53 protein-coding genes, 2 pseudogenes and 1 riboswitch (1 of these 56 cut by a window edge) are annotated in these 53,340 nt (G+C 36.2%); of the genes and pseudogenes, 38 read left to right on the top strand and 17 right to left on the bottom strand.

Annotated features, from left to right (window positions below):
- Nucleotides 1–211: 211 nt before the first annotated feature.
- The 4 genes from HNQ35_RS09485 to HNQ35_RS09470 are packed head-to-tail and all read right to left on the bottom strand — an operon-like array spanning nt 212 to nt 3,695.
- The gene (locus tag HNQ35_RS09485; RefSeq protein WP_146937587.1) at nt 212–400 is read right to left on the bottom strand and encodes a hypothetical protein; all 189 of its coding nucleotides are present in this window, start codon (nt 398–400) and stop codon (nt 212–214) included.
- A gap of 44 nt (nt 401–444) precedes the next feature.
- Entirely contained in the window at nt 445–1,716 is a 1,272-nt protein-coding gene (locus HNQ35_RS09480; protein WP_146937585.1) for an ABC transporter permease, read from the bottom strand.
- Entirely contained in the window at nt 1,713–2,825 is a 1,113-nt protein-coding gene (locus tag HNQ35_RS09475) for an ABC transporter permease (protein WP_146937583.1), read from the bottom strand. Before HNQ35_RS09475 ends, HNQ35_RS09480 begins: the two co-directional genes overlap by 4 nt.
- Nucleotides 2,826–2,834: 9 nt before the next feature.
- Nucleotides 2,835–3,695 carry an ABC transporter ATP-binding protein gene (locus tag HNQ35_RS09470; protein ID WP_221261470.1) on the bottom strand — a complete coding sequence of 287 codons (861 nt, stop codon included), beginning with the start codon at nt 3,693–3,695 and terminating at the stop codon, nt 2,835–2,837.
- A 425-nt stretch (nt 3,696–4,120) separates the two neighbouring features.
- Between HNQ35_RS09470 and HNQ35_RS14430 the strand changes: the two genes are divergently transcribed.
- Nucleotides 4,121–4,279 (top strand): lmo0954 family membrane protein, encoded by a 159-nt coding sequence (locus HNQ35_RS14430; RefSeq protein ID WP_307724224.1) that lies wholly within the window; start codon nt 4,121–4,123, stop codon nt 4,277–4,279.
- A 332-nt stretch (nt 4,280–4,611) separates the two neighbouring features.
- Nucleotides 4,612–6,429, top strand: a complete 1,818-nt coding sequence (gene ftsH / locus HNQ35_RS09460) for an ATP-dependent zinc metalloprotease FtsH (protein ID WP_146937579.1) — start codon at nt 4,612–4,614, stop codon at nt 6,427–6,429.
- Nucleotides 6,430–6,491: 62 nt separating this feature from the next.
- On the opposite strand, the gene HNQ35_RS09455 is transcribed toward ftsH, so the two are convergent.
- Nucleotides 6,492–6,722 (bottom strand): hypothetical protein, encoded by a 231-nt coding sequence (locus HNQ35_RS09455; protein ID WP_146937577.1) that lies wholly within the window; start codon nt 6,720–6,722, stop codon nt 6,492–6,494.
- A gap of 153 nt (nt 6,723–6,875) precedes the next feature.
- Here HNQ35_RS09455 and HNQ35_RS09450 point away from each other — a divergent pair, with 153 nt between their 5' ends.
- The 3 genes from HNQ35_RS09450 to HNQ35_RS09440 all read left to right on the top strand — a co-directional run bounded on the left by HNQ35_RS09450 (nt 6,876) and on the right by HNQ35_RS09440 (nt 9,120).
- Complete coding sequence (locus HNQ35_RS09450; RefSeq protein ID WP_146937575.1) at nt 6,876–7,421, top strand: YkoP family protein; 546 nt, start codon at nt 6,876–6,878, stop codon at nt 7,419–7,421.
- A gap of 118 nt (nt 7,422–7,539) precedes the next feature.
- On the top strand, nt 7,540–8,634 hold the full coding sequence (locus HNQ35_RS09445; RefSeq protein ID WP_146937573.1) for an MGDG synthase family glycosyltransferase: 1,095 nt from the start codon (nt 7,540–7,542) through the stop codon (nt 8,632–8,634).
- A gap of 66 nt (nt 8,635–8,700) precedes the next feature.
- Complete coding sequence (locus tag HNQ35_RS09440) at nt 8,701–9,120, top strand: YugN family protein (protein ID WP_146937571.1); 420 nt, start codon at nt 8,701–8,703, stop codon at nt 9,118–9,120.
- A 73-nt stretch (nt 9,121–9,193) separates the two neighbouring features.
- Here the strand turns inward: HNQ35_RS09440 and HNQ35_RS09435 are convergent, their stop codons facing one another.
- The 3 genes and pseudogenes from HNQ35_RS09435 to HNQ35_RS09425 all read right to left on the bottom strand — a co-directional run bounded on the left by HNQ35_RS09435 (nt 9,194) and on the right by HNQ35_RS09425 (nt 11,071).
- On the bottom strand, nt 9,194–10,408 hold the full coding sequence (locus HNQ35_RS09435) for an NAD(P)/FAD-dependent oxidoreductase (protein WP_146937569.1): 1,215 nt from the start codon (nt 10,406–10,408) through the stop codon (nt 9,194–9,196).
- Nucleotides 10,409–10,497: 89 nt separating this feature from the next.
- Nucleotides 10,498–10,809: pseudogene (locus tag HNQ35_RS09430) on the bottom strand ((2Fe-2S)-binding protein); the annotation flags it as partial.
- Nucleotides 10,799–11,071, bottom strand: coding sequence for a (2Fe-2S)-binding protein (locus HNQ35_RS09425; RefSeq protein WP_146937565.1), 273 nt, complete (start codon nt 11,069–11,071; stop codon nt 10,799–10,801). The pseudogene HNQ35_RS09430 and the gene HNQ35_RS09425, both read right to left, overlap by 11 nt.
- A 176-nt stretch (nt 11,072–11,247) precedes the next feature.
- Between HNQ35_RS09425 and HNQ35_RS09420 the strand changes: the two genes are divergently transcribed.
- The 8 genes and pseudogenes from HNQ35_RS09420 to nagE all read left to right on the top strand — a co-directional run bounded on the left by HNQ35_RS09420 (nt 11,248) and on the right by nagE (nt 18,674).
- Nucleotides 11,248–12,423 (top strand): NAD(P)/FAD-dependent oxidoreductase, encoded by a 1,176-nt coding sequence (locus tag HNQ35_RS09420; protein WP_146937563.1) that lies wholly within the window; start codon nt 11,248–11,250, stop codon nt 12,421–12,423.
- Nucleotides 12,424–12,728: 305 nt separating this feature from the next.
- Nucleotides 12,729–14,204, top strand: a complete 1,476-nt coding sequence (gene putP / locus HNQ35_RS09415) for a sodium/proline symporter PutP (protein WP_146937561.1) — start codon at nt 12,729–12,731, stop codon at nt 14,202–14,204.
- 139 nt (nt 14,205–14,343) lie between these two features.
- Complete coding sequence (locus HNQ35_RS09410; protein ID WP_146937559.1) at nt 14,344–15,126, top strand: alpha/beta fold hydrolase; 783 nt, start codon at nt 14,344–14,346, stop codon at nt 15,124–15,126.
- 139 nt (nt 15,127–15,265) lie between these two features.
- Complete coding sequence (locus tag HNQ35_RS09405) at nt 15,266–15,823, top strand: DJ-1/PfpI family protein (protein WP_170226654.1); 558 nt, start codon at nt 15,266–15,268, stop codon at nt 15,821–15,823.
- 58 nt (nt 15,824–15,881) lie between these two features.
- Nucleotides 15,882–16,154 carry a GNAT family N-acetyltransferase gene (locus HNQ35_RS09400; protein ID WP_146937556.1) on the top strand — a complete coding sequence of 91 codons (273 nt, stop codon included), beginning with the start codon at nt 15,882–15,884 and terminating at the stop codon, nt 16,152–16,154.
- A gap of 253 nt (nt 16,155–16,407) precedes the next feature.
- Nucleotides 16,408–16,908, top strand: a complete 501-nt coding sequence (locus HNQ35_RS09395) for a PTS sugar transporter subunit IIA (RefSeq protein WP_146937554.1) — start codon at nt 16,408–16,410, stop codon at nt 16,906–16,908.
- A 194-nt stretch (nt 16,909–17,102) separates the two neighbouring features.
- Nucleotides 17,103–17,180 (top strand): annotated as a pseudogene (locus HNQ35_RS14515) (PRD domain-containing protein); the annotation flags it as partial.
- Nucleotides 17,181–17,213: 33 nt separating this feature from the next.
- Nucleotides 17,214–18,674, top strand: a complete 1,461-nt coding sequence (nagE, locus tag HNQ35_RS09380; protein WP_146937552.1) for an N-acetylglucosamine-specific PTS transporter subunit IIBC — start codon at nt 17,214–17,216, stop codon at nt 18,672–18,674.
- A gap of 217 nt (nt 18,675–18,891) precedes the next feature.
- Here the strand turns inward: nagE and nadX are convergent, their stop codons facing one another.
- Entirely contained in the window at nt 18,892–19,680 is a 789-nt protein-coding gene (gene nadX, locus HNQ35_RS09375) for an aspartate dehydrogenase (RefSeq protein WP_146937550.1), read from the bottom strand.
- A gap of 124 nt (nt 19,681–19,804) precedes the next feature.
- Here nadX and HNQ35_RS09370 point away from each other — a divergent pair, with 124 nt between their 5' ends.
- Nucleotides 19,805–20,083, top strand: a complete 279-nt coding sequence (locus HNQ35_RS09370; RefSeq protein WP_146937547.1) for an amphi-Trp domain-containing protein — start codon at nt 19,805–19,807, stop codon at nt 20,081–20,083.
- Nucleotides 20,084–20,129: 46 nt separating this feature from the next.
- On the opposite strand, the gene HNQ35_RS09365 is transcribed toward HNQ35_RS09370, so the two are convergent.
- The 4 genes from HNQ35_RS09365 to HNQ35_RS09350 form a co-directional block, all read right to left on the bottom strand.
- Nucleotides 20,130–22,865: an ABC transporter permease gene (locus HNQ35_RS09365; protein WP_146937545.1), complete on the bottom strand. Its 2,736-nt coding sequence runs from the start codon at nt 22,863–22,865 to the stop codon at nt 20,130–20,132.
- A gap of 173 nt (nt 22,866–23,038) precedes the next feature.
- Nucleotides 23,039–23,365 (bottom strand): hypothetical protein, encoded by a 327-nt coding sequence (locus tag HNQ35_RS09360; RefSeq protein ID WP_146937543.1) that lies wholly within the window; start codon nt 23,363–23,365, stop codon nt 23,039–23,041.
- Between the two features lie 199 nt (nt 23,366–23,564).
- On the bottom strand, nt 23,565–24,254 hold the full coding sequence (locus tag HNQ35_RS09355; protein WP_146937541.1) for a copper homeostasis protein CutC: 690 nt from the start codon (nt 24,252–24,254) through the stop codon (nt 23,565–23,567).
- On the bottom strand, nt 24,255–25,262 hold the full coding sequence (locus HNQ35_RS09350) for a DmpA family aminopeptidase (RefSeq protein ID WP_146937538.1): 1,008 nt from the start codon (nt 25,260–25,262) through the stop codon (nt 24,255–24,257). It abuts the gene before it with no gap.
- A gap of 531 nt (nt 25,263–25,793) precedes the next feature.
- Between HNQ35_RS09350 and HNQ35_RS09345 the strand changes: the two genes are divergently transcribed.
- From HNQ35_RS09345 to HNQ35_RS09330, 4 genes are all read left to right on the top strand, one after another.
- Nucleotides 25,794–26,342, top strand: a complete 549-nt coding sequence (locus HNQ35_RS09345) for an NUDIX hydrolase (RefSeq protein ID WP_146937536.1) — start codon at nt 25,794–25,796, stop codon at nt 26,340–26,342.
- 743 nt (nt 26,343–27,085) lie between these two features.
- Nucleotides 27,086–28,465, top strand: a complete 1,380-nt coding sequence (locus tag HNQ35_RS09340) for a PTS transporter subunit EIIC (RefSeq protein ID WP_146937534.1) — start codon at nt 27,086–27,088, stop codon at nt 28,463–28,465.
- A 64-nt stretch (nt 28,466–28,529) separates the two neighbouring features.
- Nucleotides 28,530–29,603, top strand: a complete 1,074-nt coding sequence (locus tag HNQ35_RS09335; RefSeq protein WP_146937532.1) for a DUF871 domain-containing protein — start codon at nt 28,530–28,532, stop codon at nt 29,601–29,603.
- A gap of 46 nt (nt 29,604–29,649) precedes the next feature.
- On the top strand, nt 29,650–29,826 hold the full coding sequence (locus HNQ35_RS09330) for an alpha/beta fold hydrolase (RefSeq protein ID WP_146937530.1): 177 nt from the start codon (nt 29,650–29,652) through the stop codon (nt 29,824–29,826).
- Between the two features lie 70 nt (nt 29,827–29,896).
- On the opposite strand, the gene HNQ35_RS09325 is transcribed toward HNQ35_RS09330, so the two are convergent.
- On the bottom strand, nt 29,897–30,400 hold the full coding sequence (locus tag HNQ35_RS09325; protein WP_146937528.1) for a YusW family protein: 504 nt from the start codon (nt 30,398–30,400) through the stop codon (nt 29,897–29,899).
- A gap of 185 nt (nt 30,401–30,585) precedes the next feature.
- Here HNQ35_RS09325 and HNQ35_RS09320 point away from each other — a divergent pair, with 185 nt between their 5' ends.
- From HNQ35_RS09320 to HNQ35_RS09300, 5 genes are read left to right on the top strand one after another with little or no spacing between them, the layout of a single operon-like run.
- Complete coding sequence (locus HNQ35_RS09320) at nt 30,586–31,233, top strand: hypothetical protein (RefSeq protein WP_174771669.1); 648 nt, start codon at nt 30,586–30,588, stop codon at nt 31,231–31,233.
- Nucleotides 31,234–31,977, top strand: a complete 744-nt coding sequence (locus HNQ35_RS09315; protein ID WP_146937526.1) for a cytochrome c biogenesis CcdA family protein — start codon at nt 31,234–31,236, stop codon at nt 31,975–31,977.
- Nucleotides 31,978–31,992: 15 nt separating this feature from the next.
- Nucleotides 31,993–32,592: a TlpA family protein disulfide reductase gene (locus HNQ35_RS09310; RefSeq protein ID WP_246118075.1), complete on the top strand. Its 600-nt coding sequence runs from the start codon at nt 31,993–31,995 to the stop codon at nt 32,590–32,592.
- A gap of 53 nt (nt 32,593–32,645) precedes the next feature.
- Complete coding sequence (locus tag HNQ35_RS09305; RefSeq protein WP_146937593.1) at nt 32,646–33,326, top strand: response regulator transcription factor; 681 nt, start codon at nt 32,646–32,648, stop codon at nt 33,324–33,326.
- Nucleotides 33,313–34,434, top strand: coding sequence for a sensor histidine kinase (locus tag HNQ35_RS09300; RefSeq protein WP_146937524.1), 1,122 nt, complete (start codon nt 33,313–33,315; stop codon nt 34,432–34,434). Before HNQ35_RS09305 ends, HNQ35_RS09300 begins: the two co-directional genes overlap by 14 nt.
- A gap of 146 nt (nt 34,435–34,580) precedes the next feature.
- Here the strand turns inward: HNQ35_RS09300 and HNQ35_RS09295 are convergent, their stop codons facing one another.
- Nucleotides 34,581–34,886, bottom strand: a complete 306-nt coding sequence (locus HNQ35_RS09295; RefSeq protein WP_371862310.1) for a DUF4367 domain-containing protein — start codon at nt 34,884–34,886, stop codon at nt 34,581–34,583.
- A gap of 785 nt (nt 34,887–35,671) precedes the next feature.
- Nucleotides 35,672–35,821: riboswitch (FMN riboswitch) on the top strand.
- Nucleotides 35,822–36,046: 225 nt separating this feature from the next.
- On the opposite strand from HNQ35_RS09295, the gene ribD reads away from it, so the two are divergent.
- The 15 genes from ribD (at nt 36,047) to HNQ35_RS09220 (ending at nt 50,766) form a co-directional block, all read left to right on the top strand.
- On the top strand, nt 36,047–37,162 hold the full coding sequence (ribD, locus tag HNQ35_RS09290) for a bifunctional diaminohydroxyphosphoribosylaminopyrimidine deaminase/5-amino-6-(5-phosphoribosylamino)uracil reductase RibD (protein ID WP_146937519.1): 1,116 nt from the start codon (nt 36,047–36,049) through the stop codon (nt 37,160–37,162).
- On the top strand, nt 37,143–37,787 hold the full coding sequence (gene ribE, locus HNQ35_RS09285; protein WP_146937517.1) for a riboflavin synthase: 645 nt from the start codon (nt 37,143–37,145) through the stop codon (nt 37,785–37,787). The genes ribD and ribE overlap by 20 nt, the downstream gene beginning before the upstream one ends.
- A gap of 12 nt (nt 37,788–37,799) precedes the next feature.
- Complete coding sequence (locus HNQ35_RS09280; RefSeq protein ID WP_146937515.1) at nt 37,800–39,002, top strand: bifunctional 3,4-dihydroxy-2-butanone-4-phosphate synthase/GTP cyclohydrolase II; 1,203 nt, start codon at nt 37,800–37,802, stop codon at nt 39,000–39,002.
- A gap of 5 nt (nt 39,003–39,007) precedes the next feature.
- Nucleotides 39,008–39,472 carry a 6,7-dimethyl-8-ribityllumazine synthase gene (ribH, locus tag HNQ35_RS09275; protein ID WP_146937591.1) on the top strand — a complete coding sequence of 155 codons (465 nt, stop codon included), beginning with the start codon at nt 39,008–39,010 and terminating at the stop codon, nt 39,470–39,472.
- Nucleotides 39,473–39,783: 311 nt separating this feature from the next.
- The gene (locus tag HNQ35_RS09270; protein ID WP_146937513.1) at nt 39,784–40,005 is read left to right on the top strand and encodes a hypothetical protein; all 222 of its coding nucleotides are present in this window, start codon (nt 39,784–39,786) and stop codon (nt 40,003–40,005) included.
- Entirely contained in the window at nt 40,005–41,051 is a 1,047-nt protein-coding gene (locus tag HNQ35_RS09265; RefSeq protein ID WP_146937511.1) for a C45 family autoproteolytic acyltransferase/hydrolase, read from the top strand. Before HNQ35_RS09270 ends, HNQ35_RS09265 begins: the two co-directional genes overlap by 1 nt.
- An 84-nt stretch (nt 41,052–41,135) precedes the next feature.
- Nucleotides 41,136–42,053 (top strand): DMT family transporter, encoded by a 918-nt coding sequence (locus HNQ35_RS09260; protein WP_146937509.1) that lies wholly within the window; start codon nt 41,136–41,138, stop codon nt 42,051–42,053.
- Between the two features lie 74 nt (nt 42,054–42,127).
- Nucleotides 42,128–42,784: a TerC family protein gene (locus HNQ35_RS09255; protein WP_146937589.1), complete on the top strand. Its 657-nt coding sequence runs from the start codon at nt 42,128–42,130 to the stop codon at nt 42,782–42,784.
- A 380-nt stretch (nt 42,785–43,164) separates the two neighbouring features.
- A complete protein-coding gene (locus HNQ35_RS09250; RefSeq protein ID WP_146937496.1) occupies nt 43,165–44,340 on the top strand; it encodes an LL-diaminopimelate aminotransferase in 1,176 nt (391 codons plus the stop codon).
- Nucleotides 44,337–46,016, top strand: coding sequence for a thiamine pyrophosphate-dependent enzyme (locus HNQ35_RS09245; RefSeq protein WP_146937494.1), 1,680 nt, complete (start codon nt 44,337–44,339; stop codon nt 46,014–46,016). The genes HNQ35_RS09250 and HNQ35_RS09245 overlap by 4 nt, the downstream gene beginning before the upstream one ends.
- Nucleotides 46,017–46,041: 25 nt before the next feature.
- Entirely contained in the window at nt 46,042–47,541 is a 1,500-nt protein-coding gene (locus tag HNQ35_RS09240) for an aldehyde dehydrogenase family protein (protein ID WP_146937492.1), read from the top strand.
- Between the two features lie 32 nt (nt 47,542–47,573).
- Nucleotides 47,574–48,746, top strand: a complete 1,173-nt coding sequence (locus HNQ35_RS09235) for a saccharopine dehydrogenase family protein (protein ID WP_146937490.1) — start codon at nt 47,574–47,576, stop codon at nt 48,744–48,746.
- Nucleotides 48,747–48,837: 91 nt separating this feature from the next.
- Complete coding sequence (locus HNQ35_RS09230) at nt 48,838–49,572, top strand: IclR family transcriptional regulator (protein WP_146937488.1); 735 nt, start codon at nt 48,838–48,840, stop codon at nt 49,570–49,572.
- Between the two features lie 20 nt (nt 49,573–49,592).
- A complete protein-coding gene (locus tag HNQ35_RS09225; RefSeq protein WP_146937486.1) occupies nt 49,593–49,904 on the top strand; it encodes a DUF3870 domain-containing protein in 312 nt (103 codons plus the stop codon).
- 103 nt (nt 49,905–50,007) lie between these two features.
- Complete coding sequence (locus HNQ35_RS09220) at nt 50,008–50,766, top strand: class I SAM-dependent methyltransferase (RefSeq protein ID WP_146937484.1); 759 nt, start codon at nt 50,008–50,010, stop codon at nt 50,764–50,766.
- 72 nt (nt 50,767–50,838) lie between these two features.
- Here HNQ35_RS09220 and HNQ35_RS09215 read toward each other — a convergent pair whose 3' ends face one another.
- A complete protein-coding gene (locus tag HNQ35_RS09215; RefSeq protein WP_146937482.1) occupies nt 50,839–52,284 on the bottom strand; it encodes an NAD-dependent succinate-semialdehyde dehydrogenase in 1,446 nt (481 codons plus the stop codon).
- Between the two features lie 246 nt (nt 52,285–52,530).
- A protein-coding gene (locus HNQ35_RS09210; RefSeq protein WP_146937480.1) for an acyl-CoA dehydrogenase family protein crosses the window boundary here: on the bottom strand, nt 52,531–53,340 show its 3' portion. It continues 396 nt past the right edge of the window; the window shows 810 of its 1,206 coding nt (coding positions 397–1,206); its start codon lies beyond the right edge, outside the window; its stop codon occupies nt 52,531–52,533.

Here is a 53,340-nt window from a genome sequence, read left to right as displayed (position 1 = left end):
CCGCCATAAAGAACAAATCCATGATAGATGATGGAAATAACCATACAAAAAAATGGTTCCGAGCAATTTTTAATGCTTGGAACCATTTTTTATACTATTTTGAGCTAGTTTTGTCCCAGCCCCTATATATTGAAATATGGTGAGATATCAGTAAATGTTATGATCTATAAACATATCCACTGTAACAAACCAACCATCCATCTAACTTTTACTAAATGTTTTGAAAAGATCCTTTATATAGTTTTGTTGGTAATCCTTGTAACTGAGATTCTTCCTTAGTATTTTCATTAGTTAATGGTGTACCTTTGTTTAATGTTTCAGCAGAAGTAATCGTAGCAAAACCAGTAATCATCATTAACAAAACTACTGACGTCAAAAACAATTTTGTAATTTTTTTCATAAATTTAATCCGCCTATTTATCATTGCCCTCACCATGATTCAACCTAAATTGACTTATACATAAATCTAATATAATTAAGAATCTTGAATACGAAACTGAGCAATAATGTTATGACAATTCCTGTTGACAACGTGAAATCCGTATTCCATGTTTGCAACTGAATCTCATGTGTTATAACCTTATCTATATCTAAATAACTAAATGGGTTGTACGGATGTGAAATCAAGGTTCCTACAAAGGTGAGAATTCCAACGATGATCATATTAAATATAGGTTCTTTTATAAATTGAGAAACGAGAAAATACATCGTATAAATCAGTAGACTCATAACAATGGCCAAAACTAGAGTCTGTGCTAAATATTTTTGCAAAGGGATAAAATGAAACGTATCTTCGACGATATTTCGATTCATGTATTCTGTTGTGTATCCATCATAAACAAGAATAGGATATTTCAAATCACCAAATCCATGCATCATTGTGCCGACTGCTATCGGTACGCCCAACATGATTAAGACAAAAAGTAATAATCCTAAGTAACCAGTGACATACTTGGTAAAAAACAATTTTGTTCGATGTAGTGGTAAGACTTGATAAAAACGAATATGGTTGTTTTTCTTTGTATCTGAAGAAAATGTATTTCCAAATATAAAACAACCAACCAGGATCATAATCGGTATATAAAATGATTGAATAAGCTGATACAAATAGTAAATACCTTCTCTTCCATATCGCTTTGTCTCTTCTTGCCACAATGCCAATGTTCTTCCACTAAAACTATCATAGATTGTCGGTAAATACATGTTAGTTGTGATATTTTGCATAAACGGCTGAATATCATTTTCTAGCATATATTTGACTTCCTCATAGGAAGCTCGAAGTGTAAAATTTGTAATTTCTTGATTTTCAAAATAAGCATCTGCTGGTTCCTCTGGGGGAGGATAGGCAAAGAGCTTGAGCTGCTTTAATTCATGTTGAAAAATCTTTTTCCAATCTTCGTTTTGATAGGCTTCTTTCATCATTAGGTAATGCTCATGCGTTGAACGAGCATGTTCTTCCATAAATGTGGCCTCTTCTAATACTTCTTCATCTTTAGTTCGTTGTGCTTCTTTCTTTTTGATTTCCCAGTCCACTTGATCTTGTTGATATAAATCAATTAAAAAATCGTTATGGTTTGTCACCTTTTTTTGCACACTATTTGCCAATGATAAATTAATCAGATAAATCCCAATAACCGCTAAAATACTCAACATCAATAGAACCCATGTTGTTTTATTCTTTATAATTTTCTTACTTTCAAATAAAAATAACTTCATGATTGATATTCCCTCCTTTGACTAGCTCTAATAGCTAGAAGGAGCATGATAAGCGTAAGCATCATGCTGAAAATGATACCCAACCATGAAATTGCTTCATGCTGCAACAGTGTAAGATCTAATTCTTGATAACCCCAAGGTAAAAAGGGATATATTAAACCACTTCTTATTACTAGCAAATTAACAGCAAATAAAATGAATAAGATAATATGGACAACCAATGTATTCTTCACGAGAAAAGAGAGAAATACAAAACCACTCATGAGTACAAAGAGATAAATAGCACTGAATAGAATAGATTGTTGCAGGTAATCTCCTGCCGAAATAAATGTCATTTCCTTTGTGAAAAACGGATAATCGTATGGATTCGTTATCTTTTTCCCAAATAGACTGGAAATGGTGTATGCAGACATGAAGACAACAAGCAACCAAGTAAGTCCCGCTAATATCAAACTAATCCATTTAGATATGACCATACGAGTAGAAGAAATGGGTAGAGCATAAGTTAATTTTATCGTATTGTTATCAAATTCTTTCACGATTGGGGTTCCTATAATGACTAACAAGATAAAAAATCCAAACGTATTAATAACTAACTGCACGGTTTGTTTTATGAATACTGCTGGTTGAATAGATGCGGTAAGGTTTTCTTTTGGGAGTTCTTTTTTCAATAATTCCTTATTTAACTTCATTTCGTCTTCCATTTCAGTTTTGGACATGGGGTAGTGGTTTCCTAAAGATTGATACTGTATAGCTAACTCATATACTACATTCTCTATTTGTAATGCGGTAAGATGTTCATCTTCGTCTATAAGCGTTAATAATTCACGTAGTTTATCATATAACTTTTTACCGATTTCAATTGACTCATCAAGTGTTGAATCAGTACCTTCGCCAATCTCTTTTTGTTTCTCTTGATCCGTTCCTAATTGCGATGATATTTGAGAAGAATGATGATGAAAGAAATCTATTCTTTCACCTTTCACAATATCTTGGTATAAATAGTTACGTATAAATAAACATATGATAAAAATAATGGTAATCAGGAGAAATGCGATAAAAACTTTTAAACGAAATAGTTTTTTCCATTCGAATGGGATGATATGCACCGCGTACCCTCACTTTCCGAAAAACTTTGTATACAATTTTTCAGAACCAGTCACTTCTTTTTGTAAATCTAAGATGGTAACTCCATTATTCTGAATGATTTGAATGCAATCATTCAAATCTTCTTCCCCTATGGTCACAATAATAGCATCTTTTTCTTGTTGAATCGTATAGCCTGAATCTAATAATAATTTATTTGCTAAAACTTGATTTGATAGTTTAAAAACGTAACGTGTTTCTGTATATTCATTTCGATCAATCTCTATCAGTTTTCCATCTTTTATAAAGATAATTTGATTCGTTACCCGATCTATCTCTGCTAAGTTATGTGAGGAAAGAATGACTGTAGTTCCTTGTTCTACTAAATCAAAAAGAATCTTTCTCATGAGAATAGAACTAGATGGATCAAGACCATTTAAAGGCTCATCCATAAATAAAAGTTTAGGTCTATTTACAATTGAAATAGCTACTAATAAATGTTGCTTCATTCCTAATGAGTATGTTCCAACTTTTTTATGTAAGTAATTTTCCATACCAACGTATTCAACAACTTCTTGTATACGTCTCTTGGGCAATCTGTGACTATCACACACATATTTGAGGTGGTCGTAACCTGTTAAATAGTTAAATAATATCGTATTGTCTTGTAAGTATGAAATTTTTTCAAAGACTTTAAAGTTTTTATTAGATTCTCCTAATAATTCAATCTTCCCAGAATTAATAGGTATAATATTGCATATACAATTTAACAATGTTGTTTTTCCAACACCATTTGGTCCAACTAAAGCCCATATCCCAGAGTCTTCAATTTTTAAACTTACGTGGTCAATAACTTTGTGAGATTTATATTTTTTAAGAACATCTCGTAACATAAGTCTAGTAATCTTAATCACCCCTATATATTAAGATGTTTTGTTTATTTTTAATTTTTTAATTATAACATATTATGCAAATATATAAAATATAAAATATGTTTTAGGGAGGATTTTACCATTCTTATTAGCTAATGGATATATTTGTTTGAATTCCACCTGAGTTCATCCTGTATGCACCTCCTGGTATGTCGAAGGTGTAGGGGATGATATTTGGTGACTGTATATATTTCTAAATTGGTTAGTACGTCACATTCTACATGAGTGCGTGGATTGAAATCCACAATTTAAAACCGTAAAATACTCCTCTATAGTCCTAATACAAAATAAGCCTTAAGTCTCAGTCAAAATATATCTTAAGCTTGTTATAAAAAAGCAGCACTCTCCTTACAATGTAAGTAAGCTAAGGAAAGAGGGCAAAACAAATGAAGAAATTTATCCTATTTGTCGGTGGTTTAGTCGCGTTAATGCTTTTACTCATTAACCTTGGTCCAATGGAATTGTTAGGTGTTGGTCTCTGGTTGCAATATGTCGTCTTTAAAAAATTCGTCAAGAGCGATTCCCTAGTAGGAAAAATGGGTTAGGTCTCGGCTTACTCTTGTTAAGTTTTATAGTTCCTAATGTATACGCAGTTGTCGGGATTCTGGCTCCATACGTATTATACTTAATCTTTAAAAGCTTGAGATACGATAAGGACGATCTCGTTGTTAAAAATATAGATGGTACAGGTATAGATCCATTTACAAACTTTGAGCGTCAATGGGAAGATCTTGCCCATAACAGAAGATTTTACAAAGCTTTTCTTTTACGGCATTACAGGTAAGGGCGAAAAATAATACACCTGCATTTTAAAAAGTCAGACTCTTTAGAATTTTGTGGTACACTTATTTTAATAGATGGCAAGGGAGCGTTTACAATGAAGGAAGTGGAACCACAAAAACAACCACGCATGTCCTTTTTTCTTATTATTTTACTTGTGGTCATTCTATTAAATGCGTTTGTTTTTCCTGCTTTTACGAATTATTCTATTAAACAAGTAGATTATGGAACATTTTTACACATGGTGGAAGAGAGCAAAGTCGCGGAAGTAGAAATTAAAGATAACAATATTGTTTTTACCACTGTTGATAAGGATGACCAAACGTATCAAACAGGCGCTGTTGATGACCCGCAATTAGTTGAACGATTATATGAAGCGGATGTGAAATTTACGAAAATCATCCCTAAGGAAAGCTCCCCAATTGTTGTGTTTATTTTATCGTGGATTGTACCAATCATTTTATTCATTATCATTGGTCGGATGATTGCTAAGCGGATGAATAACAATATGGGGAATATGCGTAGTACGATGACATTTGGAAAGAGTAATGCGAAAATATACATTGAGTCTGAAACTGGAAAATCATTCGATGATGTCGCCGGTCAAGATGAAGCAAAAGCAGCTTTGATAGAAATTGTGGATTTTCTCCATCACCCACAGAAATACAAAAAAATTGGTGCGAAAATGCCTAAAGGTGTTCTTCTTGTCGGACCTCCTGGAACAGGAAAAACGTTATTAGCTAAAGCGTTAGCAGGTGAATCAAAAGTTCCGTTTTTCTCAATATCAGGTTCTGAGTTCGTTGAGATGTTTGTTGGAACTGGAGCAGCACGGGTGAGAGACTTGTTTCAACAAGCACAAGAAAAAGCACCTTGTATTGTTTTTATTGATGAATTAGATGCAATTGGTAAAAGCCGCGATACTGGCTTTCCGGGGACAAATGATGAACGTGAGCAAACACTAAATCAACTATTATCAGAAATGGATGGTTTTGATGCCGATCAAGGTGTTCTTATATTAGCGGCAACAAACCGTCCAGAAGTTTTAGATAAGGCATTATTGCGTCCTGGTCGCTTTGACCGCAGAGTTCCAGTAGAATTACCAGATATTAATGGTCGTGAAGCTATCTTAAACGTTCATGCTAAACAAGTTAATCTACATGAAACTGTTGATTTGCGCGCTATTGCCCGTGCGACACCCGGTGCATCAGGTGCCGATTTAGCCAATATTATTAATGAAGGTGCTTTACGTGCTGTTCGTCAAGGAAGGGACACTGTATTACAAGGCGATTTAGAAGCTTCTATTGAAGTTGTCGTTGTAGGTTATCCACGTAAAAATGCTGTTATTCCGACACAAGATAAATTAAAAATTGCTTATCATGAAATTGGTCATGCAATTGTTGCTGCTAAACAAACCGATTCAGCACCTGTTCATAAAATTACGATCGTCCCACGTACATCAGGTGCGCTCGGTTTTACAATGCAAGTTGAAGAAAGAGAAAAAGTACTCATGACGAAAGAGCAAGCATTGAGTAAAATTACAACATTTATGGGTGGTCGAGCTGCAGAAGAATTAGTTTTTGACACTGTCACTTCAGGTGCAGCAAATGATAGTGAGCGAGCGACACAAATCGCTCGTGCCATGGTTACGCGCTTCGGTATGAGTGATACATTCGATATGATGACATTAGAAACAGTTAATAATCCTTACTTAAGTGGTCAAGCATCTTTAACCGTTTCAGCTGAGACAGCTACAAAAGTTGATGAAGAAACATTAAACATTATTAAGTACTGTCATGAACAAGCAAAACAGATTCTAAAGGATAATATGGACAAACTTCATGAATTAGCAGAATATTTATTTCATAATGAAACAATGTCAGGAGAAGAGTTTATAGGAATGTTGGAAGATAAATAATGCTCGTTATATTCAAAACACCCGATGAACCTAATTCGTCGGGTGTTCGTTTATGATAGGTTTTACTGCGTGCTTGAATTATTAAATGCTTGCATCGTTTCCCCTGAAGTTCCTTGTAGTGTGCTAAATGTACTAGTAACTTCTTGCACACCCGTATGATTCATCATATTTTGGACTTGTTTACCCATTTGTTGGAATGTTCCATTTTGAATACCTTTTGTTATACCATAAACAGCAGCACCTGCTGCTCCAATCGTTAAGAGCGTTGTCATCATTCCACGACGATTATTCATCTTTAAACACACTCCTTTTCATATTTAAATGAATCTACGCAATCTTATTGTTTAATCCTACGCCAAAAATATTCCGTATAATAATTTCCAATTATGTTTTATAAAGAAAGTGACAATATATAGTTGTAATCATCATTTGGAAGGAAATTAGACATGAAAGGTTATTTATTACAACTATGGAATATGATTGATCCAATATATTTTCATTGTACACGCTTATGTTATGTGCCTGATTTATCTCATGGTAAAACCATATTGAGAGTGCGACGTACTTGTTATAAAGGTAAACCAGTTGTTTTGACAGACGGAACAATGATTAGAAAAAATGATACACTCCTAAAAATTCACTTGCACAATGTTCGGCTCGTAAGTGAGTTTCACTCAATGAATAATGATATTCAAAAAGCTTTAAACTTATATCGGAAGATTCGAAGTTCTTTATATCACTTAGCTGATTTTATAAAAAAAGAGGAAAACTGTCATGTAAAGGCGATTCTCGGTATTACGATGTTATATCAAGGAGCAGATCGTTTAGGATTTGAAATGTTTCCAATTAAAAATAGTTATTATCGTCAGTTTAAAAAATACACTTTTTTACCAATTAATTATTTGGCAAATGCTTCTCTTCCAAAAGAACCTGTTTATTTATTTATGTCGAGACGTACGTTAGAAAATCAGTATAGGAGAAATGAAATATAGTGAAATGGAATGTTTTTGTTAGGTAAGAGAACATCTTAGATACGCCTTGTCGTTAGGTTTGTCACTTGGCCCTCTAAGTTGTTTCATTGGGAATATTTAATGGAATGGAGTGAATCCCATGTCGGCTAATAAACGAATCCTCTTTCTTCCATTTATGAGGCTTGCTTCAGGACATCACCAAGTAGCTAAATCTTTATTTGTCATATTAAAGGATTTAGGATATCCGATTCATCAATGTGAGAAGGTTGATATTTTATCATACAGCTATGGAAGATTTGAGTCTGTTATATCGAGAATCTATTTAGCATGGATTCGGTATCTACCTCATACATACCATTGGTTATATGTTCGATCTTCAGTACATACAAACCAGAAGGAAAAGCAGAATATGTTTTATGGGATATTTTTTCTCCCTTTTTTCAAAAAAATGTTACGAGATAAAAAGCCTAATATATTATTTTGTACACATGCTTTACCATCTAATCTTGCAAATCGTTTAAAAGAAAAAGGACATTGTGATGCGATTATTGTCAATGCCTATACGGATTTTTTTGTTAATCGCGTTTGGGGACTGTCTAAGGTGGATTACCATTTTGTGCCGTCACAGCTTGTAAAAGAAGATTTAATTAGTAAAGGGATTTCAAAAGAAAAGATTTATGTGACAGGTATTCCGGTTCATCCAGCCTTTAAACAGAAACAGCATTCAGTTATACGAAGGAATAGTCAAATTAAAATGCTCGTTGCAGGTGGTCATTTAGGAATGAATATGATGGATCAGTTGCTTGATTATAATGGAGACAAGCTTCATTTTTATGTGCTTTGTGGGAAGAACAAGTCACTATACCATCAATTGAAGGAGGAGAACTATTCCCATATAACACCGATTTCATATGTATCTTCACCGCAAAAAATGTCCTTATTATATGATCAAGTTGATGCTGTGTTAACGAAGCCTGGAGGGGTGACAGTTAGTGAATGTTTACATAAGAGAAAACCGATTTTTGTTCATCATGTTTTACCAGGACAAGAAAAAATAAATGAGCAACAATTATTAAAACTAGGACTTATCATCGTGCTTAATATAGAAAATCATTATTTTGAGAAAAAGATTATGCGATTTTTTAATGATGAACTGGTTCAAAAAATTTATTTTTCTCATGTGGAAAACTATCTTTCAGGTCTTGAAGAGCCACCAATTTCCTTAATTATCTAATCGTTTCAGTATGTTTTTATTCATGTTGGGAAATAATAACGTAAAAAATAGTTAAGGGTGAAGACATTGATTAAATTACAAACACAATTAGAAGATAAGAAAGCGGTATTTGGGCAAGTGGAACCGATTTTAAGGAAGCATGGCTATGTTTTATGTGGCAATTGGGAATATGATAAAGGAAAATTTGATGGTGTATTATGGCGAGAAGGTGGAGAAACAATCTATATTCGTTTACCATTTACGGTTATTGAGGGACAGCTTGATCACCCTGATGCTTTTATCCAATTTAGGACGCCATATGTTATAAAACACGTCGTTCATGTTGGACTTGATCGTGATGAAAATTCATTGCTAGCTGCTACAGGATTTAGTCAATTTCAAGAACCACTAGATAAAGATGGCCATATTAAACATGAAAATCAGTGGGAAGATATTGGACAACGAGCGGTTCAGTTTGTTATTAGTGAAATTCCATTACATGCTTAATCATTTTTTTACCTTTTAAAAAAGGAGCGCCTATAAGTCAAGATGCGACTTGTTAGACAGCTCCGTGTAATGGTTATGAATGGACGATTCTTCGGAAAGCTTGCTCTATTTTTTCACGTCCTTCTGAAATATGTGGGTGAAATTGAATCGTAGCTTCATTACGAATGGTTTTGACTTGCTCAATTGCTTTTAGCAAGCGATAATCTAGGTCGGCTTTTCCGTCAACATGTTTTTTAGCAATCGATAAGCCAGCAACAGTACCTTGTGCTCTTGCTACTTTGGCACTTTCAATTCCAGTAATATTTCCTGCGACATAAACCCCATCAATCGGTGTTTCCATTTTTTTATTATGAACAGGAACATGCCCACCAAGTTCTTCTAAATACTGGAATGGTAAGCCAATAACAGCTGCAAGTTCGGCTAGTGGATATAGTCCACCAGCAATACAAACAAAGTCAACTTCAATTCGTCTTTCTGTTCCTTTGATTAATTTCCCATCTGCAGTAATGTCAAAAACGGTAACCGATTCAACACGATCCTTTCCATTAATTTCGGTTACGGCTTTACGTAAATGGATCGGCATGCCCCACATTTTCACGCCACTTTTCGGGTAAAATTGTGTCGCTAATTTACGTACGAAATCCGATTTGGTAAAACGGCTACCAAAACGTAAGAAAGCCGATGGTGCCAGGTGAGCAATTCGACTGAGTCCATCCATTACTTTTTTCGGATGAGCATGTTCTTTTGTAACTGAATTCATCGCTGGTAACATCATACTATGTAGGTTGACACCTGCTAATTGTAATTCCCTAGCAATTGCAGCTGATAGCACATTGACACCGATAACAATCCCTTTTTCGCCAACGCGCACTCTATGAACATTCGTCATCACTTGTGCAGCTCCTATAGACATAACCCCTGGTAATGTCCACCCAGGTACGGGAGCAGCCGTTTCAGCAGCACCAGTAGCAATAAGCAAATTTTTAGCTTCAAAGTTACCTTTATTTGTATGTACAATAAAATGATGATCTTTTACCTTTTCAAGATGATGAGCTGATATACCACAACGAATATCTGTATTTAAAGATTCTGCTTTATCCATTAGCTGTTTTGTCTCTTCAATTCCATTCCACCATTCGCCATTAGGCTCTTCATGTAATTGTCCAAGTAAACGACCACCTGGTTTGACAAATTCATCGATCACAAGAACGTGTAAATCCCATTCACGGCAAGTGATTGCAGCAGATAAACCGGCAGGACCAGCACCGACAATAATGACGTCATACATCGTTAAACCTCTCCTTTCTCTTCTTCTTGCTGCTTAACAAATTCTGCATAAGTACGAGGCAGAGTATCATGTTCTGTTGAAGCAAGTGGTGATGGTAAAACGCGGCCACTTTCTACTACCATTTGATCTTTAATTTCTGTTAGACAAGCTCGAACGCCTGTTTCATTATTAACGGTGACACGACATTCAAAGCAATGTCCAATATTACAATAAATCCCACGTGGTTTTCCACTTTCTTCATGAACACGTAATGTGCGAACACCATTTGCCAATAAGGCGGAGGCAATTGTGTCGCCTTCGTATCCAGTATATGTTTGTCCATCGTATGTAAAAGTTATTTCTTTTCTATCAGATAACTTCCCTAGAACAGGGTGATCAACGATTCTTCGGTTATTTGTCATCTTGCATCCCCCTTAACGTTGCTAAAGATACTGGACGCACAGGTGGTTGAACTTTTAATGGGATATCATGACCTGGTTTTTCTCCGGTAACTTGTTCCATTACAGCATCTACTGCTGGACGACATGTACGTCCACCACAATAGCCCATCCCTGCGCGTGTTCTTAATTTTATTTCTCGAGCGGAACACTGATATTTTTTCGCTGTGTTTTTGATGTCCTCTAATGTCACTTCTTCACATCTGCAAATGGTAATGTGATCCATACGCAATTTCCTCCTATTGTAATGGCTTTCATTAATATTTTAAAAAAGATTGACATCTTATTTAATGCTATTTTAACATATATGATAGAATTGATTTAACTTTTATATATAAATTTTATAAAATCTTTTAAAAATCTTTTAAAAAATATACTTCAGCTAGCAAAGGAGATATGAAAATGGCTCAAAAAAAACATGCAGAGGTTGCGATAATTGGTGGCGGAATTATGGGCAGTGCGATTAGTTATTATGTTGCTAAAGCGGGATTAGACTGTATGCTTATTGAAAAAAACGATATTGCCAGTGGGACATCATCTCGTTGTGATGGCAATATTACAATTGTTGATAAGGACCCTGGTTTTGACAGTAAAATGTCATTAGTAAGTCAAGAGTTAACGAATGAGCTGAAAGACGATTTAAATTTAGATTTCGAATATCGCGAATTAGGTAGTATCCTAGTTTGTGATAATGATCAAGAAATGGAAGCAGCCGCAGAATGGGTCGAGATTCAGAAAAAAGCGGGTCTAAAGTTTAATTTACTTGATCGTGAAGATATTCGACAAGAATCACCATATTTTGCTGATGATATACCTGGTGGTTTAGAATGTGAGACAGACTCTTTAATCAATCCTTATTTATATTGTTACTCGTTAGTTGATAGAGCACAAGAGTATGGATTAAAGCTGTATACGCAAACAGAAGTGACCAATATAAAAAAAGAAGATGACTTTATAATTGAAACGACTAATGGCACGTTTACAGCTAAAAAGGTCGTCAATGCTGCTGGTGTATGGGCGCCGTACATTGGAGAAATGCTAGGTTTAGATATTCCAATTGTACCACGTAAAGGACATATTATGGTTGGTTCACGTCAAAAGCCAGTTATGATGAGAAATGTGATGGAGTTCGGTTATTTAATGAACAAGTTCCAGCGTGAACGTATCGCTGATCCTGAAACTTTAAAATACGGCGTTGCTTTAGTTTTAGAGCCAACTGAAAGCCAAAACTTTTTACTCGGAAGTAGTCGTGAGTTTGTTGGGTTTGATGGCCGTGTTGATATCAATGTTGTCAATGCAATGGCAAAGCGGGCTCTAAGATTCTTCCCGAAGATGGATGATTTTAATATGATTCGTGCATATACTGGATTCAGACCATGGACAGAGGACCATTTGCCTATCGTTTCTCCAGTTGAAAGTGTTCCTGGATTTTTCATTGCTGCTGGACATGAAGGTGATGGGATTAGTTTAGCAACTGTTACAGGAAAATTAATTGAAGAAATGCTAACAGAAAAAGAAACCATTATTCCAGTTGACCCATTACGCTTTGACCGATTTGAAAAAGTACCAACAGCTTAATATATCTTTATAAAGGAGAAAAGGGGGAAGTGGGGGAAGAATATCCTCTTTTCTTTTTTGTTATATAACATCAAAAAGATGGATTATTTTTTTTGCTTGTGATAATGTTAACTCATATAAAATCAAAATTTTATCATATCTTTCGCTAATTAATAGATTGTATGAAGTGATATTGTAAGCGCTATAGTAACAATTTTATAAGTAGGGGAAGGGAAGCTCTTTTTAGTCGTTTTTTAAGATTATCTTAATATAATCACTGTCGTACAATAAAGCGAAAAAACTACAAATTAAAAGGAAGAGATGAAGTGGATTATCAAGTATTTATTTCATTAGGGATTTATATGTTAGGGATGATATTGATTGGATTATGGGCTTATAAAAGAACATCGAACATATCAGATTATATGATCGGTGGAAGAGAATTAGGTCCAGCTGTAACAGCATTATCGGCTGGGGCATCTGATATGAGTGGATGGATGGTTATGGGATTACCGGGAGCAATGTATGCTACGGGTCTTGCTAGTGCATGGTTAGCCATCGGTTTAACGATCGGTGCATATTTTAACTATATCCTTTTAGCACCACGTTTGAGAACGTATACAGCAGTTGCAAATGATTCTATTACAATCCCAGACTATCTAGAGAACAGATTCCAAGATTCATCAAAAATACTTAGACTTGTATCAGGTATTGTCATCCTTGTTTTCTTTGCTTTATATGCATCAGCAGGTATGGTCTCAGGTGGTAAATTGTTTGAAAGTGCATTTGGATTAAGTTATGAGACAGGATTATTCGTAACTGTTGGTGTGATTGTTATATACACATTATTCGGAGGATTTATTGCAGTTAGCTGGACAGATTTCGTCCAAGGTGTCATCATGCTACTCGCCTTAGTTATTGTTCCTATTGTTGCCTTTACAGAAATAGGTGGACCAACAACGATGTGGACAGACATTAAACAAATTGATCCATCTCGTTTAGATTTATTTAAAGGAACAAGTGTGCTTGGAATTATTTCATTTATAGCATGGGGTCTTGGATATTTCGGACAGCCACATATTATTGTTCGTTTCATGGCGATTAAAGATATTAAAGATTTAAAAGTTGCCCGCCGAATCGGAATCGGTTGGATGGCTATTTCTTTAATTGGGGCTATGCTTGTCGGGTTAATTGGGATTTCTTATTTCCAGAATCGTCAAGAATTACTAAGTGATCCAGAAACAGTGTTAATTGTATTTGCAAATATATTATTCCACCCATACGTTACAGGATTTGTGTTAGCAGCCATTTTAGCGGCGATTATGAGTACGGTATCTTCTCAGTTACTCGTTACATCAAGTGCTTTAACGGAAGACTTTTATCGTACATTTTTAAAAAAGGATGCAACTGATAGAGAACTCGTTCTTGTCGGTCGTATTTCTGTTTTAATTGTAGCCATTGTTAGTTTAGTTCTTGCTTATACACCGAATGATACGATATTAGACATCGTTGGAAAGGCTTGGGCAGGATTTGGTTCATCATTTGGACCAGTTATTTTATTAAGCGTCTATTGGAAGAAAATGACTAAGTGGGGCGCATTAGCTGGTATGGCTGTTGGTGGTCTCACCGTCATTATTTGGATTTTAACGGGTTTAACAGACGTTATTTATGAAATGATTCCAGGATTCTTCTTAAGTATGTTAGCAGTTATTGTTGTTAGTAAATTAACGACAAACGATGACCCTAAAGTAGAAGAACAGTATGAAGAAATGGAAAAACAGTTGGCAAAAAATATGAAATAACAATGCTGCATTTACCATTATTTTCGATAATGGTAAATGCATTTTTTATTTTGTTGTATACCATTGATGAGCGTCATATTCGTATATTTTTGAAAACGCTGTATACTAGAGGGTAAGATGAAATGGAGAAGTGATATTTATGCCTGTTGTCCAAGTTAACGGTATCGATCTGTATTATAAAGAAGCAGGGAATAAAGCTCATCCACCTCTTTTACTATTGCATGGATTAACGAGTCATCATCATCGATTTATACGTGAAATAGAAGTTTTCAAAAAAGACTTTTACGTGATTGCTGTTGATGCTCGGGGACATGGTAAATCAGATAGACCAGCTGAGTTCACATTAGAAGATCATATAAAAGATGTTATCACATTAATGGACGCGCTAGACTTAGATAAAGCATCTCTTTTAGGTGTCTCAATGGGAAGCTATATCGCACAAGGTGTAGCTATCAAACAACCAGATCGTGTTAAAAAAATGATACTGATTGGGGCAAAGGCTCATGGACACACATCATCTATGTCGCAATTGTTTTCTGAACATGCTGAAGAGTTAAAGGGCATGTCTTTCGAACAGCAAATGAATCGACTGGCGAAATATATGTTCTATGATTTACGCGCAGTCGGTAGATGGCTTCGTGATACTGAGAAGCGAGAACTGGCATTGTCGGCTAAAGAACAACAAGTTGCTCGGAAAGCATTAGCAGGTTTTGATTTTCGGCCTAATTTATCCAAAGTTAAAGCTAAAACCCTTGTTATTAGTGGAACATATGATGGATTAAATCCGCCAAAAGACGGTCGTGAAATTAGTGAGCTCATTCCGCGGACAACATTTATGGAATTTACAAAATCCGGCCATGCCCCACATGTTGAAGAGCCTGAGAAATTTATCCAAGTCGTATCGGAGTTTTTACGAGAATAGATCACTACCATAATTTTTCAATATCAGCATAGATATGAAGTTAAGGTGATGATTTTACATCATTAGAATATCACATCATATAGCCAATTCTCATTATGATAGAGTTAAATATCATTTAATTTTGGAGAAGGGTTAAATTGTGAAAAAGGCTTTACTTTTACTGTTTGATGATTATGCTGATTTTCAAATAGGCCACTTGTTGTTTTTTCTTAAAAAGAAAGGAAATTATCGTGTCATGACGGTTTCTGTAGAGGGGAAAGATATTGTTAGTTTAGGTGGATTAACCGTTAAGCCAGATTTATCATTATTAGATGTAAATATTGAAGAATTTAATATAGTTATCATGCCTGGCGGTGATACATTTGATCCATTATTAAGTAATGAATCATTCATCTACTTCTTAAAAAAGGTTCATTCATTAAACATACCGATTGCTTCTATCTGTGGTTCCGCTGTCTTATTAGGAAAGGCAGGAATACTGTTAAATCAAAAGTTTACTTGTAATGAACAGACATTCAAGCAATATAAAGAATATTTCTCTAATACAACGTATACAGGAGAAGATGTTGAATTAGGACAACAGATGATAACAGCTAAAGGAAGCTCTTTTACATCCTTTACAGTTGGAGATTATTTGAATTTATGGAGTAACGAAGAAGAAAAGCGTGATGCATGGGCATTTTGTAAGGGTGACTAATGAAGAATAAAATGGATGAATTTATTCTAACTTCATTTGAGGTAGGAGGAATAAGAACATGAATACGATTAAACAAGGGACGAATCAATTTTTTATTGGTAAAAGTGAGGAACAACCATTAGCGAAAATTACATTTATCCCTAAAGAAGACACATTAGTTGTTAATCATACGTTTGTTTCGGAACAACTTAGAGGACAAGGCATTGCTAAGAAACTCGTTGAAGAAGTCCTACGATATGCAAAACAAGAAAATAAAAAGATTGTTCCAGAGTGTTCATATGTCGATGTATTTAAACGTCGTTATCCAGAACATCGCAATTTATTTGTTTAAACATATGATTAACATTCACAGATCTCTTGTAAACTTTAAAAAAAGTACTGAAAAAAATAAAGAATCATGGTATCTTAGATATAGTAAATGAAATAATCATATCATGTCACTGAGTTGAATCAGGCATGGCGGTACATGTAGCAAGCAGTAAGACTATAGCTTGTTTCGTATCTCCATGCCTTTTTAAAATGATAAAAATTATACGATAGGAAAGGCTGATATTAGCCAAAATTTTATTGGAAGGGTGACAGCAATGTTTAAAAAATGGTTTAAAAAGGAAAACAAGAAACAATTAGATATTTATGCTCCCCTAAGTGGAAAAGTTTTTCCTTTAGAAGAAGTACCTGATCCTGTATTTGGCCAAAAAATGATGGGGGAAGGTTTAGCCATTCTACCGTATGATGGACAAGTCTTTTCTCCTGTTGATGGTGAGATTGTTCAAGTGATTAAATCAAAACATGCAATTGGGATACGTGCTCACGATGGGACAGAAATTTTAATTCATGTTGGTTTAGAAACTGTCGAATTAAAAGGCGAAGGATTTAATGTTCATATTGAAAATGGTGATACAGTAAAAACGGGTGAACTAATCATGACATTCGATCTTGAATTTATTAAACAGCATGCGAAAGATATTATTACTCCCATTGTTATTACGAGCAGTCTTAATGATACAAATAAGGAATATGTCGTAACAGATGCTACAGAGGTTAAAGCAGCTGATTCAATTTTGCTTACGGTGAAGGGACAATAAGGATGTGTTTTTTGCGCATTATGAAAGTATTAAATAATAATGCGGTCATGGTGAAACAAGATAAACATGAAAAAATTCTCGTTTAAAAAGATAAAAATAACTTAGTAAAACGGAATAAAGTTGAAAAGATTTTTGTCATATTCCCTAAATCATTTCGTTGTTCTGTGGAGATAGCCGCGAAGATATGAACAAAATATGACATTAAATTGCCCGAAGAAGAACGAGGTTATATTACGTTACACATTGAACGAATTAGAAATGTATTGACCTAATTTTATTCAATTTTTTATAGGGAGGAAATAAAAATGATGAAATATTTGCAACGGCTTGGTCGCTCATTAATGTTACCTGTAGCTGTATTACCAGCCGCAGCTGTTTTAATGGGACTAGGGTATTGGATGGACTCTGATGGATGGGGAGCAAACAATCTTTTAGCTGCCTTTCTTATTAAGTCAGGAGCTGCCATTATTGATAATATACCTATCCTTTTTGCGGTAGGTATTCCAATCGGTATGGCTAGAAATAAGGATGGATCTAGTTCACATGGTGCGTCGGCTTTAAGTGGACTTGTTGCCTACTTGGTTGTAACAACATTATTATCAACTGAGACTGTTGCACTATTTCAAGATATAGATCCAGAGAATGTTAATGCAGCATTCAGTCAGATTAATAACGCATTTATTGGAATCTTATCTGGTATTATTGCATCACATACGTATAATCGTTTTCATCATATTCAATTAACTGATGCTTTAGCATTTTTTAGTGGTAAACGTCTCGTTCCTATTATGACATCTGTCATGATGTTAATCACTTCAGGAATTTTATATTTTGTATGGCCTTTTGTCTATACTGCTCTTGTAAATTTTGGAGAATCAATTAGCGGTCTTGGTGCTTTAGGAGCGGGTCTTTATGGATTTTTTAACAGATTATTAATACCAACAGGACTACATCATGCGCTAAACTCGGTATTTTGGTTTGATGTTGCAGGAATAAGTGATATTAATAAATTCTGGTCTGGAGAAGGTATTAAAGGTGTAACTGGTATGTATCAAGCAGGTTTCTTCCCGATCATGATGTTCGGATTACCAGCCGCGGCTTTGGCTATGTATCATACAGCTAAAACAAAACGTAAAAAACAAGTCGCTTCTCTTATGTTAGCAGCTGGATTTGCTGCCTTCTTCACTGGCGTAACCGAGCCGATTGAATTTTCATTCATGTTCTTAGCACCTGCACTTTATGTTGTCCATGCTATTTTAACAGGATTATCTTTAGCCATTGCAGCACTCTTTCAATGGACAGCGGGCTTTACATTTAGTGCTGGTTTTGTTGATTTTGTACTCAGTTATCCATTACCACTCGCAAATAAACCGTATATGCTTCTTGTTCAAGGGCTTGTTTTCGCGGCTATTTACTATTTCTTGTTCCGTTTCTTAATTACGAAATTTGACTTAAATACACCAGGAAGAGAGGATGTTGCCCCACAGGGCGAAGCACATGATGAAGCTGAAGCAGGAGATAATCGATTTAAAAATATGGCAACCCAAATTTATGAGGGATTAGGTGGCGATAAAAATGTTATCTCAGTTGATTATTGTACAACGCGTCTTCGAGTAGAAGTAAACGACATGAATCAAGTTGATGAAGCGAAAATTAAAGCAACTGGTGTTCCAGGTACACATATCGTTGGAAAAAATAGTATCCAAGTGATCGTTGGAACAAATGTCCAGTTTGTTGCAGATGAAGTGAATAAACTTCGTAAATGATTTGGAAAATATAGTTAAAAAGGAATGCACTTTAAACAAGAGCATTCCTTTTTTATTTATAGCTGTTATCTTTAAAGCGATTGTTTTATAACGTGATCAGTACTCACATCATTGTATACCGTTAAAAAATGTTATTTATCAATAGTTTTATACTATGACTACATTCAATGCTTGGAAAATCTGTTTCATTAAATATCGTAGATCTGTTCAATAGTATTTACCGAATGACAATCTGTTTTTGTAGTGAATGAATTGTCGATAAAATACTTAAACTTGTTAAGTGACTTGTTTTTGGATTGGTAGGCGAAGGATTATTCTTTAAACGAATCATAAACTCACCGAATTCTCCTCTACCTTTAATTGTATGGATATTTTTATCAATTTGCGGATCGGCAATAATGTTTACTTGTGTTTTATCAATCCCTAATCCAGCTAAAGATAAGGTGATCGCGACGTTCGCGTTTTTTGGGAATTTTTCAATGGCAGACTTAGCATTTCCGGAAAAAACAATTTTCTCACATTCAACTTGCTCTTCTAATAAAGCATGTGCAGGTTTACGGGTTTCAAGGACAACTTCATTTAATCCATCTAACATTTTCCCCGCTTGAATGATATCGAGTCCTCCAATAGCTCCTGGAGGTAAATACAATTTCGTCTGATTTGTTTTTGTTAAGTTGTCCAAATGATCTAGTAATTTCACATCAACAAGTGCTCCTACACTAATTAATAACATATTTTTATTTCTGAGCACAATAGGGGCGTATTGTTGTGCTGTTTTAACATTTGCGCATTCTATGACTAAGTCGACATCGGATTGTAACAATTCTTCCGCACTGTAAAAGGGTGTAAAATGAAAGGTCTTTGCTAGTCTGGGCAGCTCATGCCTAGCTTTTGGCCTCTCATCTAAAACCGCTGTTATGTTACAATCTGGGATGATATCTTTTATATTAATGTTTTCAAGTAGGAATCTACCAATTGTTCCTGTACCTATTAATCCTAATTTCATGATGAATATTTGCTCCTCTCAAACATTTAGTTCCATTATATCAATCTTAATCGATTAAGATGATAAAAAAGCTAATTCATTATATAATAAGATTGAAAGTTATCATTATTTGGGAGGGATTAAGATGGTAGAAAAAACAAAGCCACAAACAAATAAACTCGTCGATTATGAAGAAAAAATGTCACGTGAACAAGCGGCGTCTCTCCTTGAATCCATTGCCGCAAAGCTAAAGAATGAAGGTTCCTTTACATTACATGTCGGTGATCAGTCTCAATTAGTAGAGCCTTCTGAAATGGTAACATTAGAAATAGAATTAGAAGAACGAAATGGAAAATATGAACTAGAATTCGAATTAGAATGGAAAGAAGGACAAGGCAAGAAGCAAACGTTACGTATAGATTAAAAAGAACAACGCATACGACATTTGCTCGTTATGCGTTGTTTTATTTTTAAGTAAGTTGGACTATTAAATAAACAAAGAAGGATAAAATAACGAAAAACATTATGATTAATGTCCACTTAATAAGCTGTTTAATGATTTTCTTATTCGAATATTGATGATGCATGCCTCTTATTGGAGACATATTGACAGCGCGTTCAGCTGGAATAACGGTGCCTAAAATGCCGACCACAATAGGAATGGCGCCAGTTGATAAAACAAGCCATAAATCATCAGTTGGTAACTGTTGATATAATAGCCACATCATTCCTGTTGCTAGTAATAAACCGATGATAGCCGCAAATAAACCAGTGAAAAAACCTTCAATCCAAATGAGATAACGTATATGGCGGTTTTTCCATCCGAGTGCTTTTAAAAGAGAGAGCTCTACTTGACGTTCTGAAATATTTTGCCACATCATTTCTGCTGTCGTTAAGATGGCGATTACAAGTGCGACAATCATTGAGGTATAGTGAACAGGTCCGATTTCAAGTGCTACATATTGCCCGAGCCATGTCGTATACATCACTCCACGAAGGCGAAACGTAATATAGAGAAATAAAGCGAGTAAACTTGTCGGTAAAGCAATAGCGACAATCGATAACAGACTTCTTCTCCACTTTCCAATAAAATGATTGAAAGCCATCGTTCCAATTCCACTTGTTCTTATTAAACGTTTTCCTGTTTTGGAAATTTCGCCCACTTGCATCGCTTCATATGGTTGAATTCGTATCGCTAAAAAGGCAGGAATAATCGCTCCTAAAACATAAATCAAAAAACCAATCAAGCCCGTTAATGTAAAACGGAATGGATCAACAGTAGCATCACTAGCGAAATACATCCAACCTAACATCGTCCATGAGATAAGAGCGACTGCCAAACCAAGAAGCAAAGATTGTAAGAAAAACAAACGACTTAGTTGACTTGGTTTCCATCCAACTGCGAGTAAAACTGCAAATTCCTTTCGACGCGAAAGTAAAGATACAAGACTTGAAGCCCAAACATAAATGATTGCGACAGCCATGATCGTTAAGATAAGTCCTGAAAACCCGATACGTGCTTCACGAAAGATTGTAATTGAGGTTCCTAATTTTACCCATGGTTGTTCGAACCAACCGGTTTCTTCCCTGTCATTAATTGCTGGTACGTTGATGAGTGTCGGTTGTGGGGAAGATCCGAGAGTGATATCTGTCATCAAGCCTGTTTTCTGCTTGATTTCCACAGCGACTTTTTCTACTTTCGCTTGACTATCTTCTGATAAATCGTTCACATCTTTTACTTTAATTCGAATCGCTGAAATTGGTTTATCACCGACGATTGCTTCAGCTGCTTCTAACGTCGTTAAAAGAACAGGTGGTTCAGCGATAAAATCTAAAGCATCATTCGTTAAACTGTTAGAAGGTATTAAAGTAAAGGGTGGGTTTATTGGCTTTAAGTTCTTATCGAGAACTAGTTTTGAATTCGCTGGCCGGTATGTTTCCATCGGTAATTCATTTGTAGGATCTTTTGAAATAGTCAATTTGGACGGATCATAGAATCCAATCCAGCGATGACGTACGTAAGGCCAAGAATCTTGATCTAGATTAAATGCAAATGTTTTCATTTCACGGAAAGATTCTTTAGTATACCCTGCATCATCGTATTGTATTTTTTTTAATTGAAAGGCAATAGGCCATCTCTCTGAGTAAGGACTTTGTTTATTTGCATATTGTAAAGCGCTTGGACGTTCTAAATTGACATGTTGAAACCCGTCAGGTTCATCTAAATATAACGTTCGATCGACAGGCTTTCCTGATTCCGTATCAAATCCAGAAATGCTGCTCATTAGTTTATTAAATATTTCTTTACTTGTAAGAGAGTATGTCTTTGTCATTGTGCTAGGTAATGTATCTAAATAAGCTTCTCCACCTTTTTTTATAATAGATTGAAGCGTTTTTTCAGCTGTTTTTCGTTCAAAAGGTATGTCTAATTTTTCGAATGTTACTGTTAGTTCATGATTACTGTAAGAATGATTACTCATTATAATAGGTATATCAATAAGAGGTGTATCTGAATCAGGCAATATCTCCATATGCACTTTATCATCTGGATTAAAGTAGCGACCACTTCCTATATCAATTATCGCTTCATCTAAGCCAACAAGCTTAGCTTCTTGCTCTGGGTCAATCGCCGCAAGTAATAATGTTTGTGGAATAGTAATGAAATCATCAGCAATACCATCAATAATAGGATAATCTTCAGGTTTATCTATAAGATTCTCATATAAAACATTCCAATCACCAAAAGCAAGATAAATTGTTTCTGTATAGATATCGCTTTGAATTCCATCATCTATTCTGTAATGATTATTTAAACGATAAATGCCGTTACCATCATATTCGTAAGGAGCAACTTTAAAATAATAATGTAAATCAACAATGGTAGCAATAGGTGCAGCAACATCTACGTTAGGCAGATTTTTGATTGTTTCATATTGTTTCTGAGAAATGCCACCACTAATGCCACTTAAATAATTCGGGTCAAGAAGTCCCACTTCTTCGGTAATACTTTTTGTTCCTTTAGGGCGAACAACGATATCATAAGATGATTTCCAACGTTTTTGCAGTTCATCAACAATGGTTCCTTTATTCATTTCTGCTAAGCCAACTAAATAAGTGAGTCCAACACTAATGATAAGTACACCAACTAGATTTAAGAAGAAACGCTCCTTTCTCCTCCACCAATTTTGCCAAATAAAGCGAATCATAATGCAACACCCAAATAATGGTCATATGTAACATTTCTTATAACTATATATACATATATTAATATGAAAAAAAACACCATATTTGGACCTCCTTCTCTATATTAAAAGAAGAGGAACTACTGTGTATAGTTAAGTGCCATGCTGATTGTTATGAGTAGCTCCTAGTTGAAACTTTACAGTTCATTTGTCGGTATCGGACATGTTCCGATACAAGAAACATAACCTTTATAGGTCGCACGCCACTTATTTTTGACTTTTTTTAAATTGACAAGATAAAGAGTCCCAGAATAACCATGTTTATTATATTTAATGGAATTCGGAGCATCATTTCTTTTTGAATAAGTTCTATTGACAGTTACAGAGCGTGTATAGGATTGTAGTGACTCTTCATTTTTATCCACTATTTGTACAATCTGAGAGGTTGGTGTTGCTGCTACAGGGGTTAAAAACAAGGATGAAATAAAGGCTGTTAAACCGATAAAAGTGAAGAGATTTTTCATATGATTTCCTCCCTTCTAAATATTATGACTCCATTATAGTCAATATGTTTTTTCACTTCAATATATTCTGACTAAAAAACAAAAAGATTTTTTCGACAATATTTTTATGTGGAAGTAGAGAAATGTATGAAGTTGATGCAAAAAGAAGAAAAGCTCATAAAAGGAGAAGTCCATTTTATGAGCAAAAACAGTTCTTGTTTTAAAAAAGGTAAGAAGTGACTTGTTTCATTTTAGAAGCATCAAGTGCTTTGGAAAAATCTTGATGAAGACGAACGCCTGAACCTATATGATATTCGGTGGCTTGAAGTTCGTTATGAAGTATTTTCAGATTACTTGGTTTGACACCACTACCAACTAAAATTTTCGGGCCATTTAATTGTTTTGAAAGTTGAATCAGTTGACGAAGGTTGTCTATTCCGTCAATTGCCTTTGGTTTACCACCTGATGTGAGAATGCGTTTAACATGATGTTTGTATTTATTTAATATGTGATAGGCTTCAACCTGTGAAAGAGCATCATCAAATGCACGGTGAAAAGTGATATCAAAGTCTGGAACACATTCGATAACTTTGTATAATAATCTCTCATCGATATATACGTCAAGTGAAAGTGCTCCAAAAACGATACGATTTCCACCTAAAGATTTAATCGCTAAAAGATCTTCTTTCATTATTTGCCAGTCTGTTTCATTATAAACAAAACGATAACTATGAGGTCGTATCATAATTTGAACTGGAATATTTGCTTTGTTTAAGACTGTTTTTATTGTGCCATAGCTTGGAGTTAGTCCGCCTTCCTGAATGGCACTGACAAGTTCAACTCGTGTAGCACCTAATCTTTCGACTTGTAATGTATCCGTTTCATTTAATGTAATAATCTCTAATTCCATCTATTGTACTCCTTTGTCATTTTGTAATGGTGCTTTTTCTATCACTCTCCCTTTTCTCCCTTCTGTCGTCTCGGCATGAATAAGAGAATGGATAATAGCTGATTCTGTTGCTTCTATCACAGCTTGAAAAATGACTTCCATTAAAGATTGATCATCTCTTATAAAAGTATATGAATCAAAAGGAGTTTCTTTTGAATGATGCAAGTGTTGTGCATTGGAAAAAGCAATGGCGATATCCCCACTTCCATTGGCAATGATACTGCCTGTTCGTGCTAATCCAGCTGTCGCGCGTTTAGCTAATCGTTTGAGTTGTCGGTCGTATAATGGGGCATCTGTCCCAATAATGATCATGATGGAGCCATCTGGTAAATCATTTTGTCCGTGGGGAAAGTTTTTAAATAGAGCATGTTCTTTTTTGCCAAAATTACTTAAGACAAGAACCCCGACGGTATAATGTTTATCTTCGAATGGGACGAGCCGTGAAGCTGAACCAATCCCACCTTTGTAACCGAAGCAAACCATCCCTTTACCAGCACCGATAGCCCCTTGTTGAATGGGACCAGTTGTTGCCTGGGTGATTGCTTGGATGGCATGACGCGGTTCAATGGCTTGTAAGCGCATAGAGTTCAAATAGCCATCATTACATTCACCGACGACAATATTAATTGAACTCGTCGAATCACCAATATCTGGGTTTTCGTCTAACATATAAGTGAGCGTTCCTTGTAATACAGGTCCAACACTAAATGTATTCGTTAACATAATTGGCGATTCGATTAAGCCAAGTTCATTGATTTGAATAAGACCTGCTGTTTTACCATAGCCATTAATAACATGTGAAGCGGCTGGTGTCTTATATGTAAATAAATTATTTTCATGTGGGAGAATAGCTGTTACACCTGTACAGATCGTATCTTGTTCATTAAGCTTTTTATACAGTGTGACATGCCCAACTCTCACACCCGGAACATCTGTTATATCATTATTTTTTCCAGAAGACAAAGTCACGCCACATTCTCCTTTATGAAAAGTTTTATTGTGATGTCCATGGAGATTTAACGTATACTCTCGTAAGAAAAACCATCACTGAGACCTCGTATTGAATCTTCAACGTATACTCTCGTAAGAAAAACGATCGCTGAGACCTCGTATTGAATCTTCAACGTATACTCTCGTAAGAAAAACCATCACTGAGACATCGCATTGAGGCTTCAACGCGTTCTCTCGTGAGAAAAAATCGCCCTGAGACAATGCATTGAATCCTCCAACACACTCAATCGCATGATACAGCATCGAGACATTGCATTAAATCTTCAACACGGCCCCTCGCACGAGCAAACCATCTTGAAACATCATATTAAATGAGCAATACATTCCATTTTAAACATTGAATTTTTATTCTAAGAGCATCGTACCATGATATGAAAAACGACGCTAGTCTCATATTTTACTCTTGCATAAGTTTGCAATGTTCAAAAGTTAACTTTATGATTAAGAAAACTTAATAAATTAAAATTTTATATATTTAGGGAGGATATCATGAAGAAGTGGAAAACATTACAATCTAACTATCTATATCAAACACCTTTTGGAAATTTACGTAAAGATATGTGTGAGCTCCCAGATGGACAGGTTATCGAAAATTATTATGTGAATGAGTATTCGGACTGGGTAAACGCCATTGTCCTTACTGAAGAAAACAACATTGTTTTAGTTAAACAGTATCGCTATGCAGCGAATGATTTCTTTATAGAAATTCCGGCAGGGAAACGAGAGAAGGGAGAAACATATGAGGAAGCTATTTTAAGAGAAATTCGTGAAGAAACTGGTTTTGTTTCAGATGAGGAGCCTATTTTGTTAAGTGAGTGCTTTGTCAATCCCGCTACACAAACAAATAAAGTAAGAACATATCTTATTCGAAACGCCTATCAAGCCTTCGAACAAGAATTGGATCCGATAGAGTTCATCGATATTAAAATCATGGATATCGATACCCTAGGAGAGTTAATTGATCGGGGAGAAGTAACTCAATTTTTTACAGTAAGCGCTTATTATATGCTAGAGAACTTTAGGAGGAAACACATATGAAAAAACAGACAAGGAAGAAATGATGGCTGGAAAAAAGTTGCACCGTTATTTTTCTGCAAAAGTACTCGTTTATTATGTTCATTCAATAAAAACGAATATAATCCCGTTTTAATAATAAACTTAATGAAAACATATACTTTTGAAAATATGAGTTAACCCGGTAATGAAATTAAGTTTCAAATCATTTCGCGATTAACTGGTATTTATTTTCAGAATTATGTACAATGAAAGTGAAAACATACAATTAGAATAAAGCTGACTATACATAATTTATCAACAATCATATTGAAATCCCAAAACGATGAATCGTGATTAACCATTTGCACTAAATATATTTAAAATCATGAATAAATTAGACAAGGTAGTTTCAAATGTTATTTAGCATTGAAAAGTCAGTTCAGTGAATACATTCAATCTTTTCGTATTTACAAACGATTAATCTACGTTTGGTTTAGAACAAGTTGAAGATTGGTAAGAAGCATGTCAGTCATATTTAACGTTTCATAAGAAGTAATACTTAATATTGTTTTAGATAAAATAAAAGCGTTTTAGTGCATAAATGGGGAGAAATGATGGACGGATGGCAAAGAGAGATTTACGAAAAATCAATTTGGCGGATCATGACACGGTCATAGGAATCGTGCGAGCGGACGAACACCATATGTCATTAGAGCTTTAGAATATACAAAAAGCAATTTAAGCTTTTCGTTAAACTTTAAAAAAATATAAGGAGGCTAATAGAAATGACTAAAGAAGAAAGAATGGCTTCTGACATTTTGACTCAAGTTGGTGGCAAAGAAAATGTACGGCGGATCGCTTTTTGTATGACACGTTTAAGATTATCATTAAAGGATGACAACCTTGTTAACCATGAAAAACTAAAAGATGTTGAAGGGGTGCTTGGTGTTGTTGAAGATGAAACGTTGCAAATTGTAGTCGGGCCTGGGATAGTTAATAAAGTAGCTCATCACGTAAGTAAAATGACGGGTCTAAGTATAGGGGAAGAAGCAGATGTTGATGAAGATCGTTTAACATTTGAAGAAAAAGCGGCTTTAGATAAAGAAAAAATAAAACGAAAGAATCAAACACCTTTTAAAAGATTTTTGCGCCGGATTGGAAATATCTTCATTCCATTAATTCCAGGTCTTGTTGCTTCAGGGATTATTAATGGGACGGCTAACTTCCTAAAAAACGCAGATATTGGTACTGAAACGAACTGGATGCAAATCTTACTCTTATTAGGTGGGAGTATTTTTTCAATTTTAGCTGTTCTTGTTGGTTGGAACACGGCTAAAGAATTTGGAGGAACACCAGTACTTGGGGCGATTGCTGGTATTATTTTATTTAATCCGATGCTACCAGACATAGTCATTTATGGCGAACCACTTGTTGTCGGTAGAGGTGGATTATTCGGGGTTATTTTTGCCGCATGGTTGATGACCTTTGTTGAAAAACAAGTAAGGAAAATTATCCCAAGCGCAGTAGATATTATCTTTACGCCTCTTATTACCGTGTTAGTCGTTGGTATCGTATCGTTATATGCTGTTATGCCTGTTGCTGGCGTATTATCTGATGGCATTACGAAGGGGTTAACCGCTTTAATCGAAACAGGCGGAGCGCTGGCAGGAGCAGTATTAGCAGGATTCTTTTTACCACTTGTAATGGTCGGCCTACATCATGGATTAACACCAATTCATTTAGAATTAATTAATACGTACGGCAATACAGCATTACTAACCATTCTTGCTATGGCAGGAGCGGGGCAAGTTGGTGCAGCGATTGCTATTTATGTCAAAACAAAAAATCAACGTCTAAAAAATATCATTAAAGGTAGTCTTCCAGTCGGATTCCTAGGAATAGGTGAACCACTATTATATGGTGTGACGCTACCACTTGGACGTCCGTTTATTACAGCTTGTATGGGTGGAGCACTAGGTGGTGCTTTTCAAGCGATGATGCATACGGCAGCTAAAGGGATTGGGGTATCTGGACTTTCATTGATTCCACTCATTGATGATGGAAAGTATATTCTTTATTTTCTCGGTTTAGTTATTGCTTATACAGGCGGTTTTTTATTCACCTACTTATTCGGATTTAAGGAAGACATGGCAAGAAATATATAAAGCATAAAAAGAGCACATACTTTAAAATTTCATTGATTAGGTGAACCTTATAAGGAGAATTTATATGCTAGGAATTTCCGTTTACTTAGGACATGATACAATAGCCAATCAAGAAGCTTATATTCGGAAAATGAATGAAAATGGCTTTAAATCAATTTTTACGTCACTCCATATTCCAGAAGATGATCCATCACGTTATAATGAACAATTACAGCATCTAGGTAAACTTGCACAAGAATTAAAGATGGAATTAATGGCTGATATATCGCCTGCATCCTTAAAACTGTTAGGAATGAATTGGAAAACGGTCAAACAATTACGTGATTGGGGCGTGACGGGCCTAAGAGTCGATTATGGTGTTGATGAACAAACAATCGTTGATTTATCAAAAAAAATAAAAATAGCTTTAAATGCGAGTACAATAACAGAACAATCATTGTTGGAATTAAAACGAATGGGGCTTGCTTTAGATTATATAGAAGCGTGGCATAATTTTTACCCTCGCCCTGAAACAGGATTAGGATGGACTGATTTTGTTAAGCGAAATAAATGGTTAAAAAGTGAGGGCTTATCAGTCATGGGGTTTATTCCTGGGGACGGTCACCTTCGTGGTCCTCTTTTTTGCAAGTTACCGACTTTAGAAAAACAACGAAATCAAGTCCCGTTTACGTCATTTATTGAAATGAAACAAGAAGGGTATGTTGATAAAATATTAATTGGAGATATAACAATAAGTGCACAGTCACTAGAGCAATTTACTGCATTTAGAAAGGGGAATTTTTTAATTCGGGCGCAGGCACATCCTAAAATAAATCCTTTACTTTTGAAAAGATTAGAAGGAACACATACGAATCGATTAGATCATGCAAGGGATGTCATACGCTCTGTAGAATCAAGACAATATGCTTCAGTTAGTAACAGCGACATAAAACCATTTAATTGTAGTCAGCGTCCTATTGGCACCATAACAATTGATAATGAAAAATATTTGCGTTATCAAGGAGAAGTACAAATAACACGAACGGATCTCCCAGCAGATGAGAAAGTAAACGTACTTGGTCGAGTCATCCCTGAAGATCGCTTATTATTGAAGCATATAAAAGGGAATCATACATTTAATATAAAGTGGGTAAAATAACTATTTTTTGGCTGAATGAAAGAAAGCGCCTAAAGAGGTTCCGACCATGATTTTGCAAGGGGCAAAGGATATGATGTCACCAGATGATATACGACGGACCATATTAAAGGAAATCGTCCATGCTCAATTTATCGAATTTCATGAATCAGGTCATTGGATGTTTATGGAAGAAGCGGACAAGTTTAATCATGTTGTGCGTGAATTTTTTGGGAAAAACAATTAAAAGTGGGAAGTCATATATGAAGCCGCAATATAACCAGAAAGCACTTGCTTTTATTGCGACTTCACCTACCTTATCTTCTATATTCCTTTTCCACACCATTTGTAAATTCGATTGATAGTTCAAAAGTCGCTCCATCAGGAATATTGAAGGCATCACTGATTGTATTTAATACTTCTTCATCAGGTGTATTTTCGTCAAAGTCAAAGTCACTAAAAATGGGGTCCAACTTTTTTAACGCCTCATCTCCTTTGAGTCGTAAGTCTTGAAGACGGTCGATATATGTTGCTTCAACCTTATTCGGTTCATTGTCATATTCAACTTCTATAACATCTTCTTTACCCTCATGGTCAACTTCCAAATCAAACTCTTGAAAAACATACGGTGTGACAGTCGTTTGCTCATTTGTTGAATTTTCCATGGCATCCTCATCTTCGGGCTGTTTTGTTAGCTTTCCTTGTTCATCTTCTGGTAATGATGAATTAGCCGGTGGATTCGTTACTTTATCACCAGCAATACATCCTACTTGAAGAAATAACGAGCTGATAACTAGACTTAAAATTATTTTTTTACGCATCCGATTCACTCCTTTTATATTTAAAATACCCAATTAGAGAATATTTATTTATTATCATGTAAAATGTGTTTTAGATATAAGCTAACTATATAAAAGCTTGCCGAATATAATTTATTTAGTTTTCATCAAACTTTCACATTGAATTGATAAGATGAACATGACTCGAGTAACTGGAGGAAATAAACATGACAGCAGCAGTATGGAAATTAGGCTCTATAGGCATCATTGTCTTTAGCTTAATAATGGGTTTTATCTTTTATTATGTGATGAGCCCAGCTCATAAAAAGGAGAAGAAAAAGCACTTAGAAGAGACAACCTCACTTTTAATTAATTTCATTATTTTTATTTGGTTAGGGAAGATTTTGGTTAATATAAACATATTTATTGAAGACCCGTTAGCTATTTTAGCATATCCGAGTGATTCCAATGCTTTTTACATAGCTGTTTTATTGACAGCTTTGCAAATCATCTACAAAACGAAGAGAAAACAATTTGATAGTATGACCTGGTTTGTGTCATTTGTACCGATTTTTATATTCGGTTCATTCGTGTATGAATTTATTCAGAAAGTGGTATTTAACAATAGTATTGGATTTCACAGTATCGTTTTCCACGCTGGGATACTCATTCTTTATGTGATACGGCAAGGTAAAGATGAAAAAAACGCCCTTTCTCTATTGATGATGTTATTATGGAGTATCGGTCAGCTGCTGTTAGCGTTTATTATGCCCTATGCGTCTCTTTTCGGTTACTTAATGGCGCCATGGTTTTTAGTGATATTAATTGTATTATTTATTACTTTATTCATTTATGAGAAAAGGAAGGTGTCTTAAATGACAACGGCAGCAGATTTAACGATATGGTTAGCTTTTGGAGCTGGTGCATTATCATTTTTATCACCGTGTACATTACCACTTTTTCCGGCTTATTTATCGTATATAACAGGAATGAGCGTGAAAGAATTAGAAGGTAAGAAAGAAATGAAAGTTCGTAGCAAATTGATGTTGCATTCTATCTTTTTTTTAATAGGTGTTTCATCTGTATTTATTAGTTTAGGAGTTGGCATTTCATTTCTTGGCTCTTGGCTTCAAGATTTATTTATAGGAGATTCGGGTAAATTAATCCAGCGATTGGCTGGCATCTTTATTATTGTGATGGGATTATTCGTTGCCGGCTGGATTTCTATTAAGCCGTTTATGAATGAAAAACGGTTTCAATTTACTAAGAAGCCAGTCGGTTATTTGGGCACACTTTTTGTCGGCATGGGATTTGCAGCGGGTTGGACGCCGTGTATCGGTCCCATTTTCGCGTCTATATTAGTTGTTGCTGCAGCAAATCCGACACAAGGAACTGTTTATACATTGGCTTATGTACTCGGTTTTGCTTTACCATTTCTCATCCTAGCATTTTTCATCGGTTCTACACGCTGGATTGTAAAGTATAGTGAGAAAATAATGAAAGTCGGTGGTGGTTTAATGGTTGTGATGGGACTTTTATTGTTTACAGGACAAATGACGCAAATTTCAACATTTTTATTGAAATTCGTTGAAGATACATGGTTAATGAATTTAGGCTGATGGGGGGAATGAATCGTGAATAAAAAATGGATTTTCATCGTCATTATAGTTGGGATGTTAGGCTGGGCTATCTATGACTTCGGTATTAAAGACAAAGCATCATCATCTAGTGAACAAGTTAAACAATTAGACAATAATGAAACTGATAAAGAAGAAAGATCACAAAACAAATCTGGAGAAGCCATGATTAAAGAAGGTCTAGAAAAAGGAGATTTAGCGCCAGACTTTGAATTAGAAACATTAGAAGGTGAAAAAGTGTCATTATCTGATTTTCGAGGAAAACGTGTCATGTTAAACTTCTGGGCAACATGGTGCCCACCGTGTCGTGCTGAAATGCCTGATATGCAGAAGTTCCATGAGAATAAAGATGTCGTAATCTTAGCGGTTAATTTAACTGAAACAGAGAGCAGTGAAGACAATGTTCCAAAATTTGTTGAAGAATATGGTATTACATTTCGTGTACCACTAGATGTGGATTCATCTGTTTCAACACTGTATCAAATCCGCCCCATTCCAACGACATATTTAATTGATTCAAACGGCATGATTCACAATGTTGCATTTGGTGCCATTAACTATGAATTAATGGTACAAGAATTTGAAAAGATGCAATAAGTTGTTTGTTTGATATACAATGAAAGAAAGAGATGTCCGGTGAGGTGGTAACGATCAAACAGACGATTCTTGTTGTAGAAGATGAGGCGATGATTCGACAGTTAGTGCGGATCTATTTAGAGAAAAATGATTATCATGTGATTGAGGCTGCTGATGGTGAACAAGCAAAAGCAGCCTTTTTAAAACATCATCCATGTTTAATTATTCTAGATTTAATGCTTCCGAAGTTAAGTGGGGAAGCTTTTTTAGAATGGTTAAAAGAACAGGAAAATGATGTTTCGGTTATTATGTTATCCGCAAAAGCTAGAATAGAAGATAAGATAGCGGGGTTAAAAATGGGCGCCGATGATTATGTGACAAAACCATTTGATCCAGAGGAATTAGTTGCCCATGTAGAAGCTGTTTTACGGCGGACAGGACAGTTTTGTCAAAAAATTGTTCATGATGGACTATGTGTTATGCCTAGACGGGGAGAAGTCCTTCTTTATGATAAGGCTATACAATTAACAAAACATGAATTTAATTTACTCTATTTTTTCATGCAACATCCGAATATTGTTCTATCTCGTGAACAACTCGTTCAAGAAATTTATTCATATGAAGAACAAGATGTATCAGACCGTGTCATTGATGCACATATCAAAAAATTACGCCGGAAAATTGAGGATCATCCTGCTAAACCGAAGCGGATCCAAACGGTAAGAGGAATGGGGTATAAGTTTGTCACGTCTTAAACGTCAAAAAACATGGTTACCAAAAGGTTTCGTATGGCGCTTATCAGCGATTAATATCCTTTTTTTAACGATATCAATTGCTATTAGTGGTTGGGCAGTTTATCATACAGCATGCTTTCTCGTTGAAGGAATGACATCCTTTAGTGAAACACGTCAGAAACAATTTAATGCGACATTATTTCAATATTTATGGATTTTTAGTTTAATTACGATTACGTTTGGCAGTGTTTTACACTATTATTTTGTGAATAAATTAATACGCCCTCTTCGTCAATTAATCGACTCTACACAACAAATGAAACAAGGCACGTTTCCTAAACCATTAAAACCGAAAAATCATGATGAAGTCGGAGAACTAATGATACATTTTAATGAAATGGTGTCACAACTACAATATAATGAAACAGAAAGAAAGAAGATGATTGCTGACATATCACATGAATTGCGAACGCCGTTAGCGAATTTGAATGGCTATCTCCAAGCGTTAAAAAATGGGGTCGTTGTAGGAAATACAGAATTGTACGATGCCTTACTCCAAGAATCGAAGCGAATGACGATGATGCTAGAACAACTTGAACAATTAAAAGAATGGGATCATCTTCGTGAGCAATCATTTATTCACAAAGAGCGTTGCCAAATTGACAAAGTAACAGACCAAAGTGTCCGGATGTTTGATTGGTCATTGAAGGAAGCTCGTATACCATTAAAGCGCTCAATTGAAAAACAAGAATTATATATGAATAGAGAAGGCATCCACCAAGTGTTAAGTAATCTTTTAGATAACGCGATTCAATATTATCGTGATGACGATGGTAGAAATCCGATTCAGATTGAAGGAAAGATGATGCCGAACGACATGTATCGTGTAAGTGTGACAGGACCGAGTGATGACATTAGCAAAGAAGATGAACATCGAATCTTTGAGCGCTTTTATCGTATCGACCATTCACGTAACCGTGCAACCGGCGGCAGTGGCTTAGGACTTGCTATTGCTAAGGAAATTGTTGACCAACATCATGGAAAAATCGGATTAGAGCGGGGAGGGAAGCACAATTCATTTTGGTTTGAGCTGCCTGTTTCATTAGATAGAACGATAGCAGGTAAGTAAAGGTGATTGTTTTGTTACGTAGAAAAATCTGTCCCAGGAGTTATGTGAAATAACTTTTCGGACAGATTTTTTATAATGAGGAGAAGTAGTAATAAAACGTCTGTATGGAATGAACTACCGATCATGATGGGTATAAACAAAGATATTTAATTTAAAACAGACAAATCAATCGACTCAAGGATACGGCGCAATTCTTCTTTTGATAATTGACTAGAAGAAATGGTTAAACTATAGCTTGCTGTTAATAAAATCATTTGTTTATGCACCTCATTTTCTTTAAAAAATATATTTTTCCCCTGAATCTCTAATGGCTCTGTAAACTCATCTTCTAGAGAGCGATTACCTTGATTTACACCGTTAATTGACTCCTGCATAAGAAAAAATAACTCATGGCCATTATGGAAAAAAGATATACTCACATAGGTATGATTTGCATTTTGTCTATGAACGATACTTTCTAATTGAGTGTGAATTCGTGGTAAAGGTTATATGTTCTAGATAAATAACCACTTGATGCATATTTTTCAAAGGTTCTTCACGTAGTAGGACTTGCTATTCCATCAGCAGTAATCCTCTCCAAATTTTGGAAATGTTTTATTCCAGTGATCCAAAGCTTCCATCTACTGCACCAGTTGCAGTTTGATATCCTGATGCCCAAAGATTTGCTTGGACAGCAGAAACAAATCCACCAGATGATCCTTGTCTGACAGTTTTCCAAGTCGACCAATCTCATGAGTCATGCAGTTATGTGTAACGGATAGCTGAATTAAACAATTGGACTGGTTAAACGGTTTATTCATGTTTTCGTAAGAGAAATATTGAATCACAATGGCTAAGCTGAATAGAGATAAGTAAGAAATAAAATAGATGTTTCCCTTTTCAGTAATTTATTATGAATAAATGCTTGATCAGAAATTAATAACTTGATGCCCCCTAATCGCGTTTCGTTTCGATTATAGATTTAACAGGATACTTTAAAACTATTCTATAATTACTGCACCTCATAATTGTCTTGTAAACTATTAATAGATTAGCACATTTACCCGATGCGACCACGTTAAAAAATAGAAAGAGACAACGAGTGAGAGCTAGCCACCATTCGATACAAACTAGACTTAAATTAGCAACTAATAACATGAAGAACACCACCAAAAAATGTCGTAGAAACATTTCGAAATCTAAATCTCTTGCCAATTCTATATACTTCCGTTATCATGAACATGTAATAGAATATTAGTTTTTCCTTCGGGGCAGGGTGAGATTCCCGACCGGCGGTGATGAAGCAAAAGCTTCTTAGTCCGTGACCCGAGTGCTAGTGCTTGTTGTATTCGGTGGATCTGGTGTAATTCCAGAACCGACAGTATAGTCTGGATGGGAGAAGGAATTGGAGCGCATTTGGAACGTGAGGTATATCTGTCATAAAACCAAGTTTTTTACTTGGTTTATTTAGGTATGCTTGTAGTCTGTGGTTATTATGTCGTCCCACATGACCTTTTTTTGCATTTGAAAATACTCGCGTTATATGGATATTGCGTTAAATTCTGACTCTATGCCCCTGAAGCGATTTCAGGGGCTTTTTTGATGGAAAAAATAAGAAATGGAGGTGATCATGGTGGACGATCAAACATATATGCAATTGGCACTGAAATTGGCTGAACAAACACTCGGCCAGACGAGCCCGAATCCGGTTGTTGGAGCGGTCGTCGTGAATAAAGGGCAAATTGTCGGAATGGGTGCTCATTTAAAAAGGGGAGAAGCCCATGCCGAAGTTATAGCTCTTAATATGGCTGGTGAAAAAGCTAAAGATGCGACGCTTTATGTCACATTAGAGCCTTGTAGTCATTACGGAAAAACGCCGCCTTGCACGAATAAAATAATCGATAGTGGTGTTCGGCGGGTTGTTATTGCAACACTTGATCCGAATGAAAATGTATATGGAAAAGGTGTGAAGTGCCTTAAACAAGCTGGGATTGATGTCACGGTTGGCATTTTGGAAAAGGAAGCATGGGATTTAAATCGTTTCTTCTTCCATTACATCCAAACAAAAAAACCATATGTCACGTTAAAAGCCGCCATGAGCCTCGATGGAAAAACAGCTACCAAAACGGGTGACAGTCAATGGATTACAAGTGAACAAGCTCGGCGTGATGTGCATCAACTTAGAAAACAGCATGATGCGATTTTAGTCGGTGTTGGGACCGTTTTAAAAGATAATCCGAGTTTAACAGCACGATATCCAGACACGGGTCATCACCCGATACGCATCATTTTAGATACACATTTACTAACGCCAATTGACCACCATGTGATAACAGATCGTCAAGCGGAGACATGGATCTTTGTCGGTAAAAATGTGACGAATCGAGAAAAAGCCCGTTTTAATCGTTTCTCACAAGTGAAGATTATCCGACTTCCAACAGAAAAGTTAGAACTTAAAGATGTCCTTTCATATCTCGGTAAAAAAGAGATGACGAGCGTTTTTGTTGAAGGCGGTTCGGAAGTTCACGGTAGCTTTCTAAAAACAGGCTTATTTAATCAAGTCATCATATATATCGCACCGAAACTAATTGGTGGTAGACATGCTTACACAGGTTTTGCAGGTGAAGGCTTTTCTGCGATGGAAGATGTGGCAGATTTACAAATAACAGATATTGAAAAAATAGGAAGCGATATCAAAATCATTGCTGAAAGAAAAGGAGTGGATCACGTTGTTTACAGGGATCGTTGAAGAAGTCGGTATCATTAAACGTCTGACTAAGGAGTCGCCACATGCTTGGGAACTTACGATTCAAGCTGCACATATTTTAGAGGATGTTCAGCTAGGTGATAGCATAAGTGTCAATGGAATCTGTTTAACGGTTACTTCGTTTAATTCAAGGCATTTTACTGTTGATGTTATGCCAGAAACTGCACGCTCTACTTCACTTCAGTCATTACGGCACGGGTCACAAGTTAATTTAGAACGGGCGATGTCTGGCACTGGAAGATTTGGCGGTCATTTCGTCTCTGGCCATATCGATGGTGTCGGGGAAATTATTAAGCGTTCGCCCGTTGAAAATGCCATCTATTATGACATTAAAGTACCAGAACAGTGGATGACATATATCGTACCTAAAGGTTCAATTGCGGTTGATGGGACAAGTTTAACGGTATTTGCAATTGAGAAAGATTCATTTCAAATATCACTCATTCCGCATACGCGTCAGCAAACGATTTTAGGAGAAAAAAAAGTCGGAGATGTCGTCAATATCGAATGTGACTTACTCGTGAAATCACTTGCTCATATTGTGAAGCGGCAAGCAACGGACAAACAACTCGATCAAGCATTTTTACAAGAAAATGGCTTTATGTAAGGGGGAGAGCGTATGTTTCATTCTATTAAAGCAATATTACACGATTTAAAAGCTGGAAAACCAGTCATTGTTGTTGATGATGAAGATCGTGAAAATGAGGGCGACCTCGTTATGCTTGCTGAAAAAGCGACACCTGAGATGATTAATTTTATGATCACACACGGAAAAGGCTTAGTCTGTACGCCAATGACCGAATCATTAGCAAAGCAACTTGATTTACCACGAATGACTTATGAAAGCACAGATCCATTAGGTACAGCATTTACCGTTAGTATCGATCATTTGAACACGACGACTGGGATCAGCGCTTACGAACGTTCGTATACGATTCAAGCTTTACTAAATGAAAATGTAAAGAGTAATGATTTTAAAAAACCAGGTCATGTTTTTCCACTAATTGCTAAAGAACAAGGTGTGTTAGAACGACCTGGGCACACAGAAGCGGCTGTTGACCTTGCGCGTTTAAGTGGGGTAAAACCAGTTGGTGTTATTTGCGAAATTATAAAAGAAGATGGTACAATGGCACGCCTTCCCGATTTAATTGTTATGGCCAAAAGATTTAATTTAAAAATCATGAGTATTGAACAGCTTATTGATTATCGAAAGCGGCATGAACGCCATGTTAAACGTGAAGTCGAAACGGTGTTACCGACACAGCTTGGTTCGTTTTCAATTGTCGGCTACTCCAATCAATTAGATGATAAAGAACATCTTGCTTTAGTAAAAAGAAAAGATGAACAACAGATTCCACTCGTTAGACTGCATTCGGAATGTTTAACTGGTGATGTCTTTGGCTCCAAACGATGTGATTGCGGGCCACAACTTGAAAAAGCAATGCAGATGATTGAATCATATGGCGACGGCGTCATTGTTTATTTACGTCAAGAAGGAAGAGGCATTGGTCTACTAAATAAACTACGGGCCTATAAATTACAAGATCAAGGATTTGATACATGGGAAGCAAATCATAAACTTGGATTTCCAGCTGATTTACGAGATTATCATGTTGCGAGTCAAATATTACTTGACTTAGGCATTAAAGAAGTTAAGTTAATGACGAATAATCCAGAAAAAATCGCATTTCTTGAAAGTTATGGTATTCATGTGGTTAAACGAATTCCGATTGAAACAGGAGTGTGTCAAGAAAATCTAAAGTATTTAAAAACGAAAAAAGAGCGTTTTGGACATTTATTAGAAATGGAAGGGGTCAGGTGATAAAAATGGGACATATTTTTGAAGGACAAGTGGTAGGAACCAAACAGAAAATCGCCATTGTAGTCGCACGTTTTAATGAATTTATAACGAGAAAACTATTAGACGGTGCTTTAGATACATTGAAACGCCATGGTGTGAAAGAGGAAAACATTGATATCGCTTGGGTACCGGGTGCCTTTGAAATTCCACTCGTCGCTAAAAAACTTGCACTTAAACAAGCGTATGATGCCGTGATTACATTAGGTACAGTTATTCGAGGTGCTACACCGCATTTCGATTATGTTTGTAATGAAGCGGCAAAAGGCGTATCACATGCTGCTTTAGAATCAGGTAAGCCGGTTATCTTTGGGATCTTAACGACAGAAACGATTGAACAAGCGATTGAACGTGCAGGAACAAAAGCGGGTAATAAAGGGAGTGAAGCCGCTTTAGTTGCTATTGAAATGGTTGATTTGTGTAAGAAAATATGAGTTAAGTAATTGGAGCGTTCTATCATGATTTTTAGAGCGCTCTTTTATATGACCTAAATTTTTAAAAGTAGATCCATTGTGCTATAAATGAAATGAACATTACGACTTACATTATGTAAGATTAAACGATTTATATTTCTAGCGAACTGTTTATCATAGATTTACTTAATGATATGAAAAAGCTGTTCTTTTTTTATCACTATATGTTTTTATTATCTGTATACTTAGCACTAATACTCTACTCAGTCGTAAATCTTGGAAAAGAATATGCGAGTAAGATAAACTATATGCAGGTGTAGGAGGGGGAAAATATGGGTAATAAATTTTTTATATATCAAATTTTGGGTGTCGGTGTCATTTGGGCTGGGATGGCCTTTTTCTTTAAAGAAATGGATGAAATGAGTAAAATAATCTTTTATGTTGTCACATCATGGTTACTCTTTTTAATTGTTGTTTTTGTTAAAAAATTGTATCGTGATCAGCAAGCAAAGAAAAATGGCAAACAAAATCAAACGAATGATGAGGGTCAATGATGAAACATGTGTATAGTGATATTTTAGAGTTTCGTGGCAGTCATTACGATTTCGGAAAAAGACAAGGTGAACTATTACGTAAATCTTTTATGCTGTCAAATAGGGAAAGAGAGTGGCGTTTAAGGAAACCACGCTTTTCAATTGATGTAAATGAAACAAAGCAAGCTTTTCAAAGATTTTCCCCACAAATTTGGGAAGAGTTGCTCGGGCTTAGGGATGGTTTAGACTGTTCATTAGAACGCGTATTAAAAAATTTTAGCGGTTATCGTCTTGATTATGTTCGGAGTGGGTGTTCAATCGTTACAGGAAAGGACTTTTTCGTACGTAATTATGATTACCATCCGAAAACGTATGATGGGCGTTTCGTCTTATACGAACCAACTGATGGTGGATATGCAACGATTGCACCGTCATCCCGTGTTACAGGTCGAATGGACGGTATGAATGAAAAAGGTCTTGTGATGGGATATAATTTTATGCATCGTAAAAAGCCTGGAGATGGTTTTGTTTGTACGATGATAGGACGCTTTATTTTAGAGAATTGTCAAACGACAAAAGAAGCCGTTCAATTATTAAAGGAAATTCCCCATCGTCACTCATTTAGTTACACACTATTTGATCAAAATGGTGATTCCATTATTGTAGAAACGACACCGCGCCAGGTTATTGAACGTCGTGCTTCAGTTTGCACGAATCATTTTGAATTATTAACAGAAGAAAATCGCTATCATTTAGATGATTCCAAGCGTCGTCTGAGTATTTTACAAGAAGCAATTGAAAGAGACTTAACGGCTATGGAAGCGTTCCGGTTATTGAATGATTCTAAACGTGGAATATTTTCAAAGGATTATCGTAATTGGTCTGGAACGATTCACACGACTATTTACTTTCCAAAGCAATTGCGAATGGGTTTTGCGCTTGGTGAGGTTGATAAGCCATTTATATTTGATTTTAAAAAATGGTTAAATGGGGAATCATTAAATCTTGATCGGATTGACGGCTATTTAGAAACGGATATTCCTTTTGCCCAAATGGAAGCACATTAATACGGCATGAATTAATTCTAAAGAAATAGATGCCTTTACTTAAGTCGCTTATATGTCATTGTTTATTAGGAGATGAAGACTTGAATGCAACATTTATTAACTAAAAAGTGGATTGTCATTTTAATTGCTGTCTTTTGTTCTATTTTATGGGGCAGTGCCTTTCCAGTATTAAAAATTAGTTACGTGGAAATGCAAATGGCAGCAGATGATACCATTGCTAAAATTGTTTTAGCTGGTCTAAGATTTTTATTAGCTGGTTTAATTTTATTAATCGGTATGATTATATTTGAGAGAAAAGCGCTCGTCGTAACGAAACGACAAGTGCGCTTTCTTATTTTATTTGGAATCATTCAAACAGCTGTCCAATATTATTTCTTTTATAATGGTTTAGCGAATACTTCTGGAATGCAAGGGGCGATCCTTGTTTCAAGTGGTACTTTTTTTACTGTTATTTTAGCGCACTTTTTTTATAAAAATGATCGTATTAATATAGCGAAAGCGTTAGGATTATTAGCAGGATTTGGTGGCATTATTGTTGCGAATTGGGGACAAGAATTACAGTTTTCTTTCCAGTTAAAAGGTGAAGGTTTTATGATTATCGCTGCATTGACAGGGGCGATTGGCACCATTATGGCAAAGGAAATGGCAATAGGTATCCACCCATTTGCTCTAACGGGATATCAATTAACTATCGGCTCTATCTTAATGCTTATATTCGGTATGCCACAATTAGGAGAACAAGCGATTATTTTTACTCCTCTAGGTTGGGGATTACTTATTTACTCTGCCGTTTTGTCAGCTGTCGCTTTCGCTTTATGGTATTCTATTTTAAAATATAATAAAGCAGGTGAAATTAGTATATACAAATTTATTACCCCAGTGTCAGGAGCATTACTATCAGCATTGTTTATCCCTGATGAGACATTAAATGCTTTTATTTTTGGTGGACTCGCTTTAGTCGCTTTAGGGATTGTTGCAATCAATCGCGAACGTGATGCTTAGATAAGATAAATTTGCTAAATGGAAAAAGAAAGGTGGTCCGATTTGTGTTAGGAATCGAGTTTACGACCGAGTCAATGATCGCATTGTTAACGATTATTGCGATTGATATTGTCCTATCAGGTGATAATGCAATCGTGATTGCAATGGCAACGAGAAAGCTTCCCAAAAAGCAGCAAAATAAAGCCATTTTATTTGGAACAGCAGGTGCTGTCTTTTTACGAATTCTTTTTGCTGCTATCATTGTGTATTTATTAAAATTACCATATGTCCATTTAATTGGTGGTTTATTGTTGTTATGGATTGCCTACCAATTACTTGTAGAAAAAGAAGACACATCACCGACTACAACGATTCAAGCATCAAATTCGTTATTTAGAGCATTCATGACGATTATTATGGCTGATATTGTCATGAGTTTAGATAATGTCGTTGCTGTAGCAGGAGCAGCAAAAGGACATGTAGGACTCATTGTTATTGGCGTTATGATTAGTATTCCGATAATGATCTTCGGTTCCAAACTGATTGTTCGTGTGATGGACAAGTATCCGTGGATTAGCTATGTTGGAGCAGGAATTCTTGCTTGGACGGCTGGAGAAATGATCACTCAAGATTCACTAATTATCAACCTGTTCTCTCTAGATCGCACGTTAGAAATATATGGTGTTATTGTGTTTATTACCATTGCGGTTCTCGGATTAGGCTATGTGAAAAATAGAAAAAGTGAAGCATAACTTTAAGAAACAAGGTGGGCATGCCTTGTTTTTTTGTTTTAGATATCATCGTGCGACTACAGCCTTCTAGCTCGATTTCTGCAGGGCAGAAATCGAGCGGTACCCATGCAAAATCGAGCGGTACCCATGCAAAATCGAGCGGTACCCATGCAAAATCGAGCGGTACCCATGCAAAATCGAGCGGTACCCATGCAAAATCGCGAGCAACTCCACGAAAATCAAGAAAGTCCCAAATCCAAACCCCTATACAAAAATTAACAATGATTTCCCATCAAAATAAATATTTAATTTATTTTTACTATTGATAATGGAGAAAAAGTTAGCTATAATGTAGGCGATTAAGTGAAATAGCGTTTCATATAATGAAATGAGGGATGTCTGTGCAAGCAATTTCTGAGAAAGTGAAACGATTACCACCATATTTATTTGCGGAGCTGGGCAGAAAAAAAACAGCACTACAGAAAAAAGGTATTGATGTGATTGATTTAGGCATCGGGGCACCTGATTTACCAACACCAAAATTTATTATAGATGCACTAATAGAAGAAGCCCAAAAACCTGAAAATCATCGCTATTCACCTTATAGCGGCTGTTTTGAATTTCGTAAAGCGATAGCTCATTTTTATAAAAGACAATATGGGGTTGAGCTTGATCCAGAGAAGGAAGTATTAACACTAATTGGATCAAAAGAGGGGTTACATCATTTAATTCAAACTATTCTTAACCCAGGCGATGCTGTTATATTGCCAAATCCAGGATATCCTGTTTATCGCACAGCTGTGCACTTAGCAGGTGGTAAAGTCATTGACCTTCCACTTCAAGCAGAACAAGGATTTGTACCAGATTATACTTTAATAAAAAAAGAAGAATTACAAAAAGCAAAGATGATGTTATTAAATTATCCGAGTAATCCAACCACAGCAACAGTTCAATTAAACGATTATTTGAAAGCGATTACATTCGCGAAGGAAAACAATTTATTATTAGTCAATGATATGGCCTATGACCTTATCACATTCGGAGATTATAAAGCCCCAAGTGCACTACAAGTCGAGGGAGCAAAAAAACATGCAGTCGAATTTGGTTCATTGTCGAAAAGCTTTAATATGACGGGATGGCGGATTGGTTATGTCGTTGGTAATAAAAAAGTCATCCAGGCATTGGCAACATTAAAAAGTAATATAGATAGTAGTCAATTTTTAGCTGTACAAAAGGCAGCTGCCATTGCTTTAGAAAGTGATTTATTAGAAGTAAAATCTCATAGTCAAATTTTTGAGGAAAGAATGGAATTGTTATATCACGCTTTAACAAATATCGGATTAAAGGTACAAAAGCCACGTGGCACAATTTTTCTCTGGGTTCAAGTTCCAAAAGGTTATACATCGATGTCATTTGCCGAGAAGCTTCTTCAAGAAGTAGGAATCTTAGTAACACCTGGTATTGCATTTGGGTCAAATGGAGAAGGGTATGTTCGAATTTCCTTATCTGTATCAAAAGAGCGACTCCAAGAAGTGATTCGTCGTTTAAAGACAATCGAGTTTAAGGGGGGAACATGATTTTGAGCACACAAATTAAAGGCGTTTTTTCTGCTAATCAAACAGCAGCACAAGCGATTGTCACCTGTATGAAAAATGAAGGTGTTAATAAAGTATTTTGTGTTCCAGGGGAAAGTTATTTACCACTTCTTGACGCCCTTTATGACGAGCCTTCAATTGATGTTATTTCTGCACGTCATGAAGGTGGGGCTGCTTTTATGGCAGAAGGCTATGCAAAGGCAAGCCTCAAACCAGGAATCGTCCTTGCAACCCGAGGAGTTGGTGCTACAAATCTATCAATCGGTGTTCATACAGCATATCAAGACTCTACACCAATGGTCGTTTTCTTAGGGCAAGTCGATAGTCGATTCCGCGGGCGAGAGGGTTTTCAAGAAGTTGATTTGGAACAATATTTTGCTCCAATTGCCAAATGGGCAGTTGAAATTAAACATCCAGAGAGGGTTCCAGAAATAGTTTCACGTGCTTTTCATATCGCAAGATCGGGTCGTCCTGGTCCGGTTGTTATTTCACTTCCGGAAGATGTTCTACCAAAAGTCGGACAAATGATTTTTTATCCCGTGATGAATGTGCCAAAGCCAGCACCTTCGCAAAGAGAAGTACACGAAATTAAGCGTATTCTTGCCGAGGCAAGACATCCATTAATTATTGCAGGTGGCGGAGTTAAATTAGCTTCCGCTGAAGAAGCCCTTCTTTCTTTTGCTGAAAAAAATCAACTTCCTGTTATGGCAAGCTTTCGGAGACACGATGTTTTCCCGAATGATCATCCATTATATGTCGGTCATTTAGGTTTAGGAACGAACAAGGAAGTTTTAAGAACGGTTGCGGAAGCAGATGTTATTTTAGCGATTGGTACGCGACTATCGGAAGTTACAACACAGGATTATCAACTCATTACTCGCGATCATCGACTCATTCATATTGACATTTCATTCGATACGATTGGTAAAGTATTTGTACCAGAATTAGCAGTCATATCAGATGCGAAGGAAGCTTTAGAAAGACTTCTTGACGTGAAGTTATCACCTCAATGGCACGACTGGGTCGATGAAAGGAACCAAGCCGTTCGAAAAAGTTGTTCGCTTCAAGTGAGCGAAAAAGATGTGATTAACAAACATATTATAAAAGAAATGGTCAACAGCCTTCCGATTGATGCATTAATAACGAATGATGCGGGTAACTTTGCCGGCTGGCTGCATTCTTTCTATCCTTTTAAAGAAAAACATACGTATGTCGGACCGACTTCCGGAGCGATGGGATACGGTTTACCTGCCGCTATAGGAGCGAAGTTAGCCTATCCGAATAAAACCGTTGTTTCTTTATCTGGTGATGGTGGCTTTATGATGACTGTTCAGGAATTAGAGACAGCGGTACGGTACAATATCCCGATTATAGCATTAGTCTTTAATAATCAGTCATATGGAACAATTCGAATGCACCAAGAAATGGTTTATCCACATCGCGTCATGGCAACTGATTTAGGGGCGACATCATTTTCAGAATTAGCGAAATCAGTCGGTGCATATGGTTACTGTGTTGAAACGATTCAAGAATTTGAAAACGCTTTAAATAACGCTCTAGAACATAATCATATGACTGTGATAGAAATATTAACAGATGTTGAGCATATTTCGGTAAACATAACGATTGAGGATCTTAGAAAAAAAACATTAAGATAAATCATTTTATTAGGAGGTTTTATAGATGACAGAAACAATGTTAGATGTGAAAAAACTAGCAAACTATATCAATGGTGAATGGGTAGATGTAGAAGGAGAAACCGCACCTGTTATAAATCCGGCGACGGGTGAAACGTTACTTGAAGTTCCACTATCTGATAAAACGGCTGTTGATCATGCCGTTGAAGCTGCAAAACAGGCACAGAAAGAATGGGCTCTTGTGCCAGCACCGCAACGTGCTGAAATTTTATATGAAGTCGGCCATATTATGAAAGAACGAAAAGAAAAGCTCGCCTATTTATTAACATTAGAAAATGGAAAAGTGTTAGAAGAAGCGCGGGGCGAAGTACAAGAAGGAATTGATATGGCATTTTATATGGCTGGTGAAGGAAGACGGCTATTTGGACAAACGACACCATCTGAATTACAAAATAAATTTGCCATGAGTGTTCGCGCGCCAATTGGTGTTGTTGGTATTATTACACCGTGGAACTTTCCAATTGCCATTGCTACTTGGAAGTCATTCCCAGCAATCGTAGCTGGAAATGCGGTCGTTTGGAAACCGGCGACAGAAACACCGATTATGGCATATGAATTAGCGAAGATTTTTGAAGAAGCTGGTTTACCAAAAGGAGTCATTAACGTTGTTTTCGGTTCAGGTTCAACAGTTGGGGATGCGATGGTGCACCATGAAGATATTCGTGTTATATCCTTTACGGGTTCAAATGAAACGGGGAGAAATATTGCCGCTGAATGTGGCCGTCAATTGAAAAAGGTTTCTTTAGAAATGGGTGGAAAAAACGCCGTCATCGTTATGGATGATGCTGATTTAGATTTAGCGGTCGAAGGTATTATTTGGAGTGCTTTCGGCACGAGTGGTCAGCGTTGTACTGCATGTAGCCGTGTCATTGTACATGAAGATGTTAAGGAAACACTAGAAGAGCGTTTACTCCATGCGATGGAACAGCTTACGATTGGAAATGGAACAGATGAATCGGTTCGTGTAGGTCCTATTATTAACGAAGCGGGTATTAATAAGATTAAGAAATATATTGATATTGGTAAAGAAGAAGGAGCTAAATTACTTGCTGGCGGATATGAGATGACAGAAGGTGATTATGGAAAAGGTTATTTCTTTGCACCGACATTATTTACAGATGCAACGATCGATATGCGCATTGCTCAAGAAGAAATATTTGGTCCAGTTGTATCACTCATACCGGTTAAAAGTTTTGAAGAAGCAATTGAAGCAAATAACAGTGTTAGCTATGGGTTATCTAGTTCAATATTTACAAAAGATGTAAATCGTGTATTTAAAGCGCAACGTGATTTAGATACGGGAATTGTCTACGTAAACGCAGGAACGACAGGTGCAGAAATACATCTTCCATTTGGCGGAACAAAAGGTACTGGTAACGGGCATCGTGATTCAGGTGTTCAGGCACTTGATGTCTTCACTGAATGGAAAGCAGTTTATGTTGACTACAGTGGTAAGTTACAACGTGCACAAATTGATACAGAATAATAAACTATTTCAAGGATAAGGGAGTGTCAATTATGAAAATAGGTGTGTTAGGTTCAGGCTTAATGGGAAAAGAAGCAGCTCGTGATTTAGTAACAAGTCCAGGTGTAAAAGCTGTTGGATTAGCAGATATAGATTTAGCCCGTGCCGAGGCAGTCTGTCAGCAACTTGATTCAGATAAATTAACAGCTTATCAAGTGGATGCAAGTGATGAAGTCGAATTGGCGAATTTTATGCGCCAATTCGATGTCATCGTCAATGCATTATTTTATTCATTTAATGAAATTGTTGCGAAAACGGCGATTCAAGTTGGTGTCAGTTCAGTCGATTTAGGTGGTCATATCGGGCATATTACAGACAAAGTCCTAACATTTAAAGACGATGCAAAAGCATCTGGTGTGACAATTATTCCTGATTTAGGTGTTGCTCCTGGAATGATTAATATTTTATCTGGTTATGGTGCGAGTCAACTTGATGAAGTTGAATCTATTAAACTCTATGTTGGTGGAATTCCTGTACAACCGAAGCCACCTCTCGAATATAATCACGTCTTTTCAATGGAAGGTTTATTAGATCACTATACTGATCCATCGCTTATCATTCGGAATGGAATGAAGATGGAAGTGCCATCATTATCAGAAGTGGAAACGGTTTATTTTGATAAATTTGGTCCGTTAGAAGCCTTCCATACGTCGGGTGGAACATCAACCTTGTCAATCTCTTATCCGAATTTAAAAACATTAGAGTATAAAACAATTCGCTATCGTGGTCATGCAGAAAAGTTTAAACTACTTGTTGATTTAAATTTAACACGTAAAGATTATGAGATCGACGTTAATGGTGTCACCGTTAACCCGCGAGAAGTGTTATTAAAAGTACTTGATCCGATTGTTGAATTAGGTGAGAAAGATGATGCTGTTTTATTACGTGTTATTGTATCAGGTCTTAAAGCAGGAGAAACGACAACATATGAATATGAAATGACGACATTTAAAGATCGGAAGCATCAAGTTACTGCTATGGCTAGAGCAACTGCGAATACGATATCGGTTGTTGCTCAAATGATTGCTAGTGGCCAAATTGATAAACGAGGTGTCTATCCACCTGAACAGATTGTGCCAGGTGATGATTATATTAAAGAAATGGCTAAACGTGGTGTTAATATAATTGAAACTGTAAAAAGTAATAAACAACCAGTCATAAACTAACTAATAGGATTATCTAGTCATCTGTTACGATTCCCTCTGCATCAAATGAGCAGGGGGATCTTTTTAAACAGATGTGTAAGGAGTCATAAAGATGAATAAGAGTGTCCACAAAGCTTTACAGATTTTAGAATTATTTACAGATGAAACACGAGAATTATCGTTAAACGACATTTCCAAACGACTAAATATGCCGAAGCCAACTGCCTATCGTTTAGTCACAACATTAGAAACGAGAGATTATTTAATGAAGATTAGAGAAGGACAAGATGGTAGTTACCGACTTGGCCTAAAATTATTAGAGCTCGGTCAACTCGTATCTAATCAACTAGAAATTAGAGAACATGCCTTACCGATTATGCAAGATTTAGTAAAGAATATTAATGAAGCGGTTCATTTAGTCGTAGTACGACAAAATGAAGCTGTTTATATTGAAAAAGTAGATAGTACAAGGACGATACGCTTATATACCCGTGTAGGGAAACGCTCACCACTTCATATCGGCTCTGGTCCTAAGTTACTCCTAGCCTTTTTAGAAAATGATAAACAAAAAGAGATCCTTAAAGAGCTAGATGAAGAGACTAAGAAGCGTCTACAACAAGAGATAAAGGATATTTTAAAGCAAGGTTATGCTTTTAGTGAGGGCGAACAGGATGCCAATACAATTGGGATTTCTTATCCAATTTATAATTATAAAAATGCAGTCATTGCTTCCTTAACGGTGAGTGGATTATCTAGCTATTTTACAGAAGATAATTTACAAAAAATAAAACATGAGACAAAATATGCGGCTTATCAAATTTCGAAAAAAATGGGTTATCTCAAATAAGTTAAGGGGGATAATTTATTATGCGGACTATATTTATTGCTGGTCATGCCCGCCTCCCTTCTGGTATGGCAGCGAAAAGCATTTACGATACTGTGACAATTACAGCAGAAATTGATAAGAAATATGGGGTGATAGTCAATGCTGGATGCACATTAGCAACTTTACACGGGCGTGAATTTGTTCAACAGTTACTTCGGGGATACAGTTTAAATGATGGGATTGATGAACCAATGACTAAACTTAGAAAACATTACCACGGTAAGGCGGGTAATGCATTGGCATCAGCACTAACTGATTTATATAAGCAATACGAGCTGTATAAGGAAAACTAAGTGGTATGATGGGAGACTTATTTTTGTATAAAAGTTTTTAATGAAAGCATGATGAGAGACATGTTATAATGGGAAAAAATTCTTCTATCCCTTGGAGGAACATATGTTTAGCTATTATGGCAAATTAAGCACGCAATTTTATAATGTTACAAAACCCGTAGGTCATTCAATTAATGGTGATATTGAATATTATCTTGAGCGATTACATGGAACAGACGGAAAAATATTGGAACCAGCCGTAGGGTCTGGTCGTTTTATTATTCCGTTATTGAATCAAGGATACGATGTAGATGGGATTGATTATTCCGCTCATATGTTAGCGTCATGCCGGAAGCGTTGTCATGAAAGAGGATTAAATCCCAATTTGTATGAGGCTCATTTATCTCAATTTTCATTACCTGGAAAATATGAAGCAATTGTTATGCCAACGGGGTCATTCTGTTTAATTGATGAGTATGACGATGCAATCAGTGCTTTGACGAATTTTTATCAACATCTTGTACCGGGTGGTCGTCTTATCGTAGATTTACAATTACCTGTTGATTGGCATACAGGGGATATATCTACTATATCGTATCCATTATCTAATGATGAAGGCATTGTTTTAGAGAACAAATCAATTGAAATAGATTGGGTGAATCAAACGACACGATCGCTATTAAAATATGAAAAATGGCGTCATGGAAAATTGGTAGATACAGAGTTAGAAGAATTTGTTATGCGTTGGTATGGAATTGAAGAATTCTCAATGCTTCTTGAAAAAATCGGTTTTACTCAAATAACATGTTCGGCAAATTATATGTTTAAGAAGGCACCATCAACAGAAACAAGACTTGTTACATTTGAAGCAACTCGATTATAGGCATATTGAATTTATTTACTAAGCTACAAATTATAAAAGGACTATCCACGTTTACAGGATAGTCCTTATTTTTTAATCCATTCCAATGGAAACAAATGTATACTCCAAAAATTCCTCCATACCGTGATGTCCGCCTTCTTTACTGTTACCTGATTGTTTTATACCACCGAATGGAGCCTCCGGTGTAGCAGGGAATACGTCATTTACACCGACAATGCCATATTCTAGTTGTTCAACAACACGTAAAGTACGACTTGTATTTTCAGTAAAAATATAAGCAGCTAATCCATAGTCGGTATCATTTGCTTTATGAATAACTTCTGTTTCGTCTGTAAACGTCTGGATTGGAAAAAGTGGACCAAATGTTTCTTCATTCATCACGAGCATGTCATCGGTGACTTGACTAATGACTGTTGGCGGATAGAAATAGCCTTTTAATTTATCAGTTAATTCATAGCCACCTGTAACAATTTTTGCACCTTTTTGTATTGCATCGTCAAGTTGAAGTTGAACTTTATCGCAGGCTGCTTGATTAATAAGTGGACCTAAATCAGTATGCTGATCCAATCCATTTCCTATTACGAGTTGTTCAACTTTATCTTTTAACATGGCTGTAAATGGTTCGTGAATAGATTCATCGACATATAAACGATTGGCACAAATACATGTTTGTCCGTTATTACGGAATTTACTTTTAAGGGCAAGAGAGGTCGCTTTATCTATATCCGCATCCTCAAACACGATTAACGGTGCATGTCCACCGAGTTCAAGTGAAACTCTTTTTAATTGGTCGCTTGCCTCACGCATTAAATATTTTCCGACTGGTGTCGAACCGGTGAATGTTATTAACTTAACGGCTTTATGTGATAGTAAAGTCTTACCGATCGCTTTCGCATCTCCTGTTACCATATTAACGACACCATTTGGCATGCCTGCTTTTTCGAAAATCTTTACTATTTCTATAGCAGATAACGGTGTTTCAGGAGATGGTTTTAAAACGACTGTACACCCAGCAGCTAATGCAGGTGCCAATTTTCTCGTGATCATCGAAGAAGGAAAGTTCCATGGCGTAATGGCTCCGACAACACCGATGGGCTTAGGAATAACGAGTAATCTTTTTGTTGAAACAGAAGAAGGGATCCACTCCCCATAAGCACGCGATGCTTCTTCAGCATACCAAAGCAAAAACTGAGCAGCCCCCTTAACTTCTCCAATTGCTTCTTTAATCGGTTTCCCTTGTTCGAGTGTTAATATTTTTCCTAATCGATCAGCATCTTGTGCCATTAATTCAGCAGCACGGTACAATACTTTTGAGCGTTCTCTCCCTGTTAAGCTACTCCAAGAAGTGAATGCCTTTTCTGCCGCTTCTATGGCAGCTTCAGTTTCAGTCACTCCACCATAAGCAACTGTTGTTAGTTTTTCAAGTGTTGCTGGATTATAAATCGCGTATGTTTTTTCCTGATTCACATCAAGCCATTTTCCATCAATATAAATGCTTCTTGTCTTATCTTGAAACATACAAGCCCTCCTTTTAAATTTAATATTTTAGAATAACTTCTAGGAAATCGCGCGATCCACGGTCGGAATCGCGCGACTCACGGTCAGAATCGCGCGACGCATGGCAGGAATCGCGCGACTCACGGTCGAAATCGCGCGACTCACGGTCAGAATCGCGCGACGCATGGCAGGAATCGCGCGACTCATGGTCAGAATCGCGCGACCTCAAGCCAAAATCGCGCTATTTTTTTATAAGATTTATCTTGATTAATATGTTTCTACTTTTTCAACATCCCAAGCTGGGAGCATTTTGTTTAACGGTTTATCTTCGCGATAGCCTAGGACATATTCGGCTTGTAAAATGGTGTGAATCTCACGCGTTCCTTCATAAATGACAGGTGCTTTAGAATTTCTTAAGTAGCGCTCTACTGGATATTCATCTGAAAAACCATATGCTCCATGGATTTGAACGGCATCATCAGCAGCTTTATTTGCAAAGTCGCATGCTTGCCATTTTGCAAGGGATGTTTCTCTTGTATTTCGTTTTCCTTGATTTTTCAATTCTCCAGCACGGTAGACGAGTAAGCGACTCATTTGTAAACCAGCTTCCATATTGGCAAGCATTTGTTGCACAAGTTGATGCTTACCGATTGGTTTTCCAAATGTTTCACGCTCATGGCAATACTTCACACTTGCTTCGATACAAGCCATAATTTGCCCGACAGCTCCAGCAGCTACTGTAAAACGACCGTTGTCTAAAGCTGACATAGCAATTTTAAATCCTTCGCCTTCTTCACCAAGTAGATTTTCTTTTGGAACTTTTACGTTATCAAAGAAAATCTCACCTGTATTCCCAGCACGAATGCCAAGTTTTCCTTTAATTGCTTTTGAAGAAAAACCTTCCCACTCTCGTTCGACGATAAAGGCGGAAATCCCGTGATGTTTTTTAGATTTATCTGTGTAAGCAAAGACGATAAAATAATCAGCGATGTCACAAAGTGAGATCCACGTTTTAGAACCGTTTAAGATGTAATAATCGCCATCCTTAACAGCTGTTGCTTGCATGCCAGCAACATC

This window comes from Cerasibacillus quisquiliarum (genome assembly GCF_014202495.1).
GTDB classification, from domain to species: domain Bacteria; phylum Bacillota; class Bacilli; order Bacillales; family Amphibacillaceae; genus Cerasibacillus; species Cerasibacillus quisquiliarum.
The sequence above is the reverse complement of the archived record's forward strand: the minus strand, read 5'-3'. Positions and strand labels throughout refer to the sequence as shown.

Coding starts and splice junctions, on each gene's coding strand:
- HNQ35_RS09240 (WP_146937492.1), top strand. CDS start 46,042: ATGACAGAAACAATGTTAGATGTGAAAAAACTAGCAAACTATATCAAT.
- HNQ35_RS09315 (WP_146937526.1), top strand. CDS start 31,234: ATGACAACGGCAGCAGATTTAACGATATGGTTAGCTTTTGGAGCTGGT.
- HNQ35_RS09280 (WP_146937515.1), top strand. CDS start 37,800: ATGTTTCATTCTATTAAAGCAATATTACACGATTTAAAAGCTGGAAAA.
- HNQ35_RS09220 (WP_146937484.1), top strand. CDS start 50,008: ATGTTTAGCTATTATGGCAAATTAAGCACGCAATTTTATAATGTTACA.
- HNQ35_RS09455 (WP_146937577.1), bottom strand. CDS start 6,722: ATGAATAATCGTCGTGGAATGATGACAACGCTCTTAACGATTGGAGCA.
- HNQ35_RS09485 (WP_146937587.1), bottom strand. CDS start 400: ATGAAAAAAATTACAAAATTGTTTTTGACGTCAGTAGTTTTGTTAATG.
- HNQ35_RS09450 (WP_146937575.1), top strand. CDS start 6,876: ATGAAAGGTTATTTATTACAACTATGGAATATGATTGATCCAATATAT.
- nadX (WP_146937550.1), bottom strand. CDS start 19,680: ATGAAATTAGGATTAATAGGTACAGGAACAATTGGTAGATTCCTACTT.
- HNQ35_RS09480 (WP_146937585.1), bottom strand. CDS start 1,716: ATGAAGTTATTTTTATTTGAAAGTAAGAAAATTATAAAGAATAAAACA.
- HNQ35_RS09425 (WP_146937565.1), bottom strand. CDS start 11,071: ATGGATCACATTACCATTTGCAGATGTGAAGAAGTGACATTAGAGGAC.
- HNQ35_RS09260 (WP_146937509.1), top strand. CDS start 41,136: ATGCAACATTTATTAACTAAAAAGTGGATTGTCATTTTAATTGCTGTC.
- HNQ35_RS09325 (WP_146937528.1), bottom strand. CDS start 30,400: ATGCGTAAAAAAATAATTTTAAGTCTAGTTATCAGCTCGTTATTTCTT.
- HNQ35_RS09255 (WP_146937589.1), top strand. CDS start 42,128: ATGATCGCATTGTTAACGATTATTGCGATTGATATTGTCCTATCAGGT.
- HNQ35_RS09395 (WP_146937554.1), top strand. CDS start 16,408: ATGTTTAAAAAATGGTTTAAAAAGGAAAACAAGAAACAATTAGATATT.
- HNQ35_RS09420 (WP_146937563.1), top strand. CDS start 11,248: ATGGCTCAAAAAAAACATGCAGAGGTTGCGATAATTGGTGGCGGAATT.
- HNQ35_RS09400 (WP_146937556.1), top strand. CDS start 15,882: ATGAATACGATTAAACAAGGGACGAATCAATTTTTTATTGGTAAAAGT.
- HNQ35_RS09345 (WP_146937536.1), top strand. CDS start 25,794: ATGAAGAAGTGGAAAACATTACAATCTAACTATCTATATCAAACACCT.
- HNQ35_RS09335 (WP_146937532.1), top strand. CDS start 28,530: ATGCTAGGAATTTCCGTTTACTTAGGACATGATACAATAGCCAATCAA.
- HNQ35_RS14430 (WP_307724224.1), top strand. CDS start 4,121: ATGAAGAAATTTATCCTATTTGTCGGTGGTTTAGTCGCGTTAATGCTT.
- HNQ35_RS09245 (WP_146937494.1), top strand. CDS start 44,337: ATGATTTTGAGCACACAAATTAAAGGCGTTTTTTCTGCTAATCAAACA.
- HNQ35_RS09270 (WP_146937513.1), top strand. CDS start 39,784: ATGGGTAATAAATTTTTTATATATCAAATTTTGGGTGTCGGTGTCATT.
- HNQ35_RS09435 (WP_146937569.1), bottom strand. CDS start 10,408: ATGTATGACGTCATTATTGTCGGTGCTGGTCCTGCCGGTTTATCTGCT.
- HNQ35_RS09365 (WP_146937545.1), bottom strand. CDS start 22,865: ATGATTCGCTTTATTTGGCAAAATTGGTGGAGGAGAAAGGAGCGTTTC.
- HNQ35_RS09215 (WP_146937482.1), bottom strand. CDS start 52,284: ATGTTTCAAGATAAGACAAGAAGCATTTATATTGATGGAAAATGGCTT.
- HNQ35_RS09230 (WP_146937488.1), top strand. CDS start 48,838: ATGAATAAGAGTGTCCACAAAGCTTTACAGATTTTAGAATTATTTACA.
- HNQ35_RS09445 (WP_146937573.1), top strand. CDS start 7,540: ATGTCGGCTAATAAACGAATCCTCTTTCTTCCATTTATGAGGCTTGCT.
- HNQ35_RS09330 (WP_146937530.1), top strand. CDS start 29,650: ATGATTTTGCAAGGGGCAAAGGATATGATGTCACCAGATGATATACGA.
- HNQ35_RS09410 (WP_146937559.1), top strand. CDS start 14,344: ATGCCTGTTGTCCAAGTTAACGGTATCGATCTGTATTATAAAGAAGCA.
- HNQ35_RS09235 (WP_146937490.1), top strand. CDS start 47,574: ATGAAAATAGGTGTGTTAGGTTCAGGCTTAATGGGAAAAGAAGCAGCT.
- ribH (WP_146937591.1), top strand. CDS start 39,008: ATGGGACATATTTTTGAAGGACAAGTGGTAGGAACCAAACAGAAAATC.
- HNQ35_RS09360 (WP_146937543.1), bottom strand. CDS start 23,365: ATGAAAAATCTCTTCACTTTTATCGGTTTAACAGCCTTTATTTCATCC.
- ftsH (WP_146937579.1), top strand. CDS start 4,612: ATGAAGGAAGTGGAACCACAAAAACAACCACGCATGTCCTTTTTTCTT.
- nagE (WP_146937552.1), top strand. CDS start 17,214: ATGATGAAATATTTGCAACGGCTTGGTCGCTCATTAATGTTACCTGTA.
- HNQ35_RS09265 (WP_146937511.1), top strand. CDS start 40,005: ATGAAACATGTGTATAGTGATATTTTAGAGTTTCGTGGCAGTCATTAC.
- HNQ35_RS09470 (WP_221261470.1), bottom strand. CDS start 3,695: ATGTTACGAGATGTTCTTAAAAAATATAAATCTCACAAAGTTATTGAC.
- HNQ35_RS09340 (WP_146937534.1), top strand. CDS start 27,086: ATGACTAAAGAAGAAAGAATGGCTTCTGACATTTTGACTCAAGTTGGT.
- HNQ35_RS09370 (WP_146937547.1), top strand. CDS start 19,805: ATGGTAGAAAAAACAAAGCCACAAACAAATAAACTCGTCGATTATGAA.
- HNQ35_RS09225 (WP_146937486.1), top strand. CDS start 49,593: ATGCGGACTATATTTATTGCTGGTCATGCCCGCCTCCCTTCTGGTATG.
- HNQ35_RS09355 (WP_146937541.1), bottom strand. CDS start 24,254: ATGGAATTAGAGATTATTACATTAAATGAAACGGATACATTACAAGTC.
- HNQ35_RS09320 (WP_174771669.1), top strand. CDS start 30,586: ATGACAGCAGCAGTATGGAAATTAGGCTCTATAGGCATCATTGTCTTT.